This is a genomic window from Streptomyces sp. NPDC002676 (assembly GCF_053592455.1).
In genome coordinates this window covers 225,640-266,901 of the sequence record NZ_JBSFVT010000012.1, presented here as the reverse complement: position 1 = coordinate 266,901, position 41,262 = coordinate 225,640, and the positions used below count along the sequence as shown (strand labels likewise).

33 protein-coding genes and 2 pseudogenes (1 of these 35 only partly in view) are annotated in these 41,262 nt (G+C 69.9%); 15 read left to right on the top strand and 20 right to left on the bottom strand.

What is annotated here, in order from left to right; genetic code table 11:
* Positions 1-3,454: pseudogene (locus tag ACWD3E_RS29200) on the bottom strand (polymorphic toxin-type HINT domain-containing protein); the annotation flags it as partial.
* A gap of 331 nt (positions 3,455-3,785) precedes the next feature.
* Between ACWD3E_RS29200 and ACWD3E_RS29195 the strand changes: the two are divergent.
* The 5 genes from ACWD3E_RS29195 to ACWD3E_RS29175 all read left to right on the top strand — a co-directional run bounded on the left by ACWD3E_RS29195 (position 3,786) and on the right by ACWD3E_RS29175 (position 12,939).
* On the top strand, positions 3,786-8,186 hold the full coding sequence (locus ACWD3E_RS29195) for a ricin-type beta-trefoil lectin domain protein (protein ID WP_451390553.1): 4,401 nt from the start codon (positions 3,786-3,788) through the stop codon (positions 8,184-8,186).
* Between the two features lie 124 nt (positions 8,187-8,310).
* A complete protein-coding gene (locus tag ACWD3E_RS29190) occupies positions 8,311-9,588 on the top strand; it encodes a hypothetical protein (protein WP_451390552.1) in 1,278 nt (425 codons plus the stop codon).
* Between the two features lie 106 nt (positions 9,589-9,694).
* Positions 9,695-10,735 (top strand): DUF6215 domain-containing protein, encoded by a 1,041-nt coding sequence (locus ACWD3E_RS29185; protein ID WP_451390551.1) that lies wholly within the window; start codon positions 9,695-9,697, stop codon positions 10,733-10,735.
* 39 nt (positions 10,736-10,774) lie between these two features.
* On the top strand, positions 10,775-11,815 hold the full coding sequence (locus ACWD3E_RS29180; protein ID WP_451390550.1) for a vWA domain-containing protein: 1,041 nt from the start codon (positions 10,775-10,777) through the stop codon (positions 11,813-11,815).
* A gap of 986 nt (positions 11,816-12,801) precedes the next feature.
* Positions 12,802-12,939, top strand: coding sequence for a hypothetical protein (locus ACWD3E_RS29175; protein WP_451390549.1), 138 nt, complete (start codon positions 12,802-12,804; stop codon positions 12,937-12,939).
* A 19-nt stretch (positions 12,940-12,958) separates the two neighbouring features.
* Here the strand turns inward: ACWD3E_RS29175 and ACWD3E_RS29170 are convergent, their stop codons facing one another.
* On the bottom strand, positions 12,959-13,786 hold the full coding sequence (locus tag ACWD3E_RS29170) for an alpha/beta fold hydrolase (RefSeq protein ID WP_451390548.1): 828 nt from the start codon (positions 13,784-13,786) through the stop codon (positions 12,959-12,961).
* Positions 13,787-14,231: 445 nt separating this feature from the next.
* Here ACWD3E_RS29170 and ctaD point away from each other — a divergent pair, with 445 nt between their 5' ends.
* Together ctaD and ACWD3E_RS29160 are read left to right on the top strand one after the other, a co-directional pair.
* Positions 14,232-15,935, top strand: coding sequence for an aa3-type cytochrome oxidase subunit I (gene ctaD / locus ACWD3E_RS29165; RefSeq protein ID WP_451390547.1), 1,704 nt, complete (start codon positions 14,232-14,234; stop codon positions 15,933-15,935).
* Positions 15,936-15,938: 3 nt separating this feature from the next.
* Positions 15,939-16,514 (top strand): hypothetical protein, encoded by a 576-nt coding sequence (locus ACWD3E_RS29160; protein ID WP_451390546.1) that lies wholly within the window; start codon positions 15,939-15,941, stop codon positions 16,512-16,514.
* A 179-nt stretch (positions 16,515-16,693) separates the two neighbouring features.
* Here ACWD3E_RS29160 and ACWD3E_RS29155 read toward each other — a convergent pair whose 3' ends face one another.
* The 7 genes from ACWD3E_RS29155 to ACWD3E_RS29125 form a co-directional block, all read right to left on the bottom strand.
* Positions 16,694-17,176, bottom strand: coding sequence for a hypothetical protein (locus ACWD3E_RS29155; protein WP_451390545.1), 483 nt, complete (start codon positions 17,174-17,176; stop codon positions 16,694-16,696).
* Between the two features lie 117 nt (positions 17,177-17,293).
* A complete protein-coding gene (locus ACWD3E_RS29150; protein WP_451390544.1) occupies positions 17,294-17,950 on the bottom strand; it encodes a TOPRIM nucleotidyl transferase/hydrolase domain-containing protein in 657 nt (218 codons plus the stop codon).
* Positions 17,951-18,111: 161 nt separating this feature from the next.
* Entirely contained in the window at positions 18,112-18,540 is a 429-nt protein-coding gene (locus ACWD3E_RS29145) for a pyridoxamine 5'-phosphate oxidase family protein (protein WP_451390543.1), read from the bottom strand.
* Positions 18,537-19,034, bottom strand: coding sequence for a hypothetical protein (locus ACWD3E_RS29140; protein ID WP_451390542.1), 498 nt, complete (start codon positions 19,032-19,034; stop codon positions 18,537-18,539). The genes ACWD3E_RS29145 and ACWD3E_RS29140 overlap by 4 nt, the downstream gene beginning before the upstream one ends.
* A gap of 186 nt (positions 19,035-19,220) precedes the next feature.
* A complete protein-coding gene (locus ACWD3E_RS29135) occupies positions 19,221-19,718 on the bottom strand; it encodes a CBS domain-containing protein (protein ID WP_451390541.1) in 498 nt (165 codons plus the stop codon).
* Positions 19,719-19,734: 16 nt separating this feature from the next.
* Positions 19,735-20,022 (bottom strand): SHOCT domain-containing protein, encoded by a 288-nt coding sequence (locus ACWD3E_RS29130; protein ID WP_451390565.1) that lies wholly within the window; start codon positions 20,020-20,022, stop codon positions 19,735-19,737.
* Between the two features lie 172 nt (positions 20,023-20,194).
* Entirely contained in the window at positions 20,195-20,776 is a 582-nt protein-coding gene (locus ACWD3E_RS29125; protein WP_451390540.1) for a hypothetical protein, read from the bottom strand.
* Positions 20,777-21,108: 332 nt separating this feature from the next.
* Here ACWD3E_RS29125 and ACWD3E_RS29120 point away from each other — a divergent pair, with 332 nt between their 5' ends.
* Complete coding sequence (locus tag ACWD3E_RS29120) at positions 21,109-21,621, top strand: hypothetical protein (protein ID WP_451390539.1); 513 nt, start codon at positions 21,109-21,111, stop codon at positions 21,619-21,621.
* A 149-nt stretch (positions 21,622-21,770) separates the two neighbouring features.
* On the opposite strand, the gene ACWD3E_RS29115 is transcribed toward ACWD3E_RS29120, so the two are convergent.
* Complete coding sequence (locus tag ACWD3E_RS29115) at positions 21,771-24,152, bottom strand: phosphoketolase family protein (protein WP_451390564.1); 2,382 nt, start codon at positions 24,150-24,152, stop codon at positions 21,771-21,773.
* Between the two features lie 359 nt (positions 24,153-24,511).
* Between ACWD3E_RS29115 and ACWD3E_RS29110 the strand changes: the two genes are divergently transcribed.
* Positions 24,512-25,501 (top strand): Acg family FMN-binding oxidoreductase, encoded by a 990-nt coding sequence (locus ACWD3E_RS29110; RefSeq protein WP_451390538.1) that lies wholly within the window; start codon positions 24,512-24,514, stop codon positions 25,499-25,501.
* Positions 25,502-25,773: 272 nt separating this feature from the next.
* On the opposite strand, the gene ACWD3E_RS29105 is transcribed toward ACWD3E_RS29110, so the two are convergent.
* Positions 25,774-26,217: a universal stress protein gene (locus ACWD3E_RS29105; protein ID WP_451390537.1), complete on the bottom strand. Its 444-nt coding sequence runs from the start codon at positions 26,215-26,217 to the stop codon at positions 25,774-25,776.
* 220 nt (positions 26,218-26,437) lie between these two features.
* Between ACWD3E_RS29105 and ACWD3E_RS29100 the strand changes: the two genes are divergently transcribed.
* Positions 26,438-26,629, top strand: a complete 192-nt coding sequence (locus ACWD3E_RS29100; protein ID WP_451390536.1) for a hypothetical protein — start codon at positions 26,438-26,440, stop codon at positions 26,627-26,629.
* A gap of 199 nt (positions 26,630-26,828) precedes the next feature.
* Here ACWD3E_RS29100 and ACWD3E_RS29095 read toward each other — a convergent pair whose 3' ends face one another.
* Positions 26,829-27,437 (bottom strand): TetR/AcrR family transcriptional regulator, encoded by a 609-nt coding sequence (locus ACWD3E_RS29095; RefSeq protein WP_451390535.1) that lies wholly within the window; start codon positions 27,435-27,437, stop codon positions 26,829-26,831.
* Between the two features lie 73 nt (positions 27,438-27,510).
* Between ACWD3E_RS29095 and ACWD3E_RS29090 the strand changes: the two genes are divergently transcribed.
* Entirely contained in the window at positions 27,511-28,092 is a 582-nt protein-coding gene (locus tag ACWD3E_RS29090; protein WP_451390534.1) for an RBBP9/YdeN family alpha/beta hydrolase, read from the top strand.
* Between the two features lie 153 nt (positions 28,093-28,245).
* Here ACWD3E_RS29090 and ACWD3E_RS29085 read toward each other — a convergent pair whose 3' ends face one another.
* The 5 genes from ACWD3E_RS29085 to ACWD3E_RS29065 all read right to left on the bottom strand — a co-directional run bounded on the left by ACWD3E_RS29085 (position 28,246) and on the right by ACWD3E_RS29065 (position 33,935).
* A complete protein-coding gene (locus ACWD3E_RS29085) occupies positions 28,246-28,794 on the bottom strand; it encodes a YciI family protein (RefSeq protein WP_451390563.1) in 549 nt (182 codons plus the stop codon).
* 264 nt (positions 28,795-29,058) lie between these two features.
* On the bottom strand, positions 29,059-30,171 hold the full coding sequence (locus tag ACWD3E_RS29080; RefSeq protein WP_451390533.1) for an ABC transporter substrate-binding protein: 1,113 nt from the start codon (positions 30,169-30,171) through the stop codon (positions 29,059-29,061).
* A 226-nt stretch (positions 30,172-30,397) separates the two neighbouring features.
* Entirely contained in the window at positions 30,398-31,618 is a 1,221-nt protein-coding gene (locus tag ACWD3E_RS29075; RefSeq protein WP_451390532.1) for a glycoside hydrolase family 3 N-terminal domain-containing protein, read from the bottom strand.
* Positions 31,619-32,036: 418 nt separating this feature from the next.
* Positions 32,037-32,378, bottom strand: a complete 342-nt coding sequence (locus ACWD3E_RS29070; RefSeq protein WP_451390531.1) for a nucleotidyltransferase family protein — start codon at positions 32,376-32,378, stop codon at positions 32,037-32,039.
* Positions 32,379-32,543: 165 nt separating this feature from the next.
* Positions 32,544-33,935 (bottom strand): MFS transporter, encoded by a 1,392-nt coding sequence (locus ACWD3E_RS29065; protein WP_451390530.1) that lies wholly within the window; start codon positions 33,933-33,935, stop codon positions 32,544-32,546.
* Between ACWD3E_RS29065 and ACWD3E_RS29060 the strand changes: the two are divergent.
* Positions 33,934-34,134 (top strand): annotated as a pseudogene (locus tag ACWD3E_RS29060) (helix-turn-helix domain-containing protein); the annotation flags it as partial. The gene ACWD3E_RS29065 and the pseudogene ACWD3E_RS29060 sit on opposite strands and share 2 nt — an antisense overlap.
* A gap of 132 nt (positions 34,135-34,266) precedes the next feature.
* Here the strand turns inward: ACWD3E_RS29060 and pdxR are convergent.
* A complete protein-coding gene (gene pdxR / locus ACWD3E_RS29055; RefSeq protein WP_451390529.1) occupies positions 34,267-35,880 on the bottom strand; it encodes a MocR-like pyridoxine biosynthesis transcription factor PdxR in 1,614 nt (537 codons plus the stop codon).
* A 21-nt stretch (positions 35,881-35,901) separates the two neighbouring features.
* Between pdxR and ACWD3E_RS29050 the strand changes: the two genes are divergently transcribed.
* From ACWD3E_RS29050 to ACWD3E_RS29040, 3 genes are all read left to right on the top strand, one after another.
* On the top strand, positions 35,902-36,897 hold the full coding sequence (locus ACWD3E_RS29050) for a DMT family transporter (protein WP_451390528.1): 996 nt from the start codon (positions 35,902-35,904) through the stop codon (positions 36,895-36,897).
* 144 nt (positions 36,898-37,041) lie between these two features.
* Complete coding sequence (locus ACWD3E_RS29045; RefSeq protein WP_451390527.1) at positions 37,042-38,592, top strand: IPT/TIG domain-containing protein; 1,551 nt, start codon at positions 37,042-37,044, stop codon at positions 38,590-38,592.
* A 211-nt stretch (positions 38,593-38,803) separates the two neighbouring features.
* Positions 38,804-39,583 (top strand): VOC family protein, encoded by a 780-nt coding sequence (locus ACWD3E_RS29040; RefSeq protein ID WP_451390526.1) that lies wholly within the window; start codon positions 38,804-38,806, stop codon positions 39,581-39,583.
* Positions 39,584-39,668: 85 nt separating this feature from the next.
* On the opposite strand, the gene ACWD3E_RS29035 is transcribed toward ACWD3E_RS29040, so the two are convergent.
* Together ACWD3E_RS29035 and ACWD3E_RS29030 are read right to left on the bottom strand one after the other, a co-directional pair.
* Positions 39,669-40,394 carry an FAD binding domain-containing protein gene (locus ACWD3E_RS29035; RefSeq protein ID WP_451390525.1) on the bottom strand — a complete coding sequence of 242 codons (726 nt, stop codon included), beginning with the start codon at positions 40,392-40,394 and terminating at the stop codon, positions 39,669-39,671.
* A gap of 285 nt (positions 40,395-40,679) precedes the next feature.
* Positions 40,680-41,262 carry the final stretch of a PP2C family protein-serine/threonine phosphatase gene (locus ACWD3E_RS29030; protein ID WP_451390524.1) on the bottom strand. It continues 596 nt past the right edge of the window, so the window shows 583 of its 1,179 coding nt (coding positions 597-1,179); its start codon lies beyond the right edge, outside the window — the gene reads right to left on this strand; it ends in the stop codon at positions 40,680-40,682.

Below are 41,262 nucleotides of genomic sequence, written 5' to 3'. Positions count from 1 at the left end.
ACGGCACTCCGGCCTGGTTGGACACCCGGTAGGCGAAGGTCAGGTTGGCCGGGGTGGCCGGGTCCTGGGCTCGTCCGGGCAGCCACACGGCCGTGAGGCGGCCGAGGGCGTCATAGGTCTGGGAGGTCGTCTTGAGGTTGGCGTCGGTGGTCCGCAGCGGCAGGCCGCGCCGCGGGTCGGTGACGGTGACGGTGTCCCAGTGCTCGGTGGCGGGCGCACCGGGCACGGGAGCCGACACCGTGACCGTGTCGGGCAGTTCGCCCGTCGCAGCGGCGGAGTAGGCGGTCGTGACGGTCGCGCCATCGGGGTGCTGGTCGTCCTTGGAGCCCGGGTCGGTGACCGACACCGTACGGCCGTAGGCGTCGTAGCCGGTGGCACGGGTCGTGACGAACTTCGGCGTGCCGTCGGCCGCGTAGCTGTCGATCACCTCGGTCCGGGTGGGGTCGCCGGGCACGCCGGCCTGCCCGTACGGCTTGCCGTCGTAGTACGTGCGGACCCGCTCCACGGTGTTGTTGGAGCCGGCGGCCGCCGTGCAGGCGTCGGTGCCGGAGACCACCAGGCGCTCGGACTCCAGTTGCGTGCGCTGGGGCTCGCCTCCGGTGGCGTACTCGGTGCGGGTGCAGATGTCGGGCAGCCCGTCGGCCCGGTCCAGGGAGGTGACGATCCGGTTGCCCCGGGCCGGGTCGGTGGTCGTCGTGGTGGAGCTGGTCTGCCAGGTGTCGTCGGCCTTCTTCTCCTGACGGGTGACGGTCGCCGTGGTGGACGTGTAGCGGGCGACCAGGTCGGGCAGGCCGCCGCCGCGCGGGTGGGTGGCGGTGTCCACCTCGCCGCTGGAGGAGTTGACGGTCCGGGCGACGACGGTGCCGCCGGCCTCGTCGTACGTCTCCTGCTGCAGGACCTGTCCGGCGAGCCAGTCCGCGTCGTCGCTCTTGCGGCCGAGGGCGTCCGTCAGCTGCGGCACGTCACGGATGGCGCCGCTCTTGCGGATGTCGCCCTGCATGCCCTGCCGGTAGGTGGTGCGCACCTGCGACCGGGGTCCGTCGTTGCCGCTGCCGGTGGTGGTGGTCACCGTGGCGAAGCCGCGGAACTCGCCCCAGGTACGGGCCTTGGCGTCGGTGAACTCGCTGTCGTCGCGGTGCCAGGCCGCGGGGCCGTAGGCATAGCGGGTGATCTTCGCCGGGGCGCCGGTGACCGGGTCGTTCTCCGTCAGGGACGCGACCCGGTAGTGGTTGAACCAGTCCAGGACCGGATCGGAACCGGCCACCGAGCCGGGCACGGTCCAGCGCACCGGGTAGCAGGACATGGTGTTGTCGTCCTCGGCCGGCGGCATCACATGGTTCAGCCGCGAGCAGCCGGGGAGTTCGTAGTCGACGTTGACGACCGCGCCGGTCTCGTTGCGGATCTGCTGGATGCGCGGGCGGTTGATCCGCGGCGGCGCCGGGACCAGGTCGGTGCCGTCGACCCGGTTGGGCAGCATGACCGGGGTGAAGGTGACGGCCGGGGTGCTCAGGGACCCGCCGGCCTTGCCGGTGCGCAGCACCGAGTCGAGCCACAGCGCCTTCTGGCTGGTGCTGTCGGCGGGGTTGGGGAAGGAGTGGGACAGCGTGTACGTGTCGACGTCCTGCCAGGCGTTGCCGACGCGGACCTGTGTCGCGATCGAGGCGAGTCGCTTGGTGGTGAAGTAGGTCGGCGCGTAGTTGGTGCACGTTCCGGAGGCGGTGCACTCCTGGTCGACCGGTATGTCGGGCCAGTTGGACTTGTTGGCCACCGTGCGGGTGGCCGGGTCGCAGCCGGTGGCGGGCGTCTCGCAGCGCTCGGCCGTCGTGAAGGTCACACGGGCGGCGGGCGCGAGGGCGCCCTTGGCGGCCACCTGTGCGTCCAGCCGCTGCCCGTAGGCGATCTGTGTCGGGGTGGTGGCCCGGGTGTAGGCGGTACGGGTGCCCGTGCCGCCGCTCTGGACCATGCCACGCTGGTAGTAGTTGGTCTCGGGCGCCCAGCGGAACGTCGTCAGGTTGCCGTGCGCGTCGACGACGTAGTCCAGCGAGAGACGCTGCCACATCTGGCACCAGGACGCGTTGCCCTTGGCCGGGTCGTAGCAGGGGTCGCCGCTGTTCGGCGTGTACACGGGCACCGTGGAGACCGAGTTGGCCGCCGGGTCGGAGCCGTCGCCGCCGGGCAGATGGTTGATGCCGAAGTAGTACGTGGTGCCGCCGCTGTCGGTGAGCTTGGCGTACGCGCCGTCGCGGGCGCCGTTCTGGGCGCCGGAGCCGAACTCGACCTTCGTGCCGTCGTCGTTCTTCAGCCGCCACACGCCGGTGGCCGCGTCGGTCGTGGCCGAGGCCGAGCCCGCCCCCTTGTCGCGGACCAGGACGCCGCTGTGCGATCCGAGGGAGAGGACGGCGTTGAAACCGGCCCAGCACTGGTCGCCCGAGCCCTTGATGCCCGCCTTGTCACAGGGCTTGTACACGCGTTCGATGAAGCCGGGGTTGTAGTCCCAGCCGTCGCCGATCCAGGAGGCCTGCGTGTTGGTCGCGGAGGTCTTGCCGTCCACGGACGAGGAGTCGTAGCCCAGGGCCACCTGCGGGGCCGGGCCGCCGAGCGAGGGCGGGACCTGAACGGGATAGCTATAGGTGAAGGCGCCCGACGCGCCGCCGGCCGACCAGCCGGAGGAGGGCGTGAGGGCGGTCGCGGTGTACGAGCCGCCGCCGCCGGAGGGGCCGTCCTCGGCCGCGAGCAGCAGCGCTCGCGCGGCCACCGTACCGCCGGCCGGCCGGGCCTGGGCGGGGGACGCGGGGGCGGGGGCGAGGGAGACCGCGGCCGTGAGCCGCTTCGTGTGCTTGTCGTACCGCAGCGGTACGGGGGTACGGACCTGGCAGGAGGCCAGCTTCGGGGTGGTGAGGGCGCACGCGGGCAGCCGGACCAGCCGGCCGCGGCCCGCGAACTCCCCGCCGGTCGCCGCGTCGAGGGCGGCCGGGTCGAACGAGACGCGGAGCTTCGCCGCGGTGCCGTGCGGAGCCGGGGCGGCCGACTGGGAGGCGGTGGAGCGGAGGGTGAACAGCGCCCCGTCGACACCGGCGGCCCGGGCGGCCTTCTCGCCGGCCCTGGTGATCGTCACCGGTCCGATGCCGGACCGTTCTGCGCCCTTTGAAGGCGCCAGCCACACGGGCAGCGCACCCGCCTTGAGGCCGGCCGCGGAAGTGGCGGCGGAGAGCCTGACGGTGGCCGCGGCCTCCTTCGCCCGGGGCCGGGGCGGCCTCGGGGTCCGAGAGGGAACCGGATAGTGCGGGCGGGGCGCGCCGGGCTTCTTGGCGGCCCGTGCCGCAATCGACGCGGTCTTGGGCAGCTTGGTCCCGGGTGGTGACCACACCCGGTCGAAGTCCGGCCCGGACGCGGCCTCCGCCTGCACCAGGGACGGGGCAAGCAGGGACGCGGTCAGCGCCAGGGTGAGCGACACGGCCAGTCTTCGCGCGGCAGAGCGCGCGAAACCGGCCCCAGATCTGACAGACACAAAACCCCCCGTTGGGTTCGAGGCTGTACGCACGGCCCACTTCCGTGCGTTGCAGGGCATTCAGCAGGAAGCAGTGGAGCAGCACCGCGCAGGAAACCTCACGTCCATCCGACAGCCAAGTCCCCGATGCGCTGCGACCTGATGGCGACGACCCCGGTGCCGGGGCGAGGTGAACATGCCTTGCGTGGTGACGTTGACCGATCGGGAAAACGGCTGGAAGAGTGCCCCCGTTCGAATCGATCATAACTTCAACACGCTTTCTTCACGGGGGTATTCGTTGTTCTCAGGCGCACCGGGACCCTGGTCCCGTCACAGATCGGGTGCCGCCCCACGGCCCCGTGGCCGGCACAGAGCCCGCTCGCTCACGCCGCTGCTCGTCGTCGCGCTCGGCCTGTCCCTGACGCCCGCCATCGCGGCGGCGGCACCGCCGACGAGCGGCAAGCCGGTCGACGTGGCCGCCGCGATCCGGGCGGGCGACGCCAAAAACACCCGGGCCGCGGGGAAGGACGCCGGCGATCCGCGCAAGCGCCCCGCGAGCGCGCTCACGCGCGCCGCCGACAAGGCCGAACGCACCGGTAAGGACGTCCCGGTCCCCACGCTGACCGACGAGTTCAGCACCACCGTCGTCACGCCGGCCGGCAAGCTGCGCACCGTGCAGCACACCGAGGTCCAGCGGGTGCGCAAAAACGGCGCCTGGCGCGCCCCCGACGACCGGCTGACCCGCCGGAAGGACGGCACGTACGCCCCGGCCGCCGCCCTCGACAGCATGGTCGTCTCCGGCGGCGGCAGCGGGCCACTGGCGACGATGACGACGAAGGACGGCAAGCAGCTGTCCGTCGGCTCACCCTTCCCCGGAGCCCTGCCCGCGCCGGTCATCGAAGGCAACAGCGCCGTCTTCCACTCGGTGGCCAAGGACACCGACCTGCGCGTGACCGCCACCAAGACCGGCGGCTTCACCACCGTCGTCGTCCTCAAGTCCCGCACCGCCGCCGCCAATCCGGCCGTCCGCACGCTCACCTTCCCGACCAGCACCAAGGGCGTCGCGCTGACCGCGGACAAGACCGGCGCTCTGCGGGCCCGCGCGGGCAGGCAGACCGTGTTCTCCGCGCCCACGCCGAGGATGTGGTCCGCCTCGGCCCCTGCCGGCTCGCGCCACGCGTACACCGGCGAGCGCCGCCCCACCAAGGGAGTCGCCGCCGCAGGACCCAAGTCCCCGGGCCGGACCCCGGCGTGGCTCAGCACGGCCGAGGGCCCGGCGGGCGACGCGAGCAGCGCGGACATGGCGGTACGCGCCAAGGGCGCGGTCACCAGGGCGGGCGCTCCGGGACAGCGCCGCTCCGGCACCGTCACGCTCACCCCGGACACCGCGCTCCTCGACGCGAAGAACACGGTCTATCCCGTGTACGTCGACCCCACCTGGTCCAACGACTCGCGCGGCAAGAGCCACCACGCCTGGGTGATGTCGGCGCACCCGACCACGGGCAACTACGACCGGACCGGCAGCACCGACCGGGACCGCCCCGGCGTCGGCTTCCAGGGCTGGGAGGCCCAGACGGGCATCGAGCGCGGCCTCTACGAGTTCAACCTCAACGGGTACGCGGGCGCGCACGTCGAGTACGCCAACCTGCGGGTGGCGCAGTACATCTCCTCCGACTGGTCCTGCACCACGAAGTACCCCGTGCAGCTCTACCGTGCGGGAGCCTTCGACGGCGGCATCAACTGGGACAACCACCGCACGTACGAATGGGTCGACGGCAAGGACATCCCCGGCAACGGCACCCAGCAGGCGTGCTACGCGGACATCCCCGTCGACTTCAACATCACGGCGCCCATGCGCAACGCCCTCGGCGACACCGGCACCCCGCTGGCCTTCGCCCTGGTCGGCCGCGAGGGCAGCGGTGACAAGATGGCCTTCAAGCGCTTCTCGTACGACGCCACGCTCTCCACGCAGTACGACTTCCCGCCCAACAGGCCCGACAACACGCGCGCCACACCGACCCCGCGCCGGGTCACCGCCGCCGGCGGCGACTCCTGCTGGGACGCCCCGATCGGCTCCTACGGCTGGATCACCGACACCCGGGCCACCCTCACCTCCCGGGTCAGCAGCCCCAACCAGGGCCAGCTCACCGAGTACATCAGGCTGTGGGACAACTCCACCGGCGGCAACGTGGTCCACGAGAACTGGTCCGGCTTCGTCGGCAATGGCCAGGACGCCTCGTACACCCTCCCCTACGGCACGCTCCAGGACGGCCACTACTACGGCTGGTGGGCGCAAGGGGACGACGGACTGCTGCGCGGACCCGGCAGCGAGCCCTGCCACTTCGCGGTCGACCTCACCCCGCCTGTGTTCGCGTTCGGGGACTTCACGGACCCCAACACCCAGTTCCCGCCCTCGGGCAACGGCCAGGTGACCAACCTCAGGGTCGGCCAGCAGGGCAGCATCCCCATCAAGGCCCAGGACCCGAACCCCTCGGGCAAGCTGGCCTCCGGACTGGCTTGCGTCCGCTGGAGCTTCGACGCGCAGTTCGCGACGTACGAGCAGACCTGCGGCTCCCCGCTGAACCTCTCGGCCATCAACGTGAAGCCCACTCACTGGGGCACCAACACCGTCTATGCGAAGGCCTTCGACGAGGCCGGAAACCAGTCGCAGACCGCCTCGTACTCCTTCTACGTACCGTGGACGGACGGCGAGGTCGCCTTCGGCGACACCACCGGTGATGCCCGCCCCGACCTGCTGATCCCGGACGCCGCCGGCAACCTGGTGACGCACGGCCGCGCCACCGAGCCGGGCAACCCCAGCGTCCCCGCCACCGGCATCGCCGCCCCCGCCGGGCAGGCCCCGGAGACGGGCAAAACCTGGAAGGACTACCGGGTGAGCCACCGCGGCTCGCGCGACCCCGGCCTGAACACCGACGACCTGTTCGTGCACCGCGACGGCCCCGACGGCACCGGCGGCAAGACCCTGCACTACTACGCCAACCGCCTCTCGGACCCGGGCCGCTTCGACCTCGGTCTGAAGACCAAGCTGAGCCGGACCAACTGCGTGGGCGGCACGGCGTCCTGCCCCGGCTTCCACCTCGGGACCGGCGACGCCTGGCAGTACACCAGCCAGATCACCCCGATCGGCTCGGTCACGGACACCCGCACACCGAACCGTGACGTCACGGGTGCCACGGGCATCCTCGCCGTCGAGTCGGACAATCTCTGGTACTACCCCACCAACACGAACGGCACCCTGGCCGCGCCGAACCTGGTCGCCCAGGGCGGCTGGAACGGGGTGGACCTGATGGTTCCCGGCAACACCCTCGCCGTCGACGCCACCACCCCCACCGCACCCGCGCTGTGGGTCCGGGTGCGCACCGCCGGCAACGGCCGCGAGGCCGGCGACATCTACCAGTACCGCCTCACCACAGACGTACGCGACGGCTTGCCGACCGTCACCGGCGTCACCGCCAGCCCCGCCACGCGCATCGGCTGGGGCATCACCACCACCCAGCCCATCGGCTCGGACGGCGACCTGACCGGGGACGGCGTCCCCGACTTCTGGGCGGTCGCTGACGACGGCAGTATCCACGTCTGGCCGGCGAGCACCACGAACGGCATGGTCACCGGCTTCGGCGGCGACCACTACCGGGGCAGCACGCAGGCCCCCGCCGCCCACTGGCGCCTGTACGACGACGCCACCGCCAACCCGGCCGAGCAGAACGGCACGGCCGACGCGACGGGTGTCTCCTTCGTCAAGGACACGGTCGACGGCCGCGCCACCCAGGTCGCCGCGTTCGACGGCACCGGGACCATCACCACCGGCAAGCCGGCGGCCGATCCACACGGCAGCTTCACCGTCAGCGTCTGGGCCAAGGTGGACAACAGCGGTGCCGTCGTGGCCAGCCAGGACAACACGCGGGCCAGCTCCTGGTCGCTGTACGGCGAGACGGGCGGCTGGCGGTTCGCCATCGGCCGGGCCGACGACGACACCTGGTCGTACGACTACACGTACGCGGACAGTCCGGCCAACACGTTCCAGCCGGGCGTCTGGACCCAGCTGACCGCCAGCTACTCGGCCGGGACCGGGCAGATGAACCTGTACGTGAACGGGCGTCTGGCCTCCACCGGTTACCACTCCGCCGCCAACACCCCGGCCGTCACGGGCGGAGTCGTCATCGGCCGCTACCGGTACCAGGGCCGCACCACGGGTACCGATGTGGGCCTGCTCAAGGGCAGCGTCAGCAACCTGGCCGTGTACACGGGCGCCGTGGCCGCAACCGCGACCGGCGAGATCCAGTACGCGGCCCAGGACCGCTGCCTCGACCTGCCGGGCGGCGACGCGAGCCAGGGCGTTCAACTGTGGCCCTGCAACAAGACGGACGCCCAGAAGTTCTCGGTGAACGCGGACGGCACGATCACGGCGGGCGGCCGTTGCCTCGACGCCTCCGGCGCCGGGACCGCCAACGGGACCTCGGTCGGCATGTGGTACTGCAACCAGGGCGCCAACCAGCAGTGGTTGCCGCGTGCCGACGGCAGCATCATCAACCCGGTCTCCGGTCGGTGCCTCGACATCCCCTGGGCCGACGCCGCGGTCCAGGCCCGCCCGCAGCTGTGGGACTGCAACGGCACCGTCGCCCAACGCTGGTCCATGGCCGGATTGCAGAGCCCGGTCCTGCCGATCGTCAATCCCTGACGCGACGGCCCAGGCGGACCACCGCTGAACGGGCCCCCGGCGCTTGCCGCCGGGGGCCCGTTGACGTGTGTGTGGGCTCCCCCGGGTTGTGCTGCGTGATCAAGTGTGCATAGTTTTCCGCCTCATGACCACGACTCGGAGAACGATCCTCAAGGGGCTGACCGCCGCCCCGTTCGTCGCAGCCACCAGCAGCCTGCTGGCCCCCGCTGTCGCGGAGGCTGCCACCATCGAGGCGGGACAGTTCAGCCTCACCAGCCGAACCTCCAACGGTTACGGCGAGTTCGCCGATCTGGCCGCCGGTCTGGCGACCAGGCTGACCAAGGTGGACGCGACGACCGTCATCGCCGACACCAACCGCAGCGCCACCCACCTCACGAGCGCCCCCAGCACCGTCGAGGCGTTCGCGACCGGATTCGCCTGGGACAGTGGCGACCAGGCGGTCGACTACTGGATCCCGCAAGGCGTCACGACCAGTGCCGACGCCTACGGCAACGGGGTATACCCGGCAGGCGGCAACAACAGGGTCGTCCTCGTCTCCTGGTACTTCGAGACGGACCCCGACGGCGACGGCGTCGACAACTACGCGCTCGACAAGGGCCTGCGGCTGACGCTCGTCGACTACACCACCTCCACCTCACCGACGTACCGGCACGCCCTTCTGGTCGAGCCGGTCAAGACCGGCACCGGGGAGTACTCCTTCAACCCCATCCGCAAGCACGCCGGCGGCATCATGTGGTACGGCAACCTGCTCTATGTCGTCGACACCTACAAGGGGTTGAGGGTGTTCGACCTGAACACCCTCTTCAAGGTCGCCACCACGGAGACGGAGGTGTGCGGTCTGCACACCGACGGGTCCTACTACGGCTACGGGTACCAGTACGTCCTGCCGCAGAGCCACGCCTACGACAACGCGGGGACGTACCTGCGCTACACCACGATCGGGCTCGACCGGGCCAGCACCCCCGACAGCCTGGTGGTGAGCGAGTACTCCCTGTCCGGGACCGTCGACTACACGGACGGCACCTTCAACGGCACGGGCCCCGGTACGACCACACCCAAGGTGGTCCGCTGGAACCTCGACTACACCGACCGGCAGGTCGCCTCTCTCACCGCGTCCGAAGCCGTCACCGTCGCCCAGCAGAAGATCCAAGGAGTGGTGTCGCGCAACAGCAAGCACTACCTCGCGACGAGCGCCGGTCCGTCCACGAAGGGTTCGCTGCGCACCTTCAATTCGGGCGACTCGACCGCGACCAACGTCTGTGACCTGGCCATCGGCTGCGAGGATCTCAGCTACCACAGCAGCGGCGCGTCCGGCTGGGCCTACACCGAGTCCGTCATCTGGAACCTCAGCGAGTACGCCGGCAAGCGGTACGTCTACGCGGTCCACGCGGACGGGTCGTAGCCGCGCCAGGGCGCTCCGGCATGGTGGCGGTGGGAGCAGGGCACACCTTCCCGGAATTGTGGCTTCCACCATGGCGAACATGGCTGTGACCTGGTGAGATCGCCGGATGCTCGGTTTCCTCCTCCGTCTCCTGCCCTTCTGGGTCCGCGAGCCCCTGCTCATCGTGCTGGGGTCCGTTCTCGGCCTGCGCATCATGTATCTCGCCGTCCACGATCACGACCTGGTCGCGGCCGGTCTCGGTGTGGTGTTCCTCGTGTTCACCGCGATACGCGTCCACGCGGTGGTTCGGGCGCTGCGCGCACGCCGGAACCCTGGTCCGGCGGCTTCCGCAGACGGGGTGGTGGTCGATGCTGCCGCTCAGGCCCAAGTCCAGGCTCAGGCCCAGGCCGGAACTGGGCTGCGTCCCGGCCCGGGCACTCCGGAGAAGGAGCCCAACGCGTGGGGCCAGGCCGTCGCGGCCGTGGCCGTGTTCGGGGCAATCGGGGCCGCGCTGTGGGTGGCCCCACACGTGCTCCCGTCCGACGACAGCACATCGCAGCCCGCGGCATGTTCGGTCGAGGAACACGATGAGCTGCCGAAGGCCTACAAGAAGACGCCACGGCCTGTGACCGGTGACGAGCTGTGCAAGGCGCTCAACAGACCCGACCTGGCCCGGCTCCTTGGAACGCCCGGAGAGACCGCGACCACGGCTTCCGGCACCAGCGGCACCGCTGCCCTGACTGATGGGAAGGTCGCCGAGCCGGAGGCCGAGGTCGCGTTCGACACCTACACCGTGAACCTCTCGGCCACATACAACGAGCTGTCGACTGCCCAGTACGTGAAGCTGATGAAGATCGCGGGTGACGAGGGCGAGAAGGACGTCAAGACGCTGACGGTCCTCGGCCGGCCCGCGGTCTTCTCCTCGGACCACACCATGAAGTTCGAGATCAATCTAGGGAGTGGCGGATCCGGCGGACCGGTCGAACAAGGTCCCCTGGCCAGGACGCTGTCCGTGGCCCTCGACCGGAAGGACCGGGGCGGCTACTACGACATCACCGTGTGGAGCAAGTCCGGAGCCCTCCCGGGCGACAGCGTTCTCCTCGACATCGCCGAGAAGGTTCTTCCGACGATCCCCGAACGGCCAAGATCGATTGTCAGTGGTGGGTGAGACGGTAGGAGCATCAGGTCGGAACGAGGGGGAGCTGTCATGTCCGGAAGCCAGAACTACATCAATCACGTTGCTCTTGTGCTGGATGCCAGTTCGTCCATGTCGCATCTGAGCCGCAAGGTCGTCGATGTCGCCGACCAGCAGATTGCCTATCTTGCCCGCCGATCGCGGGAACTGGACCAGGAAACCCGCGTCACGGTGTACGTCTTCGCAGACAAGGTGGAGTGCGTCATTTACGACAAGGACGTGCTGCGGATGCCTTCGCTGAAGCAGCTGTACCGGGTCGGTGGAATGACGGCTCTGCTGGCGGCCTCACTGAAGTCACAGCGGGAGCTGGCCCAGACGGCTCAACTGTACGGCGACCACAGCTTCCTGACGTTCGTACTCACCGACGGGCAGGAGAACGCAAGTCATCGCTGCCCGGATGCCCCTGCCAGGGATCCGCGTGAACTGGTCGAGGCTGTGGCCGAGATGATCGAGACGCAGCAGGACAACTGGACGCTGGCCGTCCTGGTGCCTGACCAGATGGGCAAGCGGGAGGCCATGCAGTGCGGCTTCCCGAAGGACAACATAGCCATCTGGGACGCCACGAGTACACAGGGGCTGGAGGAGGCCGGGCAGGTTATCCAGCAGGCCACCGAGAAATTCATGGTGGGTCGAACCCAGGGCATCCGGGGATCGCGTGCGGTGTTCTCCGTGGGCGCTGAGGCGGTCAACAAGGACACCATCAAGGCGGCCGGCCTCACCCCGGTGAATCCGTCACAGTACGAGCTGATACCGGTGGCTCGTGACGCGGCGATCCGGGACTGGGTCATCGAAAGCGGGCACACCTACCGCACCGGTGGTGCGTTCTACCAGCTGAGCAAGTCGGAGAAGATCCAGGCGCGGAAGCAGATTGCGGTGCTGGAGAAGAAGACGGACCGGGTGTACACGGGGCCCGAGGCCCGGGCCCTACTCGGCCTGCCGGACGTGGAAGTTCGCGTCAAGCCGGACCACAACGACGACTTCACGATCTTCGTGCAGAGCACCAGCGTGAACCGCAAGCTCGTCCCGAACACGCGGCTACTGCTTATGCTCTGACGCCTTGAAACCCCCGGTGGCGTCCAGGGCCCATCGCTCGCCCCGTCGGCGGCATGGGCCCCTGGGGCATGCTGGGACCCGTTGGTTGCGCACCCGTGGCGTCGGAGTCCAGAGGGGCTCGCCAGGAAGGCAGTCGAGGCTGCTGAACGCCGGTACACCACCGTTCCGGGTGAGGCTCTGATCGCCCAGCTGGTTCTGACGCTCGCCCAGGAGGTCCCGGCCAGCATGCCCGGAACCGACGTTCGGGGGGCTCCGCCGGCTGTGGCCGTGGCGCGGGCGCGGACGCGACGAGTCGGCGCTCGCCGAAATCGAGGCCGAGATCACCGCTTTCGGTGAGGCTCTGGACGCCCATTCCTTCAGCCCCGGCCAGCCCGGCGCCACCGATGAGATGCGGGCCGAGCTGGAGCGTGCCCTCGACGCATACGAGCAGGCTAAACGGGACTTCGCCAACGACCGGACCCGAGCGGACGCACTCGGTGTCCTGCGCACGCTGGACCAGGGCAGGCACGCGCTGGCCTGCCTGGATGCACTGCTCGCCGGCCGACCGCTGCCGGAGCGCATGCAGCTGTGCTTTTTCGACGCCCGGCACGGGCGGGCCGTACGGGAAGTCAGCTGGGCGCCTCGCGGGGGTGTCGCCCGCAACGTCGCTGTGTGTGCCGCGGACGCGGTCCGCCTGGCGGATAGGCCGGGCCCCATCACTCCGCAGCCAGGCCCGGGTCGCAGCCTCCGCGCACAGCCACGCGCGGCCAAGCCTCGCACGACGACGCCGATGCGTGCCGCCCAACCGCAGGTCAGCGGGGCGGAAGGCAGCGGCGAGCAGATGCATCAGCTGGCAACGTCTTCCGAGTGTTTGCCGCCGGTGACCGGGAGGCGTGGACGGCGACTGCGGCACCGCTGCGAGAAGTCCCGCGCTTCCACGAGGAGATCAACGGCACCGGGTCCGATGTCGTGCACACCGAGGGGAACCGGGCCCAAGCCTGGTCCAGTTGGAGGCTCTGGACGACCGCCTCGCCTACTGGGTGACGGTGGCCGAGGGCCGCGCCGGGGAGCATACGTTCCAGTGGCCGGGGCGCGGCTACTACCAGGTGCGCTCGGCCGGGGCGTGGAGTCTGTCCGCCGCGTGACGGAAGGCGGGCCGGAGGATCAGCTCCTGAGGAACTCCACCAGGTCCTCGTTGAACCTCTCCTTGTCGCCCGGCACCATCGCGATGCCGTGCGAGCCTCCCTCGTAGACCTTCAGGGTGGCGCCGGGGATGAGCGTGGCGGCCCTGCGTCCGGTGGCGTCGATCGGCACGACCTGGTCGTCGTCGCCGTGCACGATCAGGGTCGGGACGTCGAACTTCTTCAGGTCCTCGTGGAAGTCCGTGTATCCAAAGGCGTCGACGCAGTCGACACCGCCCTCGATCGTCTGGGCCATGGCCATGTACCAGAACGCGTCCTTGTTGCCCTGGGTCGCCTTGCTGCCGGCCCGGTTGGCGCCGAAGAACCCTTCCGCGGTGTCCTTCCAGAACTGCGAACGCTCCCTGAGGATGCCGGCCTTCATGTCGTCGAACACGCTGCCCGGGACGCCCCCGGGATTGTCCGGTTCCTGGATCATCAGCGGCACGATGGCCGAGAGGAGGACTGCGGAGCGGATTCGCGAGGTGCCGTGGCGACCGATGTAACGGGCCAGCTCGCCACCGCCCATGGAATGGCCGACCAGGGTCACATCACGCAAGTCCAGGCTGGTGATGACGTCGTTCAGGTCGTCGGCGAAGGTGTCGAAGTCGTAGCCGTCATAGACCGGCGTCGACCGTCCGTGCCCGCGCCGGTCGTGCGCGATGCCCCTGAAGCCGCTGTCGGCCACGGCCTTGAGCTGGTCCTGCCAGGCGTCGCCATTGAGCGGCCAGCCATGGATGAAGACGACCGGACGGCCGTTACCCCAGTCCCTGTAGAAGATCTCGACGCCATCGCGGGTCGTGCAGTACGGCATGATCCAGGACTCCTTCGGCTTGCAGGGACACGCGGCGGCGGCCCGTGTCCGGCACGCGAAACAGGCGGAGAAATGCGGGACACCCGCACCGATGGCAATCAAACGGCGCAGGCCACCGGCCCTGCACGCGGACGCGCCACAGCGCGGCCGAAAGAGGGAACGCCGCCACGGTTGCCGCACCGCGTGCGCGGCTGCGGCGCCAGTGCCGGCCCGAGTTGGTCGTGCAACGGTGACGGCCATTCCTCCACCGGTCAGTGCTCAGCAGCGGGAAGAGGGGCCGTTGGACCCCAGCTGCGGCCGTGGCCGGGGCCGTTCGACCCTATCGGGACCAGGGGCCCGTCCGACGATCATGTGGCGGCGGCCGGGAAGAGCCAAGTCCATGTCCCCCGTTGACGGCGCTTCCCGGCCCGTCAGCAACATGAGCAGATGGGAAGGACACCGTCCGGTGGACGAGGCACAGATACAGCAGGTCGGGACCGAGAGGCCGAAGGCCGTGGTCCCCGGGGCCGGGGAAGCGGCCGGACCGGCGGAGCGAACGACGGGCAGACCGTCGTGGGCAGAGTGGCTGACGACCACCGACCACAAGAAGATCGGGACGATGTACCTGGTCACCGCGTTCGCGTTCTTCATCATCGGTGGCGTCATGGCACTGCTCATGCGTGCCGAACTCGCCCGTCCCGGACTGCAGATCATGTCGAACGAGCAGTTCAACCAGGCGTTCACCATGCACGGCTCGATCATGCTGCTGATGTTCGCCATGCCCCTGTTCACCGGCTTCGCCAACTGGATCACGCCGCTGCAGATCGGCGCCCCGGATGTGGCCTTCCCCCGGTTGAACATGCTCGCCTATTGGCTGTTCCTCTTCGGGTCTTCGATCGCGGCGTTCGGCTTCCTGACACCCGGCGGGGCGGCCGACTTCGGATGGTTCCTGTACGCACCGCTGTCCGACGCCGTCCACTCGCCGGGCCTCGGCGCCGACCTGTGGATCATGGGCGTGGCCCTGTCCGGCTTCGGTTCGATCGCCGGCGCGGTCAACTTCATCGCCACCATCATCTGCATGCGCGCCCCGGGCATGACCATGTTCCGGATGCCCATCTTCACCTGGAACGTACTGCTGACCGCGGTACTGGTCCTGATCGTCTTCCCGGTGCTCGCCGCCGCCCTGTTCGCGCTGGAGTGCGACCGCAAGTTCGGCAGCCACGTCTTCGACGCGGCCAGCGGCGGGGCGCTGCTGTGGCAGCACCTGTTCTGGTTCTTCGGCCATCCGGAGGTGTACATCCTGGCGCTGCCGTTCTTCGGGATCGTCTCCGAGGTCATCCCGGTCTTCTCCCGGAAGCCGATGTTCGGCTACAAGGGCCTGATCGGCGCGACCATCGCCATCGCGGGCCTGTCCGTGACCGTGTGGGCCCATCACATGTACGTCACCGGTGGGGTGTTGCTCCCCTTCTTCTCCTTCATGACGTTCCTGATCGCGGTGCCGACGGGCGTGAAGTTCTTCAACTGGATCGGCACGATGTGGAAGGGCAGCCTGTCCTTCGAGACGCCGATGCTGTGGACGACCGGCTTCCTGATCACCTTCCTCTTCGGCGGACTCACCGGCGTGATCCTTGCCTCGCCACCGATGGACTTCCACCTGTCCGACTCGTACTTCGTCGTCGCGCACTTCCACTACACGGTCTTCGGTACGGTCGTGTATGCGATGTTCGCCGGATTCCACTTCTGGTGGCCGAAGTTCACCGGCAAGATGCTCGACGAACGCCTCGGCAAGATCACCTTCTGGACGCTGACGGCGGGCTTCCACCTCACCTTCCTCGTCCAGCACTGGCTGGGCGCCGAGGGCATGCCCCGCCGCTACGCCGACTACCTGGCCGCCGACGGTTTCACCGCCCTCAACACCCTTTCCACGATCGGGTCGTTCCTGCTCGGCCTGTCGATCCTGCCGTTCTTCTACAACGTCTGGAAGACCGCCAAGTACGGCACGCCGGTCAAGGCCGACGACCCCTGGGGCTACGGCCGCTCCCTGGAATGGGCCACCTCCTGCCCGCCCCCGCGCCACAACTTCGTCTCGATCCCCCGCATCCGCTCCGAGTCGCCGGCGCTCGACCTGCACCACCCGGAGATCGCCGCCCTTGAAAAGGCAGCGAGGTAGACCGTGGCGCAAGCAGTTCTCGCCCTCGGCGCCGCGATGGTGACCGCTTCCGGCTGCGTCTGGTACGTGCCGGCCCTCTGCGACCTGCGCGCGGGAGCGGACCGCCTGCTCTCCCGCCGCAGCGCGGCGGCGGCCTGCGTCAGCGGCTGGAGCACGACCGGGATCGTCGCCGTACTGCTGCTCCTGGCCGAGGCGTGGTGGATACCGTGCGCCGCGGCCGTCGCGGGCGTACTCGTCACGACCGGCCTGTGGATGCGTGCGGCCGTGCAACGGCGGCACGAGGTGCTGGAAGTCGCCTGCCAGTGGGGCGAGTTGGGCCACGCCCAGCCCCCGCCCGTCACCGACCGCACCCGGTACGTCGTGGCCGTCCTCGTCGGTACCGGGCTGACGGCCGCCACGGTCACCGCGGCCTTCAGACTGGCCACAGGGCCCAAGGACACCGCGGGCTGGCTCGCGGCCGTCACCGCTTCCGCCGCCGTCCTCGGGTTGTTTCTCACCATTGCGGTGACGCATAGGCACATGACCCGCCGTCGCGCCCGGACGGGCCATGGGCGGCCCCCTCAGGACTCTGCACCGTAGTCAATGCCGACGGCTCGACGCGAAACGGGTCCGCCTTCGCCACCGTCCGGCTCCGCACCAAGGTCACCCGGGGGGCGCCGGCTCACGCGCTGCTTCAAACTCGTCGAGTCGGCCCTGGCTCCTGGTCGGCCTCTCACAGTGAGCGAAATGAACTGATCTACGACTCTTGACGATTACATTTACCCACGCGTCGCGTGCATCTCCTGGAACAACTCGAACTCGCCGTCGGGGGCTGCGCTGAACCCCTGCCAGCGGAAAGAGGTCGGCGTGACGTCGGTGAACGTCCACCGCGAGCGCCTGCCCTCCGAGTCGGTACCCTCCTGGATCATCCCACCGGCACCGTCAGGCCGGCCGATCTGAGAGAAGTACGACGGAAGCTTCGGTGAGATCCACGTAATCTGCCACAGCCCGGTCGTGATGTCGTACATGCGGATGGTGGTGCCGGGGTACCGATCATGGAACTCCGGGCAAAAGAGCACGTCCTGCACCACCCGGCCGCCCAAGGCCCAGCCGAAACGCCATTCGCCCGCTGCGGTACGCCACTGTCCATCGGGGAACTGGTATCGGTTGCTGATGGCCCACGTTCCGACCAGCCTGCCGTAAAGCATCATGGCCTCGGCATGGTCCGGATCCGGGCCGTCGGCCGAGAGTAGTTCCAGCATCGAGTCACGAGACGACACAGTCATCAGGGCCTCAAACCTCCTGCCGATGGAACGCGGTTGACCCGCCAGAGGATAGCCCTCCCCTCTGACACGGCGACGGCCTTGGCACCGGCTGTGTCAGACGTGCGCGAGGAGGCGCTCCAACGGCCGGGGAACGCGCTCGAGGTGCAGGTGCGCGACCAGCGCCTGCGCGTAGAGCGCCTTGCGGCCGCTGTGCGTGCCCATGAAGCGTCGCAGCTGGTGTTCCACGGGCCGTTCCCGCTGTGCCGGCTGGCCCTGGAAGGTGCGGAAGGGGCGCATCTCGCCCTGGGCCTCGATCACCTGCTGCACGCCCTCGGCCCCGACAGCGCGGATCAGCTCGTCCTCCAGGTCGGCGACGCACACATGGAACCCGAGTGTCTCCAGCTTGGCCTGGGTGAGACCGGACCCGAGCCCGACCCGCTCAAGATGACGCCGGAAATGCCGCTCCTCGCCGATGTCGTAGAGACCGGCCAGCGGGAGGCCGAGCCCCGGAGGGCCGCACACGTCCAGGAAACGCCCGATGTTCGTCGCGCCTCCGAGCGGTACGACCGCGACGGCCTCTGCACCGAGGTCGCGGCCGTAGCGCATGGCGAGCACTTCGAGCGCGACCTGATCACTGCTCCCCTCGACGAGCACGACCGTGCGCACACCCCCGCCGGCCAGCTCCCGCGCCACCGCGGCGGCCTCACCCGCCTCCGCTCCGCCGGCCGCCCACGCGACCAGCGCCAGGCGGAATCGCCTCAACTCGTCCACGAGACCTCGCTTCCCGACGCCATCCTGGCACGGCCGAGATCCCGTACGCATGCACGTTTTCCGGGGGCGATGACTCAAGAAATCGCAGGAGGTGCGGCTTCGGGAGCTTCGACCTCTCCTGCGCGGGCAAGAACCTCTGACGCCAGGACCCCGTTGCTGCCTCAACGCACCAGCCGGTATCCGGTGACCAGCTCGGCCTTGATGCGCACCACGTACTCCATGTCCCTGCTGACCCAGGGCGTGAGTTCCGCGTGGTAGCGGGAGAGCGTCGGCGGGTCGGTCACGCGGCTCGCCGTACCGGTGACCATCACGCTCCAGCCGGTATGACTGCCCTCGTCGATCCGGTCCGCCTCGTACACCACCACCTCCGACGCCGACGCGCTGGTCAGCAGGGCGGCCCCGGCATGCGTACGGATGACGACGTCGCCGTCGCCGGTGACGAGGTGGTTGACCGGCCGGATCACCGGCAGTGCCTGGTGGGTGAAGCCGACACGACCCATGGACTCACTCGCCAGCAGCCTGAGCGACTCCTCCCGGCCCAGCTCGACCATGCGGGCGACAGGAGGGGAAGAAGGAGGCCGGCTGGTCATGACGGCTCTCCGCGAAGGGCCTCGTGTTCGGCCCCCTGCGGCCAGAGCACCTCGACCTCGACGCCATGACTGCGGGCGTAGGCCACCAGATGAGCCGTCGCGTCCCTGCCGTTGGACGGCGACCCGTCCCACACGGCCAGCACCCGTGCGCACGAGCGCAGCAGCCCCTCCTGGGTCGATATGCACGAGGTGCGGTCATCTGGGTCGTACTCCACCAGCCGTACCTGCTGTGACAGCAACAGCAGCTCCCCGGCCGCCTTGCGGTCCGGCTCGGCGACGTACGCGGGTACGCCGTTGCAGGACGGCAGCACCGTCACCAGGGCCAGCCCGGCCTTGCGCGCGGCCCGCCCGAACGCGAGCGGCAGCCCCTTCCCGGCGCGGACCAGTCCGACTCGTCCCGCCCGGGCGAAGTCGGCCAGCCGGGAGCGCAGTTCCTCCTCCAGCAGCGCGAGCGTCGACGCGGCCAGATCGGGGTGCCCCACAACAGCAATCACTCCCGGCTCTCCTTTCTCCCCATGCTCTTGATCATCGTCGCGCGCGGTCGGTGTGTACAGGGGCTTGTCAGCCCCGAAAGCAGAGCCGTTCGGCCCTTGGGACTTCGGGCTGGTCCACTGCACGGGTACGGCCGGCCCGCCCCTGCCAGGCCCCGCCTCAGCGCTCCCCGGGCAGCCGACGAGTCCCTAGGGAATGGGAATGCCGCGCTCCCGCTCCCTTCGACGAGGTGGCAGCCCGGGCAGCGGTGCACATCGGAGCGGTGCCCCCTGCGCCGACCCGGTGTGCCGGTGCAGGCCGGCCGCGGCGGCCACGTAGTGCTGCGCCGTGAGCAGGCCGGTCAGTCGACCGTGCGGGTCGGTGACCGGCAGCGCGTCCACTTCCTCCTCGGTCATCACGGCCGCCGCGCGGAGCGTCGACTCCTCGGGATGGACCGTGACCGTGCGGCGCCCGCGCACGAGGTCGCGCACCCTCCGGCGGGACAGCGTCACCGCGGGGTCCGCGCAGGCGACGGCCAGCTCTGTGCGGTCCAGCAGGCCGGCGCAGCAGCCGTCCTCGCGGACCACCGGCAGATGACGCTGCCCGGACCGCTCGACCACCTCCCAGGCCATCAGCAAGGTCTCGTCCTCGCTGATCGAGTACGGCGACCCGTTCATCATGGCGCCCACGGAAAGCCTCTCGTCCACGGCTGCCTCCTCCCGATCAGCGCCGACCGGGCCGCGGGACGTCACCGGTGGCTTGGCCCAGGACGGTCAGGCGGCGGTGGTACTCATCCTCGTCGATCTCGCCTCGGGCGAAGCGTTCGGCGAGGAGCTGCTGGGGGGACGGCCCGGGCGGCCGGGTGTCGGCAAGGTCCCTGCCCCCTGCCGGCCGCGCCAGGGCGCGGTACAGGAGGACGCCGAGGGTGATGATCAGGGCCCAGAAGAGGATCATGCCGGCTGACATGGCGAACCAGCCCCATCCGCCGACGTCGTGGTCGTACCAGAACATCACGGTGGCTCATCTCCTCCAGGCGCCGGGAGCCAGGGCCCGGTGCCTGCGACTTCCGAAGTGTCTGCCTCTCACACTCGCCCGGTCCGTGGAGCGCGTCATGGGCCGGTGAGGCCAACGCGCGGGGCCGATCAGCCCTCGTCTTCACCACACGGCTGCGCGACGGCGACGGTCACAGGTGCAGCGGCCCTCCCTGAGCACAGTGTGGCGGCGTGTTGTTGCCGCTCAGGTTGAAGTCCGCGCAGGTCAGAAACAGGTAGTTGAACTTGCCGAGCAGGAAGGCCAGGACTCCGACGGCGATGGTGACGCCCACTGCTCCCAGACGGTGAAACCGAGGAAGCTCCGCGTAGTCGGGGAGCAGAATCTTCGACAACAGCCAGGCCAGCATCGGAGCACCCACCACGGTGAGGCCCACCTCGAGGTAGTGGAGGTACAAGGGGACGTGGGGTCCGGGTGTCAGGATGGCCAGGACGACCCACAGGGAGGGCAGCGCCAGAGCCAGCCAGCCTCCCGAGGGTACCGAGCTCTTCGTGTGCACAACCGCCCCGGAGAGGAGGACGGCGGTGGTCACGGCCCAGAGAGTGAGCAGGGCGTCGAAGAAGACGGCGTGGTACGCGCCCAGGGTGAAGGCGGGCCACCAGATGACGAGGGTTCCGCCCGTTGACGCGGCCGCCACAGCGCGCAGGGTCGGGTGCACACTGCGCTGGTTGCCCTTCGGCTTCGCGCCGGAATCTTGTCGTGGTTCATCGGCCATGTTCGGCTTACCGTCCGAGTCGAGTGAGTGACGAAACCGCTGCTGCGTAATTCAAACCTCCCGTCAGCGCTCGATCCGTCTGTCGACCACTCTCAGCCTGCCGGTTCCACGTGCTGTGGGCGCGTTCTGTCGCCTGGACGGGTGAACGGAGAAATCCCCCGGACGGTGTTCCCGACCAGGGTGTTCCGGGCGCTTCTCCGATGGCCAGTGCACTCCTCGCTGGCTGGCACGGGGAAGGGGTGGTAACGCACCATCCCAGCCACCGGCTGAGAAGGAACTCAGAGTTTGCTGTGCCAGGCTGACGCGCCCCTTCCCCTCTGGAGAGCATCTCGATGAATCTGATCAGCGGTCTGCCCGCCCATGTCCTGATGGTCCACGTGGTCGTCGTCCTGATACCCCTGACCGCGCTGGCCCTGGCCTCGGCAGCGCTGTGGCCGCGCGCCGCCCGGCTGCTGGGGCCGCTGCTGCCGCTGGTGGCCCTCGTCGCCCTGGCCAGTGTGCCGCTGACCACGCATGCCGGCGAGTGGCTCGAACGGCACGTGGACGACGACGCCCTGGTACGCCGGCACACCGAGCTGGGCGACGGGCTGCTGCCGTGGGCCGTGGCTCTGTTCGTTCTGGCGGCGGTCGTGTGGTGGGCGGGCCGACGGGCGCCGGCGGAGGCTGGACGGAACAGCGGCATGCGCTGGTCCGCCCTGCCGGTACGCATCGTCGTGGGTGTGCTCTCGCTGGCCGTTGCGGTCGGGGCTGTGGTGGATGTCTACCGGATCGGCGAATCCGGAGCGAAGGCCGCCTGGCACGACGCCTACTCGAAGACGGCGACGGGATCCCAGGACGGTTCCTGATCCGGCCCGTCGGTCGGGGTCGGTTGCGTTGCCTCATGGTCGCGCCGCCGTCGTGCCTGGACGAGGTTCGAGTACAGGCGGAATCCAAGGTCGGCTCACCGCCGGAGGACGGCGTGCGGCGGCAGCCATGGAGCGCACCTGCGGGGTCTTCAGCCGTCCCAGCTCCACTCGGCAACCTCGGGCAGGTCGGTGCCGTGGGCGCGGATCCAGGCGTGGTGGCGGGTGCGGACGTCGACCATCGCCTGGCGTACGGCGGCGGCGCGTACGGCGAGGCCCGGGACGCGGTCGATGACTTCCATGACGAGCCGGTAGCGGTCGAGGTCGTTGCGCACCACCATGTCGAACGGGGTGGTCGTGGTGCCCGATTCCCTGTAACCGCGCACATGGACGTTCTTGTGGCCGGTGCGGCGGTAGGCGAGGCGGTGGATCAGCCACGGGTAGCCGTGGTAGGCGAAGATCACCGGCTTGTCCGTGGTGAACAGGGCGTCGTACTCGAAGTCCGTCATCCCGTGCGGGTGCGCCTCGTGCGGCAGCAGCCGCGTCAGGTCGACCACGTTGACCACCCGCACCGCCAGTTGGGGCAGGTGCCGGCGCAGCAACTGCGCTGCCGCCAGCACCTCCTGGGTGGGCACATCACCGGCACAGGCGAGTACGACGTCCGGCTCGCCGCCGTTCTCGGTGCCCGCCCACTCCCAGATCCCGGCGCCGCGCGCGCAGTGAACCCGGGCCTGGTCGATGCTCAGCCAGTCGAAGCAGGGCTGCTTGCCCGCCACGATCACGTTGACGTAGTCGCGGCTGCGCAGGACGTGGTCGGCCATGGACAGCAGGGTGTTGGCGTCCGGCGGCAGATACACCCGCACGACCTCGGGGCTCTTGTTGAGGACGTGGTCCACGAACCCGGGGTCCTGGTGCGAGAAGCCGTTGTGGTCCTGGCGCCACACGTGCGAGGTCAGCAGGTAGTTGAGAGAGGGGATCGGAGCCCGCCAGGACAGCTCTCGGGAGGTCTTGAGCCACTTGATGTGCTGGTTGACCATCGAGTCCACGATGTGCACGAACGCCTCGTAGCAGGAGAACAGTCCGTGCCGGCCGGTCAGCAGGTAGCCCTCCAGCCAGCCCTGGCAGAGGTGTTCGGAGAGGACCTCCATCACCCGGCCGTGCCGGTCCAGGTGTTCGTCGACCGGCAGCGTCCCGGCCTGCCAAGCCTTCGCGCTGGCATCGAAGACGGCCTGGAGCCGGTTGGAGGCCGTCTCGTCCGGGCCGACGAGACGGAAGTTGCGGCTGTGCCGCGTGTCCTTCATGACCTGCGCGAGGAGACTGCCGAGGACCCGGGTGGGCTCGTGCAGCGTGCTGCCCGGCTTGTCGACGGGTACGGCGAAGGCGTCGAGGGACGGCAGCGGGAGGTCACGGACGAGGAGGCCGCCGTTGGCGTGCGGGGTGGCTCCGAGCCGCCTAAGCCCCTCGGGGACGCAGGCAAGGACCTGCGCGACGGGACGGCCGTCCGGGTCGAAGAGCTCCTCGGGCCGGTACGAGCGCAGCCACTCCTCCAACTGCCGTAGATGAGCCGGATTTTCGCGTACCTTTGAGAGCGGGACCTGGTGGGCGCGCCAGGTGCCCTCGACCGGTTCGCCGTCCACTTCGGCCGGGCCGGTCCAGCCCTTCGGCGTGCGCAGCACGATCACCGGCCAGTGCACGCGCTCGGTGACGCCTTCCTCGCGGGCGGTGCGCTGCATCAGCGCAATGCGGTCCAGCGCCTTGTCGAAGGCGCCGGCCAGGGCGCGGTGGACCGTGGCAGGGTCGTCACCGGTGACGTGCAGGGGTTCGTGCCCGTATCCCCGCAGCAGCGCGTCGAGTTCGTCCTCGGGAAGCCGGGACAGCACGGTCGGGTTGGCGATCTTGTAGCCGTTGAGGTGCAGGATCGGCAGGACAGCTCCGTCGTGCACCGGGTCCAGGAACTTGTTCGAGTGCCAGGACGCGGCCAGCGGGCCTGTCTCCGCCTCGCCGTCACCGATCACACAGGCGACCAGCAGGTTCGGGTTGTCGAGGGCCGCGCCGTAGGCGTGCGCCAGGCAGTAGCCGAGTTCGCCGCCCTCGTGGATCGAGCCGGGGGTCTCGGGTGCCACGTGGCTGGGCACGCCGCCGGGGAAGGAGAACTGCCGGAACAGCCAGGCCATGCCCGCCGCGTCACGTGACACGTCGGGGTAGGTCTCGCTGTAGCTGCCGTCCAGCCAGGAGCCCGCGAGGACGGCCGGCCCCCCGTGTCCCGGTCCCCACACGCACAGCGCGTCCAGTCCGCGCGCCTTGATCACGCGGTTGAGGTGGGTGTACACGAGGTTCAGACCGGGCGAGGTGCCCCAGTGACCGAGCAGCCGCGGCTTGATGTGCTCGGGCCTGAGCGGCTCGGTCAGCAGCGGGTTGGCCATGAGGTAGATCTGGCCGACCGCCAGGTAGTTGGCGGCACGCCAGTGCGCGTCCAGGGCGCGCAGTGCCTCGTCGGTGAGCGTGGTGGCGTCCGGGTGGGCGGCCTTCGGCATGGGAACTCCTGTTTCGTCGTCCATGGGCGGAAAGTGTGCCGGGAATATCAGGAGACTTCGGGAACGACAGCCACTGGGCACGCCGCGTCGTGCAGCATTCCGTGGGCCTGCCGCCGGGCTGCGGGAACCTCAGCCGTCCGGTCCTGTTCTCACGTTCGCACGGTCGATTCGGTGACCTCGATGGGCGAATCGGCCCTCGCGACCGGCAACGGACCCTCCCGAGCGGGACATTCGGCCCCGGGGCCAGGTCCGGACGGCCCCTGCCCCGGGGAACAGGTGTCGCACAGTCTGGAGGCAGGACCAGGCATGCCGACCGGGTTCCTGTCGGCTGCCGAGCCGGGCACCCCAGGGAGGCCATCATGAGCACGCCACCCTTCGACAGCTACGACGTCACCGCGCTGGTGGCAGCCGCCGTGGAAGCACCTTCGCTGCACAACGCACAGCCATGGAGGTTCCGTTACCTGCGCGACAGTGGTGTCCTGTGCCTCTACGCCGACCTGGCGCGTGCCCTGCCCCGCAGCGACCCGGACCACCGGAACCTGCACCTGGGCTGCGGCGCGGCACTGTTGAACCTCCGCGTGGCCGCTGCGGCGGACGGCCGGGGTCCGGTCGTCCGGCTCCTGCCGGAACCAGCCGATCCGGCGTTGCTGGCCGAGGTGGACCTCGGCGGCACGGCGCCGCCGGACGCGGCCCTCGCCGTGCTGCATCCGGCGATCCGCCGCCGGCACTCCAGCCGTCAGCCCTTCCGCGAGGAGGAGATACCGAGCGCGTTGAAGGACCGGCTGTGCGAGGCGGCCGGCGCAGAGGGTGCCCAGCTGCTCTTCCCCGGACCCTGGCATGTGGCGTCGCTTCTGGAGCTGGTAGAGGACGCCGAGGGCCGGGAGGCCCTGGATCCCGGCGTCCGGGGCGAGATGGCACGCTGGGCCCGGACGGAACCCGCAGCCGGCGCCGGGACGTCGGACGGCATCCCTCCCGAAGCGTTCGGGCCGCGCAGCCGCGTCGCCGGGACACCGGTGAGAGACTTCGCCGCCGGTCGCCGGGTACCAGGACGGGGCTGGGCAGCCTTCGAGAGAGACCCCCAGATCGCCCTGCTGGGAACGGCTCACGACCGACCGTCGGACTGGCTGCGCGCGGGCCAGGCGCTGGAGCGGGTGCTCCTGCGGGCCACGACGGACGGGCTGGTCGCCTCGGTGACGTCCCAGCCGCTGGAACGGGCCGAGCTGCGGTGGGCGGTCCGCGACCCGGTCTCGGCCATGGGCCACGTGCAGATGGTGATCAGGCTCGGCTATGGGCCCGAAGGCCGTCCGAGTCCCCGTCGGCCGGTGACCGACGTGCTGGACGTCGTATGAGGCGGGACGCACCGGGTCGGCCCCCCGCCTCTGGGCATCGGACCGGAACGAGAGGCCGCATGAAGGTGTCCGCGGTGATGACCGCTCCTGCCGTGGCCGTCCCGTGACGGTCGAGGACGTCAGGTCCGAGGACGTGGTCACGGTCGACGCCGGAGACGACGTCCAGGCGGCCTGGCGGCCTGACGGCCTGAGTGCCTGCGGGACCTTCCGGGGGCCCGGACCTCATCGGGAAGGGCCCGGGTCGGCGCGCAGCTGGACGCGCTGGACGTCGGTCACTGCATCTCGGAACGCACGATCACGACCGGACAACTCGCGTGCTGCGCCACACGCTGGCTGACCGAGCCGAGCAGGGCGCGCGCGAACCCGCCCCTGCCCCGGCTGCCGACGACCAGGATCTCGGCGCCTTCGGCGGCCCGCAGCAGAACGTCGGCGGGGTTGCCGTGCACCACATGGCTCCGGACCGAGCCGGCCACGTCCGCGCCGAGCACGTCGGTCAGCTCCTTCCGCACCCGCTGCCGGGCCTCCTCCTCGTCGACGTCCATGTCCACGGCGGGGGCCGACCAGCCGTACAGGCCCGGCAGCTCCCACACCGCGACCGCCTCCACGGTGCCGCCGACGAGGCCCGCGTAGCGCACGGCCCAGCGCAGGGCCTCGTACGAGGCCGTCGATCCGTCGACACCGACCACCACACGGCGCTCGGCGGCATCCCTGTCCATGTGTCCCGCCTCTCCTGCGGCTCTCCCGCCCTGTCGATCGGCCCCCATCGCTTCCACGCTGCACGCGATATCGCCATCTCGCCAGGCCAACGCGTCCGAGGCGCTGCGGGCTGCGCTTCGGAGGGTGATCCTCGGAGAAGGGGTTGGCAACGGACGAGGAGTGAGTGCTCATGCGGGCGAACGCGGGTGACGTACTGCACCTCATGTCGCGGGAGGAGCTGTGACCAAGCGGACCCTTGCCCGGTCGCCGGCCGAGTGGGGCGCCTGTAGCGCCCGGCTGCCGTCGCGCAGGGCGGCGCCCACCACCGCCGCGCGGGCGAAGGCCGCTACGGCGGAGGGCGACCGTGTACTGCTGCCCGGCGGCTCGTGGCGGCGCGTCGAGACGATCCGGGTACCCCGTCTGTTCGGCTGACCACGCCGCGGCACGTGTGACGAGGACCAGGCGCATGATCACGATCACCGGCGCGTCCTTGGCACTCAGCTCCAGTGAGGCGCAGGGCCTCGAGGAGGTACGCCCAGAAGACTCATGATCGTCAGGTGGCGAACCATGTTCCCGCCTTCGCCATCAAGCGTGTCCCGGCACTGCCACGCGCTGCAAGGGCCAGGGGTCCCTACTGCCCGTGTCGCACATGAAGTCCGTGCAGCAGTTGGTCGATGTGGTCAGGGACCTGTGCGCAGTCGAGAGGTTGGTGGCCGACCAGGAGGCGGTACCAGAACAGTCCGAAGATCTGGTCCGTGATGGCGTCCAGGTCGGCGGTGGCGGGGAGTTCGCCGCGATCGACGCCCCTGGTGAGCAGGGTGAGCATGACGGCCCGCCGGCTCTCCACCCACTCGCGGAAGGGCTCGGCGAAGGCGGGGTCGAGCTGGGCTTCCGCCATGAGGCCGCGCAGGGTCTTGACGCGGATGGGGTACGCGGTGACGCCGTACAGGGCAGTGACGAAGGCGGTCAGGTCGCCGGAGAGTGAGCCGGTGTCGGGTTCGGGCATCCGCTGCTCGACGGCCGTGCGGTAGGCGTCCATGACGAGAGGTGCCTTCGACTTCCACCAGCGGTAGATGGTGCTCTTGGCGACGTCGGCGCGGGCGGCGATGCGTTCGATGGTGACGGCCTGGTAGCCGAGTTCCTCGACGAGCTCGATCGCGGTGGCGAGGACAGCGTCGTGGGCGTCCTGGCTGCGGATCCGTCCGCCGGTCCGGCGGCTTGGGGTTTCTCCAGTTGGCACGCCGACACCGTAGCAGCGTGCTATTTTCAATCGAAACGCGACGGATCGTTTTGATTAGGGGAGTGGATCGATCATGAGCGAGATCGTGGTGTCGCACGGTTACGGCTCGAGCGACGACAGCGTCTGGTTCCCGTACCTGACCGAGCGGCTGGCGGCGGCCGGACACCGGGTCACCGTGCCGCGCCTGCCGGGGACCGCCGCCCCACGGCTGGAGCCCTGGCGACAGACCTACGGCCAGGCTGTCCTGGCCGCCGGCCCCGCCGAATCCACCGTGCTGGTCGGGCACAGCATCGGTGGAGTCAATGTGCTGCGCTTCCTGGAGCAGCACGACCCCGAGGCCCACGGAGTGTTCGCGGGCGCGCTGCTGGTGGCGACCTCGGCGCACGAGGTCGGCTACGACGAACTCGCCGAGTTCTTCGAGGGCGGCTTCGACTGGGACCGGATCCGCCGCTCGGCCCGGCACTTCCGGGTCCTCCAGGCCATGGACGACCCGGTCAACCAGCCCGACCCGACCGAACACGTCCGGCTGCTCGTCGACGGCCTCGGCGCGACCGCCGTTGTGACGCCCACCGGCGCGCACTTCGGGGCCACCCCGGACGACCACGTCGAGGTGCCGGAGGCCGTCCGCCTGGTCACCGAGCTGCTCGCGGCCTGACCGACCCAGGGGCCTGCCCCAGGCAGATGGCGATCTTCGTCGCCCACGTCCCGCACAGCGGCCCTCGCGGGTCCGAGGTGCGGGACGCGCTCAACCCGGTGGCACGCTCCTGCGCTCAACCGCCGGGCGTCGTCGGCGTGGAGCGTCCCTGGGTCATCGCCGCCCGCCGAACTCCCAGTCGTGGACCTCGATCTCGGCATACCGGTCCGCAGTCAGGACGGCGCGTGCCGTGTCCGGGTCCACGGCCCGGACCAGCGCCGCCGTACCCAGCCAGGTGGCGCCGTCGTCGGACAACAGTGGCCCGTACGCGATCAATTCGTCCCGGTGGGCCGGCACGTCAGCGTCGGAGGACTGCCCTGAGCCGAGTCCGAGCACCAGGTACCGATTGCCGCCGGTACGGCCACCAGGGAAGTCCCACATGGTGCGCCCCAGCAGGTTGCGCCACCGACGCAGCAGCACGTCCCGGTAGACGCCCGCCTGGTAGTTGGGCTCGTCGAAGGCGAACGCGCGGGCGGCAGCGGGATCCGGCAAGTCGACGATATGGACGCTGCCGGTGGGCGTTTCGCCATCACTGGCGAAGGTCGGGCCGCGAGCGATGATCTCCTTCTCGTACCGGTCCATGTAGGACCAGTGCTCTTCCGACAGCTCATAGCGCAACGCGAGGGATCCGGGCCGGTCGCGGTGGTAGCAGAAGTACTCCATGCCCCAGACCTTCCCCAACACGGGGCAGTATCTCAACCGGCTTTCACAACGAAAGCCACACGCTCCGGGTGACGCGTGGGCGTAAGAATCAAGCTCGGAAATTCAGGTACCGCTCCAGCCGACAGGTTGCGCACCCGGCTGGGGCTCGCCCCCAGTCGGGGTCTGCGGGGACGAGGGCCCGAGCCTTATCCCTGATGCCCCCGCCTCGAAGGCATCGCCGCGCTCGACGCGGCTGTATCGGCCAGGGGCCAAGCTCTGTCGCCCTCAGCCGGCGTGAAGGATCCGGAAGCGATCGGGTTCCGCCGGATCTCGATCAACGACTTGGACTGGCGTCCAAGCCCATTGCCAAACGCTGATGCCTGGCGTGCGGGAGAACTCGATCTGCCCGCGGGTGCCTTCGACTGCAACGCGCGGCCAGGATTCTGCAGTGCGCGCCCGGTCCGCGCCGTGAGAACGCAGCACCTCGGCGAGGACGGCGACCGTGTCGTAACCCTCGAAGGCGACGAAGGAGGGCGCTTCGGCCAGCCGCTCGCGGAGGGCCGTCCCGACTCGTGCACCGAGCGGGCTGAGACGCTCGGGCAGGTAGCGCAAGAACGGGATCGCGGCGCCGTCGTCGCCCAGCAACGTCGCCCATTCGGGGAACTCCGGTTGCCCGGCCGGAGCACCGATCATGATCTCAGCGAGGCGCTGGTCGCGGCGGACGGACTTGACGATCGACACGGCCGGCTCCGGGTGGCCGACCAGAAGGAGGAGGGCTGTCGCGCGATTGTCGACGAGTTCGTCGCACACGGCCGTGGGGGCGAGCGCGCGCATGTCGAGTTCGATGACGGTGCCGCCGCGTGGAGCGAGGTAGTCCCGCAGAATGCGGGCCCCAGATGCCCAGTAGACACTCGGCTCGGCTGCTACGGCGATTCGACTGTGGCCCGCGCCGAGGAGGAAGTCTGCGTAGATCCGCCAGCCGTGGGACTGCGCCGGGGCGAGGCGCGCGACCCAATCCGTCGGCTGTTCGGTGAGCGCATCGAGAACCGCTGACGAGCAGAGGAACGGCAGGCCGAGGGCGTCGGCCCTGGCGGCAGCGGCGCGAGCGACGACGCTGTGATACTCCCCCGCCAGGGCAGCCACGCCCAGGCGAGCCAACTCATCCACGGCCGCCGCGGCCCTGTGTGGATCGGCCGCGGTGTCTCGGACCACCAGCTCGAGTGGCCTTCCGACGATCCCGCCGGCGTCATTGACTTCGCGAACGGCCAGCTCGAGTCCAGCGAGCAAGTGTTGGCCTGCCTGGACCCAGCCCGGCCGAGTGAGCGGAAGGAGAGCGCCGATCTGGACGGATGATCCGTCAGTCCGCTCCGCTCCACGTGGCGATGGTGGCGTATTCATGCGTGGGCGTCTCCCGTGTGGCGATTCGGTCGCAGCTTGCCCGGATCACAAAGTGGCAAGGCCCGGTGGTGCGGGTTCATCTCATCTCGCCGTGACGCACCTGGATGACCATGCCGGACATTGCATCCACCACCATCGCCAACAGGCAACCGATTATTCGCTCGCCGAGCTGCCAGGCCTCACGGCGCGGCCGTCCTGACGGGCAAGGGCTGCGGTCCAGTCGCGCTCAGGAGCAGAGGTTCACGTGCCGGACGGCCAGGACGTGCCCCGCCGCGTCGATGAGGCGGCTGCGGGCGAGGTGTCCACCGGCCACCGCATTGGTGATCGCCGAGGCGATCGAGGACGTTTGGGAACTGACACTGCCCTTCAGGTCGAACATGACCATGTCGGCACCGGAGCGCAGGGCCTGGACCGCGGCGGCGGGGACGCTGAAGCCGGCGGCGGAGATCGCCTTGGCGCTGAGCGAGTCGGTGACCACAAGCCCCTTGAAGCCCAGCTTGCCGCGCAGCTCGGAGCTGATGGCGGTGGGTGACAGGCTTGCCGGATTGGTGCCCAGACCCGGCACGATGTTGTTGGAGACCATGATGGCCGGGGCCCCGGCCTTGATGGCCGCCGTGAACGGCGGGATGCCCACCTTCTGCAGGGTGGACCAGGGCAGGGTGCGGGCAGGGCCGAAGTCGGAGTTGTAGCTGGAGCCGCCAAGGCCCGGGAAGTGCTTGACGACGGGTATCACATGTCCGGCGCGCAACCCGTTCATGTACGCGACACCGTCCTTGGAGACCACCGAGGTGCTGCCGCTGAAGGACCGCCAGCCGTCGGGGTTGGTCCTACTGGGGGCCTCGTTCCTGCCGTCGACGTCGACCACCGGCGCAAGGTCCATGTTCACCTGGGCGGCGGCCATCTTCGTGGCGACCTTCGTGACGTTCTGCTGGATCTGGGCCGGGCTCCAGTGCGTACCCATGTACGCGGGCCAGGGCAGGGAGCCGACGAGATTCGCCATGCGCTGTATGCCGCCGCCCTCCTCGTCGGTCATCACCAGCAGGCCCAGTTTGCCGGGCACATGGGACTTCAGGGCGGTCAGCCGGGAGCCGAGGTCGGACGGCGCCGTGCTGCCGAACAGCAGCACACCGCCCGCACCGGCGCTCACCTCGGAGGTGACGTCGGACACCGAGGTCTCCGACACCGGCACGGCGATCGTCAGCATGGCCAGCCGGTGGTTGGACCACCCGGCCAGCTTCGTGCTGTTGGTGCAGGCAGTGGCAGCGGCGGTGCGGCCTGGAGCGAGGGACGAGTGGGAGGCCGCCTTGGGGGCGCCCGTGCCACCGCACGCCAGGAGCACCGTCGCCACAGTGGCAGCGGTGCTCAGTCTGCGTGCGGTCATGGCCCGGCCGGGGAGCTGCGGCCGTGCTGTCTCGCTTGTGCGGTCACGGTACGGCGGGACGTTCATCGCCCGCCCTCCTTTCGCAGGACGCGACAGTGCCCGTCGCGCCGAGGGCCGTATGAGCATGGGGTGGGCTGCACAAAGCGTGAGATGCGCTCCAGCCCGCATTTGTTCGCTGGTCCGCGGTCGGCCTTACTACCAGAATCTCGCGTCTCGAAGCAGGCCGAAAGTCCAGCCGAGTGAGTGGCGGCCACGCGGGACCGGCCTTCTCCCAGGCTCCGGGATGACCTGCCGCAGAGGGGGCCTGCCCGGCGTCTCGGTTGCCGCGCACATCAGGCATCCGGCCAGGACGCGGCAGGTACGCCCAGTGGTACCGCCGTCCGCGTTCCGTTCCACACAGCAGTGCCATCGGTCTCTTGGGCGGTCCACCCAGCCCGCCCGTGACGTGGTGCGCCGACGCGATGCCTCAACAGACCACGAGCCATCAGTTTTCCCATGGCAGTACGGTGAGCTCCGGCCACTCGTCCTTCCATCGTGCGGCCTTGGTCTCATAGACCTCCCGCGGGGCGAGGACCGAGTTGGGTCGCACGACCGGGTTGAACACGTCGGAGAGTCTGTGAGGTGCGTAGACGCGCCATCCTCCATCGGATCCCTGCCGGACGCCCAGACAGTCCTTGATGCCGTTGGTCGGGGGCCTGCCGGTGACCACGTTCCACACCGTCTGGAACAGACAGCCCGCCGTCACGTACCAGCCGGGCAACTCCAGTGTTGCCGCCCTGGCCATCACGTCCGTCAAGATTTCGTTCTGGGAGAGCACGGATCGCAAGCCGTCGAGTTGCTCATCAGGGGCAGGCTTGTTGAGACCCTCGTCGCCTCACGGGCAGCGACGGAATCCAGACCCTGCCGACCGCATGCAGGGACCAACTCGAAACCGGCGACCTGGCCTTGGACTACGAGCCTGCGGCCCGCGCCCGGCTGCACGGACACACCGTCATCTACGTGTGTACCGTGAGACTTGGGCCATGAGGAAGAGTACGAGTCCGCAGGCGGCGACCAGGATCCAGCCCGGACGGGACGCATGGGCCAAACCGGCCGGGGTGCTGTGGGCCACCAGGCTGCCGGCGAGGGCGATGCCGAGTGCGGAGCCGAGCTGTCGTGCGGTGGACGTGATCGCTCCTGCCACCGCGGCCCGTGCGGGAGGCAGCCCGCTGACCGCGGTGTTGGTGATCGGCGCGTTGGCGAAGCCGAACCCGATGCCGATCAACAGGTAGGCAAGGAGAAGCAGGGGCAGGCCCGAGTGCCGGTCGAGTCCCACCAGGCTCAGGCCGCCCGCCGTGATGAAGCCGCCCGCAAGGCTCAGAGGGAGCCGCGTTCCGGTACGACCGACCAGACGGCCGGACCACGGTGCGCAAAGCGTCGCTCCGACGGCCATGGGCAGGGTCGCCGCGCCGGCGGCCAGGGGGGTGAAGCCCCGGGTGTGCTGGAGATAGAGAGTGTTGAGCAGCAGCGTGACGTTCAGGGCGACGAAGACCGCCACCGCGCCCAAGACCGCACCGCTGAACACGGGACTGCGGAAAAGCCGCAGGTCCATCAGCGGCTCACGCCGACGGCACTCCACCCACACGAAGCCGACCCCCGTCACAGCGCCGAATCCATAGGCAGCCAGTGCCGCCGACGACGTCCAGCCGATACGCGGCCCTTCGATGAGGACGCCGACCCAGACAGCGATGAGTACGGTGAGGAGAACCTGTCCCGGAGCGTCGAGCCGCCGCCCCCGCGGCCCCCGGGACTCGGGCACGAACACCGCGCTGAGGACCAGGGCGGCTGCGACGACCGGAGCGTTGATCCAGAACAGGGCCCGCCAGCCGAGCCCCGCGACGAGAGCACCTCCCGTGACCGGGCCGACGGCCATGCTGAGTCCGAAAACGGACGCCCAGACGCCGATCGCCTGCGCTCGCTCCCGCGGATCGGGCATCGCGTTCACCACGATCGCCAGAGCCACCGGGCTGAGCATCGAAGCGCCGATCCCCTGCACCGCGCGGGCCGCGACCAGCGCGCCCACCGAGCCAGCCGTGGCACAGGCCAGCGAGGCCGCGCCGAACACGGCCAGCCCCGACTGGAACACCCGTCGGCGCCCGAACCGGTCCGCCAGCGCGCCGGAGGAGATCAGCAGTCCGGCCAGGACGATGGTGTAGGCGTCCACGGTCCACTCAAGACTTCGCGTCCCGACACTCAGACCACGCCCGATGGCGGGCAGGCCCACATTGACGATGGTGGTGTCCAGACCCACCACGAACATGCCCAGGCAGCAGACGGCCAGCACCGTCCAGCGCCTGCGCGTACTCAGAACGGCCTGAACAGGACGAGTCGTTGTGACGGTCATGGTCTGCCTCTCACCTCGGGGAGCACTACCCGGCCAGGCTCGGGCAGGACCACAACCACAGCCGAGCCCGTTTGCGAAGACCGCAAAAGATCTGACGCTGCGCCGGGACCGCGGACTGACACTGGAGGCGCTTGCAGCTGCCACCGGGCTCTCGGTGAGCACGCTGTCCCGTCTCGAATCAGGCAAGCGCCGCCCGATCCTGGGCCTGCTCATCCCCCTCGCGCGTGCGCACCGCGTCGCACTCGACCAACTTGTGGACAGACCGCGAATGCACTCTCCGCCCAGGCGAAATCGCGGAGTTCGACACAGGTCGTCCTCTACGGCGCCGGGCTCATCGAAGAAGGCTGCGCAGGGCGGTGCCGATGAGGGCGATGCCTTCCTCGATCTCGTGGGCGGGGCCCGCCGCGTAGCCGAGGACCAGGCCCGGAGGGCCAGGGGCGATCCGGTGCCAGGACAGTGGGTGGAGCTTGACACCCTGAGCGAGCGCGGCCTCGGCGAGGTCGGTGTCGCGGAAGCCGCTGCCACGAGCACCGTCCCGCGGGTCGCCGAAGGTGACCATCAGGTGCAGGCCGGCGGCTGCCCCGTGGACGCGGGCGGCGGGCAGATGCCTGTCGATCGCTCGCAGCATCACGTCCCGGCGCCGACGGTGACGCAGCCGGACATGGCGCAGGTGCCGTTCCAGCTCCCCCGAGTCCATCAGGCGAGCGAGGACGAGCTGGGTGAGGACGCCGTTGCCGAGATCGGCGTACCGCTTGGCCGCCACCAGGGCGTCCAGTCGGTCCGCCGGTACGAGGAGCCATCCCACCCGGAGCGCGGGCGCGAGCAGCTTGGAAACGCTGCCCGCATAGCAGACGCCGTCGGGCAACAGGGAACGCAACGCGGGCACCGGCGGCCGGTCGTAGCGGTGCTCGGCGTCGTAGTCGTCCTCGATGACCACCCCGCCTTCGGCCGCCCAGCTCAGCAGTTCACGGCGGCGCTCCCCGTCGAGGACGACACCGGTGGGGAACTGGTGGGCCGGGGTCAGCAGCACCGCCCGGGCGTCGCCGGCACGCAGCGCTCGCACGTCGAGGCCACCTTCGTCCACGGGAACGGGCACCAGCTCGTGGCCGCCGTACTCCAACTGCTGGCGCGCACCGAGCGAACCGGGGTCCTCGACGGCGATGCGGCGGATTCCGTCGGCCCGCAGGATCTGCCCCAGCAGGCCGAGAGCCTGTGCCACACCCGCGACCACCACCACCTCGTCCGGGTCGGCCCGGATGCCTCGGTTGCGGGCCAGCCAGCCGACCACGGCCCGGCGGAGAGCGGGGGCACCCCGGGGGTCGCCGTAGCCGAAGTCGGCCGGGGTGACGCTCGCGAGGACGGCGCGTTCGGCGCGCAGCCAGCTGGTGCGGGGGAAGGCGGCGAGGTCGGGGACGCCCGGTGAGAGGTCGATGCGGCAGGGCAGGGAGCGCAGAGCGTCGACCACGCCCTCGCGGTCGCCCGCGCCGAAGAGCACGGGCCCGGACCCATGCCCGGGACCCGCTACGTCGCGGGCGCGGGGCACGGCGGGCGCCGCCACGACCACCGTGCCGAGCCGGCCGCGACCGGCGATCTGGCCGGACTCGGCGAGCCGTCGGTACGCCTCGGTGACCACACCCCGTGTGACGCGCAGTTCCGCGGCGAGCACCCGGCTGGCGGGCAGCCGCGCTCCGACGGGCAGCCGGCCGTCGGCGATGGCTGACCGCAGCCGGTCGGCGAGCCAGGCGGTGCGCCCACCGGGCGGGGCCGTGCCGATGTCCAGCTGCAGGAAGTCCGAGCCGACAGGCGCAGTGAACGCCGGCGTGTTGTCCGCCGACGCGTCCGCTGCCGTCGCCGAGCCCTGCGGTCCGGCGGCCGGGCCGGTCCCCGGGTGTGACTTTTTGGACCCCTGTGCCGGTGGTGTTGTGGACCTGCCCATGCCGTCCATTGTGAAGGCACCGTGGACGGCATGGACTCACCTTCCGCTCCGTTCGCCCAGCTCGTCCCAGGCATGGTCGGGATGACGCTGGTCGGCAGCAGCGTCACCGTCTCGCACACGCTCGTCGGCGCCCCACTCTTCACCGCCCAGGCGGTCCGGTACGCGGCCGCCACCGCGATCCTCCTGGTCATGGCCCGGATCACCGGTGCTCGCCTGGTGTGGCCGCGTGGCCGGGAGTGGCTCTGGCTGGCCGGGATCGCGGTCACCGGTCTGGTGCTCTTCAACGTGGCCGTGGTCCGGGGCGTCGCCCACGCGGAGCCGGCGGTGATCGCCGTAGCAGTCGCCTGCGTACCGGTGGTGCTCGGGGTGGTGGGCCCGGTTCTGGAGCGGCGCAGGCCGAGCCGGCAGGTCCTGCTGGCGGCGCCTGTCGTCATGGCGGGCGCGGTGCTGGTGGAGGGAACCGGCCGCACCGATGCCGTCGGAGTGGCCTGGGCGGGGCTGGCCCTGGGCTGCGAGGCCGCGTTCACCCTGCTCGCGGTGCCGGTACTGCGAAGACACTCGCCGTGGGGCGTGTCCGTGCACGCGATGTGGCTGGCCGGCGTGCTGCTGGCCGTCCTCGGCGCTACGTCGGAAGGGCCTTCGGCAGTACGGGAGTTGACCGGGCCCCAGTGGGCGGCTGCCGGCTATCTGGCGCTGATGGTGACGGCGGTCGCCTTCGTACTGTGGTATTCGACGGTCCGCGCCGTCGGGGCCGGACGAGCCGGACTGCTCACCGGTATCGCGCCTCTCGCCGCAGCGGCCGTCGACACGGTCTCAGGCGGCGGCGCACCAGGGCCGTCGGTATGGCTGGGCATCGGCCTACTGATCCTCGGACTGGTCGCCGGCCTGCGCCCACGCAATGTTCTCGGCGCAGAATGCACTCGGTTGCAGGCTCAACCAAGGCGCGGGGCGGCGCTGCTGATCACGACCGGCGGTGACGGCGTCGGTCACCGGGTGCGGCCGTGTCATCAGTGTCGAGGGCGTTAGCCCGGCGGAGCGACAGGACGCTGTGCTGCACGTTCGTCTGGGTACGGTCCATGCGGCGGTCGATTCGGGTCCTTCTTCCCTGACCCCGAGCCGTGTCCGGGCCGCCCCATCTCCGTGCCGAGGCATTCCCGAGGAGTGAGTACCATGGCCCCGCAGTCCGATCCGACGGTGCCCCAGGTGACCATGACGCTGGCCGCACTCGCGGCCACCGGGGCCACCCCGCGTCCGTCCGGGGAAACCCTCGCGCAGCAGTCGGCGCGGATCTTCCAGGGCATCAAGACGCAACTGGAAAATCCGCAGCTCGCCACAGGGGGCACCTGGCAGCCGGTGTGGCTGGCGCTGAGCCCGGACAACGCGAACATGGCGTACATCGCGCGCAACACCGACGGCTCGAACGAGTTCGCCGTGGTCACGCGTGGAACGATCGCCAGCTTGACCGACATCCTCGAGGACCTCGACGTCGGCACAGTCGTCCCGTTCCATGTGAACCCGTCGGCGAATCCCGTCGCCGTGTCCAAGGGGGCCATGGAGGCCTTCACGCAGATCGCCAACGCGCCCTCGCTCATCCCGGTGGAGGACATGCAGGGTGCCGACGCACGTGGGTCGGAGGCCGTCATTCCCCCTCTGGGCGGCACAGTCCGAGACGCGCTCGAAATGCTCCTCCAGTCGGTGCCTCCCTCTCCGCCCCCGACCGTGTACGTGACCGGCCACAGCCTGGGCGGCTGCCTGGCGACCATGATCGCTCCGTACCTGTGGACGGAGATCCCGCAGGCGAAGTTCGCGTTGGTCACCTACGCCGCTCCCACCGCCGGACTGCAGAGTTTCGTCGACTACCTCAACACCTTTCCGTGGCTGATGAACGAGCGTCATGTCAACGCCTACGACCTGGTACCGCTGGCGTGGGACGATCTCGCGGGTGCCAAGAACTGGTACCCGAGCCCGGGGCCGGCGGCAACGGACGAGGTGAAGTTGCTTATGGATGTGGTCGGCGGGAGCACGAAGGGCAATGTCTACGTCCAGCCCGGAGTCACCTCGCTGACGAACGTCGACTACACGGTTCTGGCGAAGAACCTGGTCAACAAGACCACCGCGGACTTCCTCGGCCAGGGCGGCTTCCAGCACGCCAACTCCACGTACCTGAGCCTGCTGGGGGCACCCGAGATCGCCGCCGGCCCCGTGGTGACCGGGGTGAGCCCGACCTTCGGTGACTTGAGAACCACCGTGATCATCAGCGGCAGCGGTTTCACCTCGGACAGTGTGGTTGACTTCGGCCCCATCCCCGTCCCCGTCGGCGACTTCGTCATCGATTCCGACACTCAGATCACAGCCACCGCGCCCCTCGGAACCGGCATCGTCGACGTCCGCGTCACCAACATGTTCGGCACCTCTCCAGCCGTACCTCTGGGGCAGTTCGCCTACAACGGACCCGCACCCGTGGTGGTCAGCGCGGTCAGCCCGACCAGTGGAAAGGCCCGCACCCAGGTCATGATCACCGGCTCGGGCTTCGACTCCGGCGCCACTGTGTACTTCAACAAGACCGCCGCGGCCTCGGTCACGGTCCACTCGCCCAGCCAGATCACGGCTACCGCGCCGGTACTGCTCGACGACAGCCAAACGGTGGACGTCACCGTGAAGGTCGGCCTCGCCACCTCTGTAACCAGCCCCGCCGACGAGTTCACCTACACGGGACTGTGATCCGCACACCGACCGTTCCTCCGCTCCTCCGCAACAAAGGCCCGCGACCAGCCGACAGCCTCCGGACGGCAGCGTGCGATTGCGCCTGTCGTCCAGCCCCCGCGGAGCAACCCCTCGACTGCGAGCGACCAGGTTGACGGCGTGTCAGACGACGGATCGCCGCTCCGCGACGCAAGGGTGACCCACACACCTCACGAGAAAGGGGCAAGAGATGCCTGAAGTCACCACTCCGTACGCGACCGGCACCCCGTGCTGGGTCGATCTCATGGCGAAGGACCAGCAGGCCGCGCTGGACTTCTACCGCGACCTGCTCGGCTGGCAGGGCCAGCCCGGTCCGGCCGAGTTCGGCGGGTACGCGGTCTGCGAGCTGAACGGCAAGGCGGCGGCCGGCATCGGCCCGACGATGGCCCCCGAGGGGATGCCGGAACCGCCGACCGTCTGGACCAGCTACCTGGCCAGTACCGACGCCCAGGCCACCCAGGAGCAGATCGTCAGCGCAGGTGGCACCCTGCTCGTCCCGGTGGTGGACGTCGGTGACCTCGGCCGGATGCTGATCGCCACCGACCCGCAGGGTGCGGTGTTCGGTGTCTGGCAGCCCGGCGAGTTCTCCGGCGCGCAAGTGGTCAACGAGGCCGGAGCACTGACCTGGAACGAGCTGCACACCAATGACGTGTCCGGCGCCACCGCCTTCTACGGCGAGGCGTTCGGCATCGAGATCGAGCCGATGGAGGGCACGGACTCGTACTGGACCCTGCAAGTCGGCGGCCGCGCGGTCGGCGGCGTCACGCTCCTCGCCAACGACCCGCCGGGCACCCCGGCGCACTGGCTGACCTACTTCGCGGTCGACGACGTCGACTCCACCGTGGACGCCCTGGTCAAGCGCAACGGCACGGTCCTTGTCCCGCCGTTCGACATGATGGCCGGCCGGATGACGGTGGTCACCGACCCGCAGGGCGCCCCCTTCGCAATGATCAAGCCGACCCCGATGTAAACCGCATCCGCGCCCCGCCCGCCCGCAAACCGCGAGGCGGGCGACGTCGGCACTCGGCGCACGATCCGATTTGCCCCTGCGGCGGCTACGAGCCCGAGCCGTCACCGCCCAGTAGGTCGATGACCTGCGAGCGGACGACCTCCCAGGCAGCGATCGGAAGGTCACCGAAGGTCGTGTCGCGCAGCGCCAGAAGGGCCCGCTCGGCGCCGGTGTTGCAGACCGTCGCGCCGCTGAACACGTCGTAGCCGTCGCGCACAGCGACACGCAGACGGACACCTGCGCCGTCATCGTTGTGCAGGGCCGATGCGACGACAAGGGGTGGGCGTCCGTCCGGGCCGGAAGGCAGCTTGCGGTACGAGCAGGCGATCGGCTCACGCCAGTGAAGGCTGAGCAGCACGGGGCGCTTGGCCACCACTTCGCCCAGGTCGGTCTCGTGGACACCGTCCGATTCCAGCACTCTGGCCCGGGCCTCCAGGACGAGCGCACCGGGCAGCAGGCAGCGCAGCGTGCTGCCGACGAGATTGCCACCGACCGTCGCGGTACGGCGCACGGCCCCCGTCCCCACCGTGGCAGCCGCCAGGCGCAGTACGTCCGGCACACGGTCGTCGATGCGGTTGAGAACCACGGCGGAGCCGAGCGTCTCACGTCCGATGACGTTGGCATCCGGCAGGTCGCGCAACGACATGGCCAGTTCCGGGAAGCCCTCGCGCTGCCAGGTGGCCCACACGAGTGTCGCGCCACCGATCGGAACGGCCGCCTCGGCGAGACACTCCTGCGCTTCGGACAGGGACATGGGCAGACGCAACAGCACTCCGGTCGACCTGCCTTCCTCATGAGTTGGGTACGGGACAGGCTTTCGGCCACCTGCCCGCAGACAGGACGCAGTCTTCTCACACGGGCAGGGGGCGCGTACAGGGCTCACGTCCGGATGCCGTGCGCCCTCGTGCCGGGCCGGTGAAGCCCTGCCATGACTCAGGGCCTTGTGCCGCACGCTGCGCTCGACGCCGACGCGATCACGGTGTGGCCGGCACGGCCGGTTCGGCCGGTTCGGTGCGGGGACGCCTCGTGCGGTCCTGCCGCCGCGCTGAACCCCGGTTCATCCTGCGGGTGATGTGGGCGGTACGGACGGCTCGTCGGCAAGCAGGCAGGCGGCGAGGGCCGCGGTGTCGTCCGTCAGGCGGTTGTTGCTGAAGGCCAGCAGATCATGGTGGAGCAGTGCCAGCAGCTCCTCGGGCGGGAGGGGGCCCCAGGAACGGAGTCGCTGGAGAAGAGGGTAGAAGGAACCGGCCGCGTCCCGCGTCTCCGTGACGCCATCCGTGTAGAACAGCAGCTGCTCGCCGGGCCGAAAGGGGTAGACGTCGACGTGATGCGGGTCCGTGACCAGCATGCCGAGGTTCAAAGGCGGAGCTGACCGCCCCCGGTCCAGTTCGTGCACATCGCCGGCGCTGAGGAGGAGCGGAGGGGGGTGGCCGCAGTTGACGACTCGGACGTAATGGCAGCCTGTGGGGATCTCGGCGAAGACAGCGGTGACGAACCGCTCGCCCACCTCGCTTCCGCCGAGTTGCGTCGCCCTGCGGTGCATGCTCGTCTCCACGCGGTTCACCAGGGCCGGGAGATCGGGTTCGTCATACGCCGCTTCGCGGAACGCGCCGAGCAGGGTGGCAGCGGTCTCGACGGCG

Excerpts from the sequence above, each read along its gene's own strand:
- ACWD3E_RS29190 (WP_451390552.1), top strand. The coding sequence starts at position 8,311 with ATGACCACGACTCGGAGAACGATCCTCAAGGGGCTGACCGCCGCCCCG.
- ACWD3E_RS29185 (WP_451390551.1), top strand. The coding sequence starts at position 9,695 with ATGCTCGGTTTCCTCCTCCGTCTCCTGCCCTTCTGGGTCCGCGAGCCC.
- ACWD3E_RS29180 (WP_451390550.1), top strand. The coding sequence starts at position 10,775 with ATGTCCGGAAGCCAGAACTACATCAATCACGTTGCTCTTGTGCTGGAT.
- ACWD3E_RS29170 (WP_451390548.1), bottom strand. The coding sequence starts at position 13,786 with ATGCCGTACTGCACGACCCGCGATGGCGTCGAGATCTTCTACAGGGAC.
- ACWD3E_RS29155 (WP_451390545.1), bottom strand. The coding sequence starts at position 17,176 with ATGCTGGAACTACTCTCGGCCGACGGCCCGGATCCGGACCATGCCGAG.
- ACWD3E_RS29145 (WP_451390543.1), bottom strand. The coding sequence starts at position 18,540 with ATGACCAGCCGGCCTCCTTCTTCCCCTCCTGTCGCCCGCATGGTCGAG.
- ACWD3E_RS29130 (WP_451390565.1), bottom strand. The coding sequence starts at position 20,022 with ATGTTCTGGTACGACCACGACGTCGGCGGATGGGGCTGGTTCGCCATG.
- ACWD3E_RS29125 (WP_451390540.1), bottom strand. The coding sequence starts at position 20,776 with ATGGCCGATGAACCACGACAAGATTCCGGCGCGAAGCCGAAGGGCAAC.
- ACWD3E_RS29120 (WP_451390539.1), top strand. The coding sequence starts at position 21,109 with ATGAATCTGATCAGCGGTCTGCCCGCCCATGTCCTGATGGTCCACGTG.
- ACWD3E_RS29115 (WP_451390564.1), bottom strand. The coding sequence starts at position 24,152 with ATGCCGAAGGCCGCCCACCCGGACGCCACCACGCTCACCGACGAGGCA.
- ACWD3E_RS29110 (WP_451390538.1), top strand. The coding sequence starts at position 24,512 with ATGAGCACGCCACCCTTCGACAGCTACGACGTCACCGCGCTGGTGGCA.
- ACWD3E_RS29105 (WP_451390537.1), bottom strand. The coding sequence starts at position 26,217 with ATGGACAGGGATGCCGCCGAGCGCCGTGTGGTGGTCGGTGTCGACGGA.
- ACWD3E_RS29090 (WP_451390534.1), top strand. The coding sequence starts at position 27,511 with ATGAGCGAGATCGTGGTGTCGCACGGTTACGGCTCGAGCGACGACAGC.
- ACWD3E_RS29085 (WP_451390563.1), bottom strand. The coding sequence starts at position 28,794 with ATGGAGTACTTCTGCTACCACCGCGACCGGCCCGGATCCCTCGCGTTG.
- ACWD3E_RS29080 (WP_451390533.1), bottom strand. The coding sequence starts at position 30,171 with ATGAATACGCCACCATCGCCACGTGGAGCGGAGCGGACTGACGGATCA.
- ACWD3E_RS29075 (WP_451390532.1), bottom strand. The coding sequence starts at position 31,618 with ATGAACGTCCCGCCGTACCGTGACCGCACAAGCGAGACAGCACGGCCG.
- ACWD3E_RS29065 (WP_451390530.1), bottom strand. The coding sequence starts at position 33,935 with ATGACCGTCACAACGACTCGTCCTGTTCAGGCCGTTCTGAGTACGCGC.
- pdxR (WP_451390529.1), bottom strand. The coding sequence starts at position 35,880 with ATGGACGGCATGGGCAGGTCCACAACACCACCGGCACAGGGGTCCAAA.
- ACWD3E_RS29050 (WP_451390528.1), top strand. The coding sequence starts at position 35,902 with ATGGACTCACCTTCCGCTCCGTTCGCCCAGCTCGTCCCAGGCATGGTC.
- ACWD3E_RS29045 (WP_451390527.1), top strand. The coding sequence starts at position 37,042 with ATGGCCCCGCAGTCCGATCCGACGGTGCCCCAGGTGACCATGACGCTG.
- ACWD3E_RS29040 (WP_451390526.1), top strand. The coding sequence starts at position 38,804 with ATGCCTGAAGTCACCACTCCGTACGCGACCGGCACCCCGTGCTGGGTC.